The 57,671-nt window shown below is 69.9% G+C and carries 53 protein-coding genes (1 of these 53 only partly in view); 43 read left to right on the top strand and 10 right to left on the bottom strand.

The annotated features are described in order from the left end of the window. Together ABKA17_RS30485 and ABKA17_RS30480 are read right to left on the bottom strand one after the other, a co-directional pair. Window positions 1–704 carry the 5' portion of an AbeC-like domain-containing protein gene (locus ABKA17_RS30485; protein ID WP_353695511.1) on the bottom strand. 952 nt of this gene lie to the left of the window's left edge, so only the first 704 of its 1,656 coding nucleotides appear in the window; it begins with the start codon at window positions 702–704; its stop codon lies off the left edge, out of view. A gap of 219 nt (window positions 705–923) precedes the next feature. Beyond that, on the bottom strand, window positions 924–3,119 hold the full coding sequence (locus ABKA17_RS30480) for an elongation factor G-like protein EF-G2 (protein ID WP_353695841.1): 2,196 nt from the start codon (window positions 3,117–3,119) through the stop codon (window positions 924–926). Between the two features lie 212 nt (window positions 3,120–3,331). Between ABKA17_RS30480 and pgsA the strand changes: the two genes are divergently transcribed. From pgsA to ABKA17_RS30405, 15 genes are all read left to right on the top strand, one after another. Then, window positions 3,332–4,048 carry a phosphatidylinositol phosphate synthase gene (gene pgsA / locus ABKA17_RS30475; RefSeq protein ID WP_353695840.1) on the top strand — a complete coding sequence of 239 codons (717 nt, stop codon included), beginning with the start codon at window positions 3,332–3,334 and terminating at the stop codon, window positions 4,046–4,048. Then, window positions 4,045–4,953, top strand: coding sequence for a phosphatidylinositol mannoside acyltransferase (locus tag ABKA17_RS30470; RefSeq protein WP_353695510.1), 909 nt, complete (start codon window positions 4,045–4,047; stop codon window positions 4,951–4,953). Before pgsA ends, ABKA17_RS30470 begins: the two co-directional genes overlap by 4 nt. Beyond that, on the top strand, window positions 4,950–6,125 hold the full coding sequence (locus ABKA17_RS30465; protein ID WP_353695509.1) for a glycosyltransferase family 4 protein: 1,176 nt from the start codon (window positions 4,950–4,952) through the stop codon (window positions 6,123–6,125). Before ABKA17_RS30470 ends, ABKA17_RS30465 begins: the two co-directional genes overlap by 4 nt. A 600-nt stretch (window positions 6,126–6,725) precedes the next feature. Beyond that, window positions 6,726–7,268: a LemA family protein gene (locus ABKA17_RS30460; RefSeq protein WP_353695508.1), complete on the top strand. Its 543-nt coding sequence runs from the start codon at window positions 6,726–6,728 to the stop codon at window positions 7,266–7,268. A 116-nt stretch (window positions 7,269–7,384) separates the two neighbouring features. After that, window positions 7,385–8,290, top strand: a complete 906-nt coding sequence (gene pdxS, locus ABKA17_RS30455) for a pyridoxal 5'-phosphate synthase lyase subunit PdxS (RefSeq protein WP_353695507.1) — start codon at window positions 7,385–7,387, stop codon at window positions 8,288–8,290. Window positions 8,291–8,297: 7 nt separating this feature from the next. After that, on the top strand, window positions 8,298–8,909 hold the full coding sequence (gene pdxT / locus ABKA17_RS30450) for a pyridoxal 5'-phosphate synthase glutaminase subunit PdxT (RefSeq protein WP_353695506.1): 612 nt from the start codon (window positions 8,298–8,300) through the stop codon (window positions 8,907–8,909). 49 nt (window positions 8,910–8,958) lie between these two features. After that, complete coding sequence (locus ABKA17_RS30445) at window positions 8,959–9,711, top strand: YebC/PmpR family DNA-binding transcriptional regulator (protein ID WP_266833215.1); 753 nt, start codon at window positions 8,959–8,961, stop codon at window positions 9,709–9,711. Window positions 9,712–9,840: 129 nt separating this feature from the next. Then, a complete protein-coding gene (ruvC, locus tag ABKA17_RS30440) occupies window positions 9,841–10,380 on the top strand; it encodes a crossover junction endodeoxyribonuclease RuvC (protein ID WP_353695839.1) in 540 nt (179 codons plus the stop codon). Beyond that, window positions 10,377–10,982: a Holliday junction branch migration protein RuvA gene (ruvA, locus tag ABKA17_RS30435; RefSeq protein WP_353695505.1), complete on the top strand. Its 606-nt coding sequence runs from the start codon at window positions 10,377–10,379 to the stop codon at window positions 10,980–10,982. The genes ruvC and ruvA overlap by 4 nt, the downstream gene beginning before the upstream one ends. A gap of 10 nt (window positions 10,983–10,992) precedes the next feature. Continuing rightward, window positions 10,993–12,063, top strand: coding sequence for a Holliday junction branch migration DNA helicase RuvB (gene ruvB, locus ABKA17_RS30430; protein ID WP_353695504.1), 1,071 nt, complete (start codon window positions 10,993–10,995; stop codon window positions 12,061–12,063). 174 nt (window positions 12,064–12,237) lie between these two features. After that, the gene (yajC, locus tag ABKA17_RS30425) at window positions 12,238–12,738 is read left to right on the top strand and encodes a preprotein translocase subunit YajC (RefSeq protein ID WP_353695503.1); all 501 of its coding nucleotides are present in this window, start codon (window positions 12,238–12,240) and stop codon (window positions 12,736–12,738) included. Between the two features lie 129 nt (window positions 12,739–12,867). Beyond that, a complete protein-coding gene (gene secD / locus ABKA17_RS30420; RefSeq protein ID WP_353695502.1) occupies window positions 12,868–14,640 on the top strand; it encodes a protein translocase subunit SecD in 1,773 nt (590 codons plus the stop codon). A 2-nt stretch (window positions 14,641–14,642) separates the two neighbouring features. Then, on the top strand, window positions 14,643–15,752 hold the full coding sequence (gene secF, locus ABKA17_RS30415; protein ID WP_353695501.1) for a protein translocase subunit SecF: 1,110 nt from the start codon (window positions 14,643–14,645) through the stop codon (window positions 15,750–15,752). Further along, window positions 15,749–16,288, top strand: coding sequence for an adenine phosphoribosyltransferase (locus ABKA17_RS30410; RefSeq protein WP_353695500.1), 540 nt, complete (start codon window positions 15,749–15,751; stop codon window positions 16,286–16,288). Before secF ends, ABKA17_RS30410 begins: the two co-directional genes overlap by 4 nt. Window positions 16,289–16,596: 308 nt before the next feature. Then, window positions 16,597–19,137 (top strand): RelA/SpoT family protein, encoded by a 2,541-nt coding sequence (locus ABKA17_RS30405; RefSeq protein WP_353695499.1) that lies wholly within the window; start codon window positions 16,597–16,599, stop codon window positions 19,135–19,137. 88 nt (window positions 19,138–19,225) lie between these two features. On the opposite strand, the gene ABKA17_RS30400 is transcribed toward ABKA17_RS30405, so the two are convergent. Together ABKA17_RS30400 and ABKA17_RS30395 are read right to left on the bottom strand one after the other, a co-directional pair. Then, a complete protein-coding gene (locus ABKA17_RS30400; RefSeq protein ID WP_353695498.1) occupies window positions 19,226–20,455 on the bottom strand; it encodes a DUF349 domain-containing protein in 1,230 nt (409 codons plus the stop codon). Between the two features lie 135 nt (window positions 20,456–20,590). Continuing rightward, the gene (locus ABKA17_RS30395) at window positions 20,591–21,409 is read right to left on the bottom strand and encodes a peptidylprolyl isomerase (RefSeq protein ID WP_353695497.1); all 819 of its coding nucleotides are present in this window, start codon (window positions 21,407–21,409) and stop codon (window positions 20,591–20,593) included. Between the two features lie 191 nt (window positions 21,410–21,600). Between ABKA17_RS30395 and ABKA17_RS30390 the strand changes: the two genes are divergently transcribed. Then, complete coding sequence (locus ABKA17_RS30390) at window positions 21,601–22,320, top strand: MBL fold metallo-hydrolase (RefSeq protein WP_353695496.1); 720 nt, start codon at window positions 21,601–21,603, stop codon at window positions 22,318–22,320. An 11-nt stretch (window positions 22,321–22,331) separates the two neighbouring features. Continuing rightward, window positions 22,332–23,594: a histidine--tRNA ligase gene (hisS, locus tag ABKA17_RS30385; RefSeq protein WP_353695495.1), complete on the top strand. Its 1,263-nt coding sequence runs from the start codon at window positions 22,332–22,334 to the stop codon at window positions 23,592–23,594. A gap of 48 nt (window positions 23,595–23,642) precedes the next feature. Here hisS and ABKA17_RS30380 read toward each other — a convergent pair whose 3' ends face one another. From ABKA17_RS30380 to ABKA17_RS30365, 4 genes are read right to left on the bottom strand one after another with little or no spacing between them, the layout of a single operon-like run. Continuing rightward, window positions 23,643–24,269: a response regulator gene (locus tag ABKA17_RS30380; RefSeq protein ID WP_353695494.1), complete on the bottom strand. Its 627-nt coding sequence runs from the start codon at window positions 24,267–24,269 to the stop codon at window positions 23,643–23,645. Beyond that, the gene (locus tag ABKA17_RS30375; RefSeq protein ID WP_353695493.1) at window positions 24,266–25,465 is read right to left on the bottom strand and encodes a sensor histidine kinase; all 1,200 of its coding nucleotides are present in this window, start codon (window positions 25,463–25,465) and stop codon (window positions 24,266–24,268) included. The genes ABKA17_RS30380 and ABKA17_RS30375 overlap by 4 nt, the downstream gene beginning before the upstream one ends. Continuing rightward, complete coding sequence (locus ABKA17_RS30370) at window positions 25,462–26,307, bottom strand: ABC transporter permease (protein ID WP_353695492.1); 846 nt, start codon at window positions 26,305–26,307, stop codon at window positions 25,462–25,464. The genes ABKA17_RS30375 and ABKA17_RS30370 overlap by 4 nt, the downstream gene beginning before the upstream one ends. Further along, complete coding sequence (locus ABKA17_RS30365; RefSeq protein WP_353695491.1) at window positions 26,304–27,170, bottom strand: ABC transporter ATP-binding protein; 867 nt, start codon at window positions 27,168–27,170, stop codon at window positions 26,304–26,306. The genes ABKA17_RS30370 and ABKA17_RS30365 overlap by 4 nt, the downstream gene beginning before the upstream one ends. A 146-nt stretch (window positions 27,171–27,316) precedes the next feature. Between ABKA17_RS30365 and ABKA17_RS30360 the strand changes: the two genes are divergently transcribed. The 3 genes from ABKA17_RS30360 (at window position 27,317) to rpsD (ending at window position 30,284) form a co-directional block, all read left to right on the top strand. Next, on the top strand, window positions 27,317–27,973 hold the full coding sequence (locus ABKA17_RS30360; protein ID WP_353695490.1) for a vitamin K epoxide reductase family protein: 657 nt from the start codon (window positions 27,317–27,319) through the stop codon (window positions 27,971–27,973). 56 nt (window positions 27,974–28,029) lie between these two features. Beyond that, the gene (locus tag ABKA17_RS30355; protein WP_353695489.1) at window positions 28,030–29,385 is read left to right on the top strand and encodes a replication-associated recombination protein A; all 1,356 of its coding nucleotides are present in this window, start codon (window positions 28,030–28,032) and stop codon (window positions 29,383–29,385) included. 284 nt (window positions 29,386–29,669) lie between these two features. Next, window positions 29,670–30,284, top strand: a complete 615-nt coding sequence (rpsD, locus tag ABKA17_RS30350; protein WP_353695488.1) for a 30S ribosomal protein S4 — start codon at window positions 29,670–29,672, stop codon at window positions 30,282–30,284. A gap of 29 nt (window positions 30,285–30,313) precedes the next feature. Here rpsD and ABKA17_RS30345 read toward each other — a convergent pair whose 3' ends face one another. Further along, a complete protein-coding gene (locus tag ABKA17_RS30345) occupies window positions 30,314–32,467 on the bottom strand; it encodes an ATP-binding protein (protein WP_353695487.1) in 2,154 nt (717 codons plus the stop codon). A 161-nt stretch (window positions 32,468–32,628) separates the two neighbouring features. Here ABKA17_RS30345 and ABKA17_RS30340 point away from each other — a divergent pair, with 161 nt between their 5' ends. The 15 genes from ABKA17_RS30340 to nusB all read left to right on the top strand — a co-directional run bounded on the left by ABKA17_RS30340 (window position 32,629) and on the right by nusB (window position 46,499). Continuing rightward, entirely contained in the window at window positions 32,629–33,063 is a 435-nt protein-coding gene (locus ABKA17_RS30340) for a DUF948 domain-containing protein (protein WP_353695486.1), read from the top strand. Window positions 33,064–33,072: 9 nt separating this feature from the next. Next, window positions 33,073–33,432: a hypothetical protein gene (locus tag ABKA17_RS30335; protein ID WP_353695485.1), complete on the top strand. Its 360-nt coding sequence runs from the start codon at window positions 33,073–33,075 to the stop codon at window positions 33,430–33,432. Continuing rightward, complete coding sequence (gene alaS, locus ABKA17_RS30330; RefSeq protein WP_353695484.1) at window positions 33,432–36,104, top strand: alanine--tRNA ligase; 2,673 nt, start codon at window positions 33,432–33,434, stop codon at window positions 36,102–36,104. Before ABKA17_RS30335 ends, alaS begins: the two co-directional genes overlap by 1 nt. 2 nt (window positions 36,105–36,106) lie before the next feature. Further along, complete coding sequence (ruvX, locus tag ABKA17_RS30325; RefSeq protein WP_353695483.1) at window positions 36,107–36,571, top strand: Holliday junction resolvase RuvX; 465 nt, start codon at window positions 36,107–36,109, stop codon at window positions 36,569–36,571. A gap of 122 nt (window positions 36,572–36,693) precedes the next feature. Continuing rightward, window positions 36,694–38,424 carry an endolytic transglycosylase MltG gene (gene mltG / locus ABKA17_RS30320; protein ID WP_353695482.1) on the top strand — a complete coding sequence of 577 codons (1,731 nt, stop codon included), beginning with the start codon at window positions 36,694–36,696 and terminating at the stop codon, window positions 38,422–38,424. Continuing rightward, complete coding sequence (locus ABKA17_RS30315; RefSeq protein WP_353695481.1) at window positions 38,405–39,244, top strand: shikimate dehydrogenase; 840 nt, start codon at window positions 38,405–38,407, stop codon at window positions 39,242–39,244. Before mltG ends, ABKA17_RS30315 begins: the two co-directional genes overlap by 20 nt. Before the next feature lie 116 nt (window positions 39,245–39,360). Further along, on the top strand, window positions 39,361–39,813 hold the full coding sequence (locus ABKA17_RS30310) for an acetyltransferase (protein ID WP_353695480.1): 453 nt from the start codon (window positions 39,361–39,363) through the stop codon (window positions 39,811–39,813). An 87-nt stretch (window positions 39,814–39,900) separates the two neighbouring features. Further along, entirely contained in the window at window positions 39,901–40,254 is a 354-nt protein-coding gene (locus ABKA17_RS30305) for a hypothetical protein (protein WP_353695479.1), read from the top strand. Between the two features lie 171 nt (window positions 40,255–40,425). Then, complete coding sequence (gene aroC, locus ABKA17_RS30300) at window positions 40,426–41,610, top strand: chorismate synthase (protein ID WP_353695478.1); 1,185 nt, start codon at window positions 40,426–40,428, stop codon at window positions 41,608–41,610. After that, on the top strand, window positions 41,607–42,119 hold the full coding sequence (locus ABKA17_RS30295) for a shikimate kinase (protein ID WP_353695477.1): 513 nt from the start codon (window positions 41,607–41,609) through the stop codon (window positions 42,117–42,119). Before aroC ends, ABKA17_RS30295 begins: the two co-directional genes overlap by 4 nt. Further along, window positions 42,116–43,207: a 3-dehydroquinate synthase gene (gene aroB / locus ABKA17_RS30290; protein WP_353695476.1), complete on the top strand. Its 1,092-nt coding sequence runs from the start codon at window positions 42,116–42,118 to the stop codon at window positions 43,205–43,207. Before ABKA17_RS30295 ends, aroB begins: the two co-directional genes overlap by 4 nt. A gap of 164 nt (window positions 43,208–43,371) precedes the next feature. Beyond that, entirely contained in the window at window positions 43,372–44,199 is an 828-nt protein-coding gene (locus ABKA17_RS30285; RefSeq protein ID WP_353695475.1) for a Pro-rich N-terminal domain-containing protein, read from the top strand. Window positions 44,200–44,337: 138 nt separating this feature from the next. After that, complete coding sequence (locus tag ABKA17_RS30280; RefSeq protein ID WP_353695474.1) at window positions 44,338–45,444, top strand: aminopeptidase P family protein; 1,107 nt, start codon at window positions 44,338–44,340, stop codon at window positions 45,442–45,444. Between the two features lie 51 nt (window positions 45,445–45,495). Further along, window positions 45,496–46,062, top strand: coding sequence for an elongation factor P (gene efp / locus ABKA17_RS30275; RefSeq protein ID WP_353695473.1), 567 nt, complete (start codon window positions 45,496–45,498; stop codon window positions 46,060–46,062). Window positions 46,063–46,064: 2 nt separating this feature from the next. Then, complete coding sequence (gene nusB, locus ABKA17_RS30270) at window positions 46,065–46,499, top strand: transcription antitermination factor NusB (protein ID WP_353695472.1); 435 nt, start codon at window positions 46,065–46,067, stop codon at window positions 46,497–46,499. A 180-nt stretch (window positions 46,500–46,679) separates the two neighbouring features. Here nusB and bldD read toward each other — a convergent pair whose 3' ends face one another. Then, window positions 46,680–47,180 carry a transcriptional regulator BldD gene (bldD, locus tag ABKA17_RS30265; protein ID WP_003956405.1) on the bottom strand — a complete coding sequence of 167 codons (501 nt, stop codon included), beginning with the start codon at window positions 47,178–47,180 and terminating at the stop codon, window positions 46,680–46,682. A 253-nt stretch (window positions 47,181–47,433) separates the two neighbouring features. On the opposite strand from bldD, the gene pyrR reads away from it, so the two are divergent. From pyrR to pyrF, 8 genes are all read left to right on the top strand, one after another. Further along, window positions 47,434–48,024 (top strand): bifunctional pyr operon transcriptional regulator/uracil phosphoribosyltransferase PyrR, encoded by a 591-nt coding sequence (pyrR, locus tag ABKA17_RS30260; RefSeq protein WP_353695471.1) that lies wholly within the window; start codon window positions 47,434–47,436, stop codon window positions 48,022–48,024. A gap of 83 nt (window positions 48,025–48,107) precedes the next feature. Next, entirely contained in the window at window positions 48,108–49,085 is a 978-nt protein-coding gene (locus ABKA17_RS30255) for an aspartate carbamoyltransferase catalytic subunit (RefSeq protein ID WP_353695470.1), read from the top strand. Window positions 49,086–49,090: 5 nt separating this feature from the next. Continuing rightward, entirely contained in the window at window positions 49,091–50,377 is a 1,287-nt protein-coding gene (locus ABKA17_RS30250) for a dihydroorotase (RefSeq protein ID WP_353695469.1), read from the top strand. Continuing rightward, window positions 50,374–50,940 carry a PH-like domain-containing protein gene (locus ABKA17_RS30245; RefSeq protein WP_353695468.1) on the top strand — a complete coding sequence of 189 codons (567 nt, stop codon included), beginning with the start codon at window positions 50,374–50,376 and terminating at the stop codon, window positions 50,938–50,940. Before ABKA17_RS30250 ends, ABKA17_RS30245 begins: the two co-directional genes overlap by 4 nt. Continuing rightward, window positions 50,937–52,094 (top strand): glutamine-hydrolyzing carbamoyl-phosphate synthase small subunit, encoded by a 1,158-nt coding sequence (gene carA, locus ABKA17_RS30240; protein ID WP_353695467.1) that lies wholly within the window; start codon window positions 50,937–50,939, stop codon window positions 52,092–52,094. The genes ABKA17_RS30245 and carA overlap by 4 nt, the downstream gene beginning before the upstream one ends. After that, on the top strand, window positions 52,087–55,395 hold the full coding sequence (gene carB / locus ABKA17_RS30235) for a carbamoyl-phosphate synthase large subunit (protein ID WP_353695466.1): 3,309 nt from the start codon (window positions 52,087–52,089) through the stop codon (window positions 55,393–55,395). Before carA ends, carB begins: the two co-directional genes overlap by 8 nt. A 72-nt stretch (window positions 55,396–55,467) precedes the next feature. Next, complete coding sequence (locus ABKA17_RS30230; RefSeq protein ID WP_353695465.1) at window positions 55,468–56,574, top strand: quinone-dependent dihydroorotate dehydrogenase; 1,107 nt, start codon at window positions 55,468–55,470, stop codon at window positions 56,572–56,574. Continuing rightward, window positions 56,571–57,416, top strand: coding sequence for an orotidine-5'-phosphate decarboxylase (gene pyrF / locus ABKA17_RS30225; RefSeq protein WP_353695464.1), 846 nt, complete (start codon window positions 56,571–56,573; stop codon window positions 57,414–57,416). The genes ABKA17_RS30230 and pyrF overlap by 4 nt, the downstream gene beginning before the upstream one ends. Window positions 57,417–57,671 lie beyond the last annotated feature (255 nt).

The following is a 57,671-nucleotide window of genomic DNA, read 5'->3' as shown; positions in this document are numbered from 1 at the left end:
TCACCGGGGCTGCTGGGCACCGCCTCGGGGACCTTGGCGCCGACGCTGCTGCCGGCGACGAGACTGTCCCAGCGGCCCCGCAGGTCCCTCGCGGTGCGCTCGCAGATCTGCTTGGCCCAGAACCAGCCGACCACGGGTGCGATGACCGCCGCTCGCGCGTACCAGGCCCAGAAGCCCGTGAACGGCATACGGATCAGGAAGATCACGGCGAGCGCGCCCACCCCGACCAGCAGGGCGGTGGCCAGCGCGCCCGCCTGCTTGTTCTCGCCCTTGGCGATCGTCGTGCGGATCTGGAACACGAGCAGCCACAGGAGGAGTCCGGGCAGCGCCAGAAGACCGCAGACCACCATGACCATGCTGAGGAGCCGGTCGCGGTCCTTGCGGATGTTGTTGGCCGCCAGACAGTGGTCGACCACGACCTGCGGCTCGGTGCCGAAGGACTGGATCAGGGGCTTGCGGCCCGGGCCGATCATGCGGTTGACCACGGCCTGTGAGAAGGCCTCGCCGAGGTTGGGCGCGAACAGCTTGAGCTTGCCGGCCTTGACGGTCGTCTCGTGCCACTCGCTGTTGGCCTTGAGGATCTCGTCGACCTTGTTGTCCCGGTAGGCCGCCGAGGCCAGCGCGAAGGTCGCCGTCTGACTCTCGTCGCCCGTGCGCGGCACCTGCGGACCGAAGATGTCCGCGTAACCGCTGTCAACGGTCATTCCCGCCCCCGATCGCCGCCACTGTCGCTCCTGCGGCCTTCCCGACTTCCTTGCCCCGCACACCTGTTGATCAGGCCGTCCCGCGATCCGGGCCCGACTTGATCACTGCCATCAGCGTATATGTCGCCACTGACATTTCGTCGGCGGACGGCCGAAGCCGCCCGCCGACTCGGAGGGGAGCGTTCCGCAAAAGCCTCCGACGTGTTCCCGCGTCAACTCCTAGGCGTCGCGCGCCTCTTCACGGATCCTCTCGGCGATCTGCGCCGGCATCGGTTCGTGCCGGGCGTAGGAGCGGTTGAAGCGTGCCGTGCCGTGCGACAGGGAGCGCAGGTCGACGGCGTACCGGCCGATCTCGATCTCCGGCACCTCGGCCTTGACGACCGTGCGGTTCCCGCTGGTCTGCTCGGTGCCCAGCACCCGGCCGCGCCGCCCGGACAGGTCGCTCATCACGGCGCCGACGTAGTGGTCGCCGACCAGGATGCTCACCTCGGCCACCGGCTCCAGCAGATGGATCTTCGCGTCGGCCGCCGCCTCCCGCAGCGCGAGCGCGCCGGCCGTCTGGAACGCGGCGTCCGAGGAGTCCACCGAGTGCGCCTTGCCGTCCAGGAGCGTGACGCGCACGTCGATGAGCGCGTAGCCGGCCGCGACTCCCTTGGCGGCCTGGGCCCGCACGCCCTTCTCGACCGACGGGATGAACTGCCGTGGCACCGCGCCACCGACGACCTTGTCGACGAACTCGATGCCCGAACCGCCCGGAAGCGGCTCCACCTCGATCTCGCAGATGGCGTACTGCCCATGGCCACCGGACTGCTTCACATGCCGCCCGCGCCCCGCCGACTTGCCGGCGAACGTCTCCCGTAGGGAGACCTTGTGCGGTACGACGTCGACCTGGACGCCGTACCGGCTGCGCAGCCGCTCCAGCGCCACGTCGGCGTGGGCCTCGCCCAGACACCACAGGACCACCTGGTGGGTGTCCTGGTTCTGTTCGAGCCGCATCGTCGGGTCCTCGGCGACCAGCCGGGACAGGCCCTGCGAGAGCTTGTCCTCGTCCGCCTTGCTGTGCGCCTGGATGGCGAGCGGCAGCAGCGGGTCCGGCATCTCCCAGGGCTCCATCAGGAGCGGGTCGTCCTTGGCGGAGAGGGTGTCGCCGGTCTCCGCCCGGCTCAGTTTGGCCACGCACACCAGGTCGCCGGCGATGGCGTGGGTCACGGGACGCTGCTGTTTGCCGAAGGGGGTGGACAGCGCGCCGACCCGCTCGTCGACGTCGTGGTCCTCGTGCCCCCGGTCGGCCAGACCGTGTCCGGAGACGTGCACCGTCTCGTCGGGGCGCAGGGTGCCGGAGAAGATGCGGACGAGAGAGACCCGGCCGACGTAGGGGTCGGAGGACGTCTTCACGACCTCCGCGACCAGCGGACCGTCGGTGTCGCAGGCCTTCACCTCGCGCGGCTTGCCGTCGATGGTGGTGACGCCCGGTGTGGGGTGCTCGAACGGCGTCGGGAAGCCCCGCGTGATCAGTTCCAGCACCTCGACCGTGCCGAGCCCCTGCTTGGCGCCCTCGGCCGCGGGGGCGGCGGCCAGGACGGGGTGGAAGACCCCGCGCGCGACGGCCCGTTCCAGGTCCTCGATCAGCGTCTTGACGTCGACCTCCTCGCCGCCGAGGTAGCGGTCCATGAGGGTCTCGTCCTCGCTCTCCGAGATGATCCCCTCGATCAGCCGGTTCCGGGCCTCCTCGATCTCCGGCAGCTGGTCCTCGCCCGGCTCGGACTCCTTGCGCTCACCGGAGGAGTAGTCGAACAGCTTCTGCGACAGCAGGTCGGTCAGACCGGTCACGGGCGCGTGCCCGTCCGGCCCCTGCGGGCCGTGCAGCGGCAGATACAGCGGCAGGACGGCGTCGGGGTCGTCGCCGCCGAACGCCTCCGCGCAGGTTCGCGTCATCTCCTCGAAGTCCGCGCGGGCGGCCTCCAGGTGGGTGATCACGATCGCGCGCGGCATGCCGACGGCCGCGCACTCCTCCCACACCATGCGGGTCGAGCCGTCCACGCCGTCGGAGGCCGAGACGACGAAAAGGGCCGCGTCCGCGGCTCGCAGACCGGCCCGCAGTTCCCCGACGAAGTCGGCGTATCCGGGGGTGTCGAGGATGTTGATCTTGATGCCGTCCCATTCGACGGGCACCAGGGAGAGCTGTACCGAGCGGTTCTGCCGATGCTCGATGTCGTCGTAGTCGGAGACGGTGCCGCCGTCCTCCACACGGCCCGCCCTGTTCACCGCCCCCGCTGTCAGCGCGAGGGCTTCGACCAATGTCGTCTTGCCCGATCCGGAGTGGCCGACCAGCACCACATTCCGTACGGACGCGGGGTGGTCGGCCGCTGTTGCCCTGCCGGCGGCTCCGGGGTGTGCGTTCGCCTTGTCGCCCATGGCCTTGCCTCCCGTGCACGGTGAGGTCACTGTGGGCGCGGACATGCGGATCCGCGTAGGCGGCTCCGGTGACGCCCGCGGTTCTTCGAGCTTTCCACTCCCGTCACGGTGCGTCCATACAGCGGACGCGATCGCGCCGTTACCCGTATGCCACGGGCCCGTGACATGGGGCGCGAGTGCCCGGCGTTCGCACACGCGCGCGCGTGGCTACGATGGGCCAGCCGGTGGCCAGCAGGGGCCGCGCGGCCACACCGACCCTCGGGAAGGCCATGCTGAACAAGTACGCGCGTGCATTCTTCACGCGTGTCCTCACACCGTTCGCCACTTTTCTGATCAGAAGGGGCGTCAGCCCTGACACGGTCACGCTGCTCGGTACCGCCGGGGTCGTCGCGGGCGCACTGGTCTTCTTCCCCATGGGCGAGTTCTTCTGGGGCACGATCGTGATCACGGCTTTCGTGTTCTCGGACCTCGTCGACGGCAACATGGCCCGCCAGCTCGGCCGCTCCAGCCGCTGGGGAGCCTTCCTGGACTCCACGCTCGACCGGGTGGCCGACGGAGCGATCTTCGGCGGCTTCATCCTCTGGTACGCCGGTGGCGGCGACGACCTGGTGCTGTGCGCCGTCTCGATCTTCTGTCTGGCGAGCGGCCAGGTGGTGTCGTACACCAAGGCCCGGGGCGAGTCGATCGGGCTGCCGGTCGCGGTCAACGGGCTCGTGGAGCGGGCCGAGCGGCTGGTGATCTCGCTGGTCGCGGCCGGTCTCGCGGGGCTGCACAAGTTCGGGGTGCCGGGCATCCAGTACCTGCTGCCGATCGCGCTGTGGATCGTCGCCGTGGGCAGCCTCGTCACGCTGATCCAGCGCGTCGTCACGGTCCGCCGGGAGTCGGCCGAGGCGGAGGCGGCGGACGCCGCACCGGAGACGGCGAAGTGACGGCTCAGGAGCGGCTCACCGACAGCCTGTACGGATTGGGCTGGGCAGCGGTGAAGAAGCTCCCCGAGCCGGTCGCGGTACGCCTCGGGCGGACCATCGCCGACCTCGCCTGGAAGAAGCGCGGCAAGGGCGTGCTGCGGCTGGAGAGCAACTACGCGCGCGTGGTGCCCGACGCGACACCCGAGCGCCTCGCCGAGCTGTCCCGCGCGGGCATGCGCTCGTACCTGCGCTACTGGATGGAGTCCTTCCGGCTGCCCGCCTGGAGCAAGGAGCGCGTCAAGGGCGGCTTCGACCCCAAGGACGTGCACCACCTGACCGACGGGCTCGCCTCCGGCCGGGGTGTCATCCTGGCGCTGCCGCACATGGCCAACTGGGACCTCGCGGGCGCCTGGGTCACCACCAAGCTGGAGACACCGTTCACCACGGTCGCCGAACGCCTGAAGCCCGAGACGCTGTACGACCGGTTCGTCGCCTACCGAGAGGGCCTCGGCATGGAGGTACTGCCGCACAGCGGCGGCACCGCCTTCGGCACCCTGGCCCGGCGGCTGCGCGACGGCGGCCTGGTCTGTCTGGTCGCCGAGCGCGACCTGTCGTCCTCCGGCGTCGAGGTGCAGTTCTTCGGCGAGGCCACCCGCATCCCCGCGGGACCGGCGCTCCTCGCCCAGCAGACCGGCGCGCTGCTGCTGCCGGTGACGCTCTGGTACGACGACTCGCCCGTCATGCGGGGCCGGGTGCACCCCCCGGTCGAGGTACCCGAGACAGGTACGCGGGCCGAGAAGACGTCTGTCATGGCACAGGCGCTGGCCGATGCCTTCGCCACGGGGATCGCCGACCATCCGGAGGACTGGCACATGCTGCAGCGGTTGTGGCTCAAGGATCTCGACCCCGGTAAGGGGCCCTCGTGAGGATCGGCATCGTCTGCCCGTACTCCTGGGACGTGCCGGGCGGCGTCCAGTTCCACATCCGTGACCTCGCCGAGTACTTCATCCGCCTCGGCCACGACGTCTCCGTCCTCGCCCCGGCCGACGACGACACGCCGCTGCCGCCCTACGTCGTCTCGGCGGGCCGCGCGGTGCCGGTGCCCTACAACGGCTCGGTGGCCCGGCTGAACTTCGGCTTCCTCAGCGCCGCGCGCGTGCGGCGCTGGCTGCACGACGGCGAGTTCGACGTCGTCCACATCCACGAGCCGTCGTCCCCGTCCCTGGGCCTGCTGGCCTGCTGGGCCGCCCAGGGCCCACTGGTCGCCACCTTCCACACCTCGAACCCGCGCTCCAAGGCGATGATCGCCGCGTACTCGATCCTCCAGGCGGCCCTGGAGAAGATCAGCGCGCGCATCGCGGTGAGCGAGTACGCGCGCCGCACGCTGGTGGAACACCTCGGCGGCGACGCGGTCGTCATCCCGAACGGCGTCGACGTCGACTTCTTCGCCAAGGCGGAGCCCAACCCCGAGTGGCAGGGCGACACCCTCGGTTTCGTCGGCCGCATCGACGAGCCCCGCAAGGGCCTGCCGGTCCTGATGAAGGCCCTGCCGAAGATCCTCGCCGAGCGCCCGCAGACCCGGCTCCTGGTGGCCGGGCGCGGTGACGAGGTGGAGGCGGTGGAGAGCCTGCCCGCCGAACTCCGCTCGCGCGTGGAGTTCCTCGGCATGGTCAGCGACGAGGACAAGGCGCGCTTCCTGCGCAGCGTCGACGTGTACGTCGCTCCCAACACCGGCGGTGAGAGCTTCGGGATCATCCTGGTCGAGGCGATGTCGGCGGGCGCTGCGGTCCTCGCCTCGGACCTGGACGCCTTCGCCCAGGTGCTCGACCAGGGGGCGGCGGGCGAACTCTTCGCCAACGAGGACGCCGACGCCCTCGCCGACGCGGCACTGCGCCTGCTGGCCGACCCGGAACGCCGGGCCGAACTGCGGGAGCGGGGCAGCATCCACGTACGCCGCTTCGACTGGTCCACGGTCGGCGCGGACATCCTCTCGGTCTACGAAACGGTCACGGCAGGAGCCGCCGCGGTCGCAGCAGCCGACGACGACCGCACCCCGGGCACGGGCCTGCGGGCACGACTGGGACTGGCGCGGGACTGAGCCGAGGTCCGGGGCGGGTTCCGTACGACGCCGGGTTGTTCGGGGGCTGCGCGGTGGCTGGAGCCGAGGGTGCCGTCGGAGGGCTGCGGCCGTAAGGGGCCGGCGGGGTCTGGGCTTTGGTGGTCGTCGGGTGGCTCGGGGCGTGGCGACTACCGGTGCTGTGAGGTCGTAGCCCATCGCCGGTGGTTGGGGGCGAGGTGGTTGCGGGTGGCCGAGGCCCCGATGGGCTCCCGGTCAGGAAGGTCGCGGCGGCCGTGGGGAGTCCGGGGTTGCCGGTGGCCCCAGCGGCGGATGTGTGTGAAGCGGCCCGCCGGCGTTGTCCCGAAGCGCTGCGGCTGTTCGGAGCCCCGGCGTTCGCCTGGCGTCGGAGACCGAGCTGACTGTCCGCGTCCGGGCGTCTGACGACCGTCCAGAGCCTGCTGCCGAGATGCTTGCCGGAGTTCGACGCCTACGCGGTCGCCCGGAACCTGAGGCCTGCGCACTCGCCCCGAGGGGCTGTCCGGCGGCCGGGATCTCCGCGGTTCGCCGAACCCCCGCCGCCCCGGCGCCCCGTGCGCCCCTCGGCAGACCTCGCCGCGCCGCTCGGTAACCTTTGCGTCCGTGACCTCAACCCTCATCTGGATCCTCGTCGCCCTGATCGCGATCGGCCTCTACTTGAGCTGGACCGCAGGACGACTGGACCGGTTGCACTCGCGGATCGACGCGGCCCGGGCCGCGCTGGACGCACAGCTGCTGCGCCGCGCCTCGGTGACCCAGGAACTGGCGACCTCCGGCGTCCTCGACCCGGCCGCGTCGATCCTGCTCTACGAGGCGGCGCATGCCGCGCGGCAGGCCGAGGAGGAGCAGCGCGAGGTCGCCGAGAGCGAGCTCAGCCAGGCTCTGCGTGCCGTCTTCGCGGAGACACCGCAGGTGGAGACGGTGCGTGAGGCGCCCGGGGGAGAGGAAGCCGTCCGTGAACTGACCGAGGCGGTGCGCCGGGTGCCGATGGCCCGGCGCTTCCACAACGACGCCGTACGGGCCGCTCGCGCCCTGCGGCGACACCGCAAGGTCCGCTGGTTCCGGCTGGCGGGTCACGCCCCGTTCCCCATGGCGTTCGAGATGGACGACGAGCCTCCGGTGGCCCTGGTGGAACGGGCCGCGTAGTCGCATCCGCTCGGAAAACGATCCACCGCCTCTTTATTGGCCCTTGCAGTGGACTGCTCTGTTCACGTTTCCTCGGTGCTGCAGAAATCCTCTTTTCACATCAGCGAGGTCAACCCGTGTCCAGCACCGAGAACCAGGCTTTCGAGACCGGCACCGCCCGTGTGAAGCGCGGCATGGCCGAGCAGCTCAAGGGTGGCGTGATCATGGACGTGGTCAACGCCGAGCAGGCGAAGATCGCCGAGGACGCCGGCGCCGTTGCCGTCATGGCCCTGGAGCGGGTCCCCGCCGACATCCGCAAGGACGGCGGCGTGGCCCGGATGTCGGACCCCAACATGATCGAGGAGATCATCGAGGCGGTCTCCATCCCCGTGATGGCCAAGTCCCGTATCGGCCACTTCGTCGAGGCCCAGGTCCTCCAGTCGCTCGGCGTCGACTACATCGACGAGTCCGAGGTCCTCACCCCGGCCGACGAGGTCAACCACAGCGACAAGTTCGCCTTCACGACCCCCTTCGTCTGCGGCGCCACCAACCTCGGTGAGGCCCTGCGCCGTATCGCCGAGGGCGCGGCCATGATCCGTTCCAAGGGCGAGGCCGGCACCGGCAACGTCGTCGAGGCCGTCCGCCACCTGCGCCAGATCAAGAACGAGATCGCCCGCCTGCGCGGCTACGACAACAACGAGCTGTACGCCGCCGCCAAGGAGCTGCGCGCCCCGTACGAGCTCGTCAAGGAAGTCTCCGAGCTCGGCAAGCTCCCCGTGGTCCTGTTCTCCGCCGGTGGCGTCGCCACCCCCGCCGACGCCGCGCTCATGCGCCAGCTGGGCGCCGAGGGCGTCTTCGTCGGCTCCGGCATCTTCAAGTCGGGCGACCCTGCCAAGCGCGCCGCCGCCATCGTGAAGGCCACCACCTTCTACGACGACCCGAAGATCATCGCGGACGCGTCCCGCAACCTCGGCGAGGCCATGGTCGGCATCAACTGCGACACCCTCCCCGAGGCCGAGCGCTACGCCAACCGCGGCTGGTAGTCACCTCATGTCGAACGAAGCCCCTGTCATCGGCGTCCTGGCTCTCCAGGGCGACGTACGGGAGCACCTCATCGCCCTGGCCGCGGCGGACGTCGTGGCCAGGCCGGTGCGGCGTCCCGAGGAGCTCGCCGAGGTCGACGGCCTGGTCATCCCCGGCGGCGAGTCCACCACCATCTCCAAGCTGGCCGTCCTGTTCGGCGTGATGGAGCCGCTTCGCGCGCGCGTGCGTGCCGGAATGCCTGTCTACGGCACCTGCGCGGGCATGATCATGCTGGCCGACAAGATCCTCGACCCGCGCTCGGGTCAGGAGACCATCGGCGGCATCGACATGATCGTCCGCCGCAACGCCTTCGGACGGCAGAACGAGTCCTTCGAAGCGGCGGTCGACGTCCAGGGCGTCGAGGGCGATCCTGTAGAGGGCGTCTTCATCCGCGCCCCCTGGGTGGAGTCCGTCGGCGCCCGGACCGAGGTGCTCGCCGAGCACGACGGTCACATCGTCGCGGTCCGCCAGGGCAACGCGCTCGCCACGTCGTTCCACCCGGAACTGACCGGCGACCACCGCGTGCACTCCCTGTTCGTCGACATGGTGCGCGCGAACCGGGCGGCGGAGTCCTTGTAGGATCTCTGGCGTTCGTTGTTTGGATGGGTTACGCGAAGGAGACAGGCAGATGTCCGGCCACTCTAAATGGGCTACGACGAAGCACAAGAAGGCCGTGATCGACGCCAAGCGCGGCAAGCTCTTCGCGAAGATGATCAAGAACATCGAGGTCGCGGCCCGCACCGGTGGCGCCGACGTGTCCGGCAACCCGACGCTGTTCGACGCCATCCAGAAGGCCAAGAAGAGCTCGGTCCCCAACAAGAACATCGACTCCGCGGTCAAGCGCGGCGCCGGTCTTGAAGCGGGTGGCGCCGACTACGAGACGATCATGTACGAGGGCTACGGCCCGAACGGTGTCGCGGTGCTCATCGAGTGCCTCACCGACAACCGCAACCGCGCCGCCTCGGACGTACGTGTCGCCATGACCCGCAACGGCGGTTCGATGGCCGACCCGGGCTCCGTCTCGTACCTCTTCAACCGCAAGGGCGTCGTGATCGTCCCCAAGGGCGAGCTGACCGAGGACGACGTCCTGGGAGCCGTCCTGGACGCCGGTGCCGAGGAGGTCAACGACCTCGGTGAGTCCTTCGAGATCCTCTCCGAGGCCACCGACCTGGTCGCGGTCCGCACCGCCCTCCAGGACGCCGGGATCGACTACGACTCCGCCGACGCCAACTTCGTCCCGACCATGCAGGTCGAGCTCGACGAGGAAGGCGCCCGGAAGATCTTCAAGCTGATCGACGCCCTCGAGGACAGCGACGACGTGCAGAACGTCTTCGCCAACTTCGACGTCAGCGACGAGGTCATGGAGAAGGTCGACGCGTAACGCTGCCGCGAACTGAGCGGAATCGGCGGGCCGGTGGGACACACCCCACCGGCCCGCCGCCGTTGTCGGTGGCAGCAGATAGCCTGCACAAACAGGCGATCGAACAGGGCGAGCAGGGAGGGGGCGGTGGTGCGCGTACTCGGGGTGGACCCCGGACTCACGCGGTGCGGTGTCGGTGTCGTGGAGGGGGTCGCGGGGCGACCGCTCACCATGATCGGCGTCGGCGTCGTACGCACGCCCGCCGACGCCGAGTTGGGGCACCGGCTCGTCGCCATCGAGCAGGGCATCGAGCAGTGGCTCGATGAGCACCGGCCCGAATTCGTCGCCGTGGAGCGGGTGTTCAGCCAGCACAACGTACGGACCGTGATGGGCACCGCCCAGGCCAGCGCCGTCGCCATGCTGTGCGCCGCCCGCCGCGGCATCCCCGTCGCCCTGCACACCCCCAGCGAGGTCAAGGCCGCCGTCACCGGCAGCGGCCGCGCCGACAAGGCGCAGGTCGGCGCCATGGTCACCCGGCTGCTCCGGCTCGACGCGCCGCCCAAGCCCGCCGACGCCGCCGACGCCCTCGCGCTCGCCATCTGCCACATCTGGCGCGCCCCCGCGCAGAACCGACTCCAGCAGGCGGTCGCCCTGCACGCAGCCAACGCAACGAAAGGCCGTACGGCATGATCGCCTTCGTCAGCGGCACCATCGCCGCCCTCGCCCCCGACGCCGCCGTCGTCGAGGTCGGCGGGGTCGGCATGGCCGTGCAGTGCACGCCGAACACGCTCTCCACCCTCCGCCTCGGCAAGCCGGCCAAGCTCGCCACCTCCCTCGTCGTACGCGAGGACTCGCTGACCCTGTACGGCTTCGTGGACGACGACGAACGCCAGGTCTTCGAGCTGCTCCAGACCGCGAGCGGCGTCGGCCCCCGCCTGGCCCAGGCCATGCTCGCCGTGCACACCCCGGACGCCCTGCGCAGAGCGGTGGCCACCGGCGACGAGAAGGCGCTGATCGCGGTCCCCGGCATCGGCAAGAAGGGCGCGCAGAAGCTGCTGCTCGAGCTGAAGGACCGCCTGGGCGAGCCGATCGGCGCCCCCGCGATCGGCGCCCCGGTCACCCAGGGCTGGCGCGACCAGCTGCACGCGGCGCTGATCGGCCTCGGCTACGCGACCCGCGAGGCCGACGAGGCCGTGTCCGCCGTGGCACCCCAGGCCGAGGCCGCCGACGGCACGCCCCAGGTGGGACAGCTGCTGAAGGCCGCCCTGCAGACCCTGAACCGCGCCCGCTAGGAGAACGTCAGTGAACTGGGACGACACGACCGACGACACCGCCCCCGACCGCCTGGTGGGCTCCGTCGCCGACCGTGAGGACCAGGCCGTCGAGGCCGCCCTGCGCCCCAAGGACCTGGACGAGTTCATCGGCCAGGAGAAGGTCCGCGAACAGCTCGACCTCGTGCTGCGCGCCGCACGCGCGCGGGGCGCCACCGCCGACCACGTGCTGCTCTCCGGCGCCCCCGGCCTCGGCAAGACCACCCTCTCGATGATCATCGCGGCCGAGATGGGCGCCCCCATCCGCATCACCTCGGGCCCCGCAATCCAGCACGCCGGCGACCTCGCCGCGATCCTCTCCTCCCTCCAGGAGGGCGAGGTCCTCTTCCTCGACGAGATCCACCGCATGTCCCGGCCCGCCGAGGAGATGCTGTACATGGCGATGGAGGACTTCCGCGTCGACGTCATCGTCGGCAAGGGCCCCGGCGCCACCGCCATCCCGCTCGAACTGCCCCCCTTCACCCTGGTCGGCGCCACCACCCGCGCGGGCCTGCTGCCACCCCCGCTGCGCGACCGCTTCGGCTTCACCGCGCACATGGAGTTCTACGAGCCCGCCGAGCTGGAGCGCGTCATCCACCGCTCCGCGAACCTCCTCGACGTCGAGATCGACACCGACGGCGCCGCCGAGATCGCCGGCCGCTCCCGCGGCACGCCCCGTATCGCCAACCGGCTGCTGCGCCGCGTACGCGACTACGCGCAGGTCAAGGCCGACGGACACATCACCCGCGACATCGCCGCGGCCGCGCTGAAGGTCTACGAGGTCGACGCCCGCGGCCTCGACCGCCTCGACCGAGGTGTCCTGGAGGCGCTGCTCAAGCTGTTCGGCGGCGGCCCGGTCGGCCTGTCCACGCTCGCGGTCGCGGTGGGGGAGGAGCGCGAGACCGTCGAAGAAGTGGCCGAACCCTTCCTCGTACGCGAGGGTCTGCTCGCCCGCACCCCGCGCGGTCGTGTCGCCACTCCCGCCGCCTGGGCGCACCTCGGCCTCACCCCGCCCCGCTCGGCGGCCACCGGAAACGGACAACAGGACCTGTTCGGGACGTGATGGCATCGTGACGGCGCGGGATTGGCCGGGCCAGGAACCCGGGTGCGATGCTGAGCGTTGTTCACTGCGCGCGGACTCGCTTAGACTCCGCCGATGCCGCCTTAGTCGGCGGCGCACATACCCCCAACCATCAGGCCGCTCACCATCGCGGTCACGTGAAGGAAGTACCGACCCGTGAGTCTCGTGACCCTCCTCCCCTTCATCGTGCTCATCGGGGCCATGTTCCTGATGACCCGCTCGGCCAAGAAGAAGCAGCAGCAGGCCGCGAACATGCGGAACGAAATGCAGCCCGGCAGTGGCATCCGCACCATCGGGGGGATGTACGCCACCGTCAAGGAGGTCAACGAGGACACGGTTCTCGTCGACGCGGGCCCGGGTGTCGATCTTCTCTTCGCGAAGAACGCGATCGGTGCCGTCCTGACCGACGACGAGTACAACCGCATCGTGCACGGCATCGAGCACGACCTGAAGACCGACGTCGTCCCGGACGACGCCTCCTCCCTCACCGAGACCGACGAGTCCGACGACGAAGCTGCCGCCGCCTCCGACGAGAAGTCCGTCGACCTCGGCAAGAAGGACGAGCCCGCCGACGAGGTCGAGAAGACCGACGAGGCCGCCGAGGCGAAGACGGACGACGAGCCGAAGAAGACCGACGGCGACTCCGACGCGAAGTAGCCGTACCCGGGGCGCGCGGGCCACGCCTGCGCGCCCTCGGACGTACGCAGCTCGCACGGGATCGACACCATGTCATGGCCGCCCGCCCGCAGACCCGGCGCGCAGCGGCCCGAGAGGGAGTACGAGAAGGTGGCAGCACCCAAGAGGGGCCGGAGCGCGAGCGCCCAGAGCAAGCCAGGGCGCTCGCTGGCCCTGATCCTGATCGCCATCGTGGTGCTCACCGGGGGAATGTTCCTCTCCGGGCACACGACGCCGCGCCTCGGCATCGACCTGGCCGGTGGCACGAGCATCACGCTCGAGGCGAAGGCCGACCAAGGCTCTGCGATCAACAAGGCCAACATGGACACCGCGGTCGAGATCATGAACCGCCGTGTCAATGGCCTGGGCGTCTCCGAGGCGGAGGTGCAGACCCAGGGCAGCAACAACATCATCGTGAACATCCCGAAGGGCACCAACTCCAAGGAAGCCCGGGACCAGGTCGGCACCACCGCCAAGCTGTACTTCCGTCCGGTGCTCGCCCAGGAGGCCACCGGCGCTGCCGCCGCCACGCCCTCGCCGAGCGCGAGCGCGTCGAAGAGCGGTTCCTCCAGCGCCTCGCCGAGCCCCTCCACGAGCGAGTCGGCCACCACGGGTGAGAAGGCGACCTCCTCGACCTCCCCGTCGGCCTCCGCCACCGCCCAGGGCCGTGCTGCCTCCGACGCGCTGAAGGCCGACCCCACCCCGTCGACCTCCACGTCCGCGTCGTCCTCCGCGAGCCCCTCCGCTTCCGCGAGCAGCGGCGCCGGCACCTCCGCCGACGCCAAGCTCCAGGCGAAGTACGCCGCCCTCGACTGCTCCAAGCAGGCGCAGCGCACCAAGGCCGGCGAGGGCGTCAAGCCCGAGGACACGACCGTGGGCTGTGGCGAGATCGACGGCGTCTGGTACAAGTACCTGCTCGGCCCGGCCGCCGTCGCCGGCACCGAGGTCGACGAGGCCAAGGCCGTCTTCGACACCCAGAGTGCCGCCGGCTGGCAGGTCACGATGGACTTCAACAAGAGCGGCTCCAGGAAGTTCGCCGACATCACCGGCAAGCTGGCCCAGAACCAGCTGCCGCAGAACGAGTTCGGCATCGTCCTCGACGGCCAGGTCGTCTCCAGCCCGACCGTGAGCCAGTCCATCACCGGCGGCCAGGCCCAGATCTCCGGCAGCTTCACGCAGGAGGAGGCCCAGAGCCTCGCCAACATGCTGTCGTACGGCGCGCTCCCGCTCTCCTTCAAGGAGCAGAGCGTCACCACGGTGACCGCCGCGCTCGGCACCGACCAGCTGCACGCCGGTCTGCTCGCCGGTGCGATCGGCCTCGGGCTGGTCATCCTGTACCTGGTGTTCTACTACCGCGGTCTGTCGCTCGTCGCGATCGCCTCGCTGCTCGTCTCCGGCATCCTGACCTATGTGCTCATGGCGCTGCTCGGCCCGGCCATCGGCTTCGCGCTGAACCTGCCGGCCGTCTGTGGAGCGATCGTCGCCATCGGTATCACCGCGGACTCGTTCATCGTGTACTTCGAGCGCATCCGTGACGAGATCCGTGAGGGCCGCTCTCTGCGTCCCGCCGTCGAGCGGGCCTGGCCGCGTGCCCGGCGCACCATCCTGGTCTCCGACTTCGTGTCGTTCCTCGCCGCCGCGGTGCTGTTCATCGTCACCGTCGGCAAGGTCCAGGGCTTCGCGTTCACGCTGGGTCTGACCACCGTGCTCGACGTCGTCGTGGTCTTCTTCTTCACCAAGCCGCTGATGACGCTGCTGGCCCGCCGCCCGTTCTTCGCGGGCGGCAACAAGTGGTCCGGCCTCGACCCGAAGAGCCTGGGTGCCAAGCCGCCGCTGCGCCGCACCCGCCGTCCCGTCGCCCCCGTTGAGACGAAGGAGGCGTGAGCATGTCGAAACTCGGCAACCTCGGCGCCCGACTGCACCGTGGCGAGATCAGTTACGACTTCGTCGGTCACCGCAAGCTCTGGTACGGCATCTCGATCCTGATCACCATCACGGCCATCGTCGGCCTGGCGGTGCGCGGCCTGAACATGGGCATCGACTTCCAGGGCGGTGCCGTCTTCACCACCGAGAAGACCAGCGTCTCGGTGTCCCAGGCCCAGGAGTACGCGGAAGAGGCCTCCGGTCACGACGCCGTCGTGCAGAAGCTCGGCAACGGCACGCTGCGCATCCAGATCGCCGGTATGGACACCCAGCAGTCCGACCAGATCAAGAACCAGCTCGCCGAGGACTTCAAGGTCGACCCCGAGAAGATCGCGGCCGACCTCGTCGGTCCGAGCTGGGGTGACCAGATCGCCAACAAGGCCTGGCAGGGTCTGGCGATCTTCATGGTCCTGGTGGTGATCTATCTGGCGATCGCCTTCGAGTGGCGCATGGCCATCGCGGCACTCGTCGCGCTGATCCACGACATCACCATCACCGTCGGCATCTACGCCCTCGTCGGCTTCGAGGTCACGCCAGGTACGGTGATCGGTCTGCTGACCATCCTCGGTTACTCGCTCTACGACACGGTGGTCGTCTTCGACTCCCTCAAGGAGCAGACGAAGGACATCACCAAGCAGACCCGCTGGACCTACAGCGACGTCGCCAACCGTTCGATCAACGGCACCCTGGTCCGTTCCATCAACACCACGGTGGTCGCGCTGCTGCCGGTGGCGGGCCTGCTGTTCATCGGTGGTGGCTTCCTCGGCGCGGGCACGCTCAACGACATCTCGCTGTCGCTGTTCGTCGGTCTCGCCGCAGGTGCGTACTCCTCGATCTTCATCGCCACGCCGCTCGTCGCCGACCTCAAGGAGCTCGAGCCGCAGATGAAGGCCCTCAAGAAGCGGGTCCTGGCCAAGCGCGCCCAGGCCTCCGCGGAGGAGGACCTCGCCGAGGCCCGGGGCGAGGACCCGCACGGCGACGAGCCGGAGGACGCCCACGCGGTCGTCGGTCCGCGCTCCCAGCCCGCCTCGCGCAACCGCGGCCGCGGCCGCCCCTCGGGGAAGCGCCGATGACCGACATCAAGGAGCTGCTGCTCAGCCGCATCCGCGATGTGGCCGACTACCCGGAGCCGGGCGTGATGTTCAAGGACATCACCCCGCTCCTGGCCGACCCGGCGGCGTTCACCACGCTCACGGACGCGCTCGCGGAGATCGCCGAGCGCACCGGCGCGACCAAGGTCGTCGGCCTGGAGGCCCGCGGCTTCATCCTCGGCGCCCCGGTCGCCGTCCGTGCGGGCCTCGGCTTCATCCCCGTACGCAAGGCGGGCAAGCTCCCCGGAGCGACCCTCTCGCAGGCGTACGACCTGGAGTACGGCTCGGCGGAGATCGAGGTGCACGCCGAGGACCTGTCGGCCGGCGACCGCGTCCTGATCGTCGACGACGTCCTCGCCACCGGCGGTACGGCCGAGGCCGCGATCCAGCTGATCCGCAGGGCGGGAGCCCAGGTCGCGGGCCTCGCGGTCCTGATGGAACTCGGCTTCCTCGCGGGCCGGGCCCGCCTGGAACCGGCGCTGGAGGGCGCCCCGCTCGAAGCGTTGCTGGTGGTCTGAGGCTGCCATAGGTCTTACCGAAACGGCCGTCCTGGTGTACCCGGGGCGGCCGTTTCGCGCCCCTTCAGGGGCGCGGGGCTGAATCGATTTGCGGCTCCGCCGCGCGGGCGCGATCAGCCACAGCGGCGCCGCAGTCGGCTACGGACCCAGGCACCTCGGACCGCTCCCGGAATGCCGACGCCAGTCCCTCACGTTTCACGGGTAGACGGTCCTCACACCGGACTGAAGGCGATCCCGAGCCGCAGGCTCGCTACCATGGGGTCTCCGGAGCCTGATCGGGGGACCCGGTTCGCGCACGAGGAGTCCTCTTGCCAGACGAGGCCCAGCCACTGACCGCCGCCAAGCCCGAGCCCGCCTCGGGACCCGCGGCCACGCCCGCGCAGAACGCGAAGAACGTCGCGCAGGGCTCGGTCGAGCACGCGCACGCCCAGTCCGCGCCCGTCGACAAGTCGGCCGAGCAGCCGCGTCCCAAGCCGGCCCCGCCCGAGCGCCCCGCGCCCGCGTCCACGCCCGCCGCGGTCCGCCCGCCGGCCGGCCAGCCCGCCCGCTCCGGCTCCTCCAACCGCGTCCGCGCCCGCCTCGCCCGCCTCGGCGTCCAGCGCTCCAACCCGTACAACCCGGTCCTGGAGCCGCTGCTGCGGATAGTGCGCAGCAACGACCCGAAAATCGAGACCGCGACCCTCCGCAAGATCGAGACGGCCTACCAGGTCGCCGAGCGCTGGCACCGCGGCCAGAAGCGCAAGAGCGGCGACCCGTACATCACGCACCCCCTCGCCGTGACCACGATCCTCGCCGAGCTCGGCATGGACCCGGCCACCCTCATGGCGGGCCTGCTGCACGACACCGTCGAGGACACCGAGTACGGCCTCGACCAGCTCCGCCGCGACTTCGGCGACTCGGTCGCCCTGCTCGTCGACGGCGTCACCAAGCTGGACAAGGTCAAGTTCGGCGAGGCCGCGCAGGCCGAGACCGTGCGCAAGATGGTCGTTGCCATGGCCAAGGACCCCCGCGTCCTGGTCATCAAGCTCGCCGACCGGCTGCACAACATGCGCACCATGCGCTACCTCAAGCGCGAGAAGCAGGAGAAGAAGGCGCGCGAGACCCTCGAGATCTACGCGCCGCTCGCCCACCGCCTCGGCATGAACACCATCAAGTGGGAGCTGGAGGACCTCGCCTTCGCGATCCTCTACCCCAAGATGTACGACGAGATCGTACGGCTGGTGGCCGAGCGGGCACCGAAGCGTGACGAGTACCTGGCCATAGTGACCGACGAGGTCCAGCAGGACCTGCGTGCGGCCCGCATCAAGGCGACCGTCACCGGCCGCCCGAAGCACTACTACAGCGTCTACCAGAAGATGATCGTCCGCGGCCGTGACTTCGCGGAGATCTACGACCTGGTGGGCATCCGCGTCCTCGTGGACACCGTCCGCGACTGCTACGCGGCCCTCGGCACCGTGCACGCGCGATGGAACCCGGTCCCCGGCCGGTTCAAGGACTACATCGCGATGCCCAAGTTCAACATGTACCAGTCGCTGCACACGACGGTCATCGGCCCCAACGGCAAGCCGGTCGAGCTCCAGATCCGCACCTTCGACATGCACCGCCGCGCCGAGTACGGCATCGCCGCGCACTGGAAGTACAAGCAGGAGGCCGTCGCCGGCACCTCCAAGGTGCGTTCGGACCAGCCGCGGACCACCGGCAAGGACGACCACCTCAACGACATGGCGTGGCTGCGCCAGTTGCTCGACTGGCAGAAGGAGACCGAGGACCCGGGCGAGTTCCTGGAGTCCCTGCGCTTCGACCTGTCGCGCAACGAGGTCTTCGTCTTCACCCCCAAGGGCGACGTGATAGCGCTGCCCGCCGGTGCCACGCCCGTGGACTTCTCCTACGCGGTCCACACCGAGGTCGGCCACCGGACGATAGGCGCACGCGTCAACGGACGCCTCGTCCCCCTCGAATCCACCCTGGACAACGGCGACTTGGTGGAGGTCTTCACCTCCAAGGCGGCCGGCGCCGGCCCCTCCCGCGACTGGCTCGGCTTCGTCAAGTCCCCGCGCGCCCGCAACAAGATCCGCGCCTGGTTCTCCAAGGAGCGCCGCGACGAGGCGATCGAGCAGGGCAAGGACGCCATCGTCCGCGCGATGCGCAAGCAGAACCTGCCGATCCAGCGCATCCTCACCGGCGACTCGCTCGTCACCCTCGCCCACGAGATGCGCTACCCCGACATCTCCGCGCTGTACGCGGCGATCGGCGAGGGCCATGTCTCCGCGCAGAACGTCGTGCAGAAGCTCGTCTCCGCCCTCGGCGGCGAGGAGGCGGCCACCGAGGAGATCGACGAGGCGGTCCCGCCCTCCCGCGGCCGTGGCCGCAAGCGCCGTTCCAGCGCCGACCCCGGCGTCGTGGTCAAGGGCGTCGACGACGTGTGGGTCAAGCTCGCCCGCTGCTGCACGCCCGTACCCGGCGACCCCATCATCGGTTTCGTCACGCGCGGTAGCGGCGTATCGGTTCACCGCAGCGACTGTGTGAACGTGGAGTCACTGTCCCGCGAGCCCGAGCGCATCCTCGACGTCGAGTGGGCGCCCACCCAGTCCTCGGTCTTCCTGGTCGCCATCCAGGTCGAGGCCCTGGACCGCTCCCGGCTCCTCTCCGACGTCACCCGCGTCCTGTCCGACCAGCACGTCAACATCCTCTCCGCGGCCGTCCAGACCTCCCGCGACCGCGTCGCCACCTCCCGCTTCACCTTCGAGATGGGCGACCCGAAGCACCTCGGCCACGTCCTGAAGGCGGTACGCGGCGTGGAGGGCGTCTACGACGTGTACCGCGTGACGTCGGCGCGCAGCCGGTCGTAGGGCATGGCTTCGTAGAGCAGGACGTCGAGAAGGGCCCCGTACCTCGGTACGGGGCCCTTCTCGACGTAGCAGAGGTTCTCGCGGCCTCTCAGCCGCCGAACTCCTGGAGACCCTTCAGGGCCTGGTCCAGAAGCGCCTGGCGGCCCTCCAGCTCACGCTCGAGCTTGTCGGCGCGGGCGTTGTTGCCCTGGGCGCGCGCCTGCTCGATCTGGCCGCGGAGCTTGTCCACGGCGGCCTGGAGCTGGCCGGTCAGACCCTCGGCACGCGCGCGTGCCTCCGGGTTGGTCCGGCGCCACTCGCTCTCCTCGGCCTCCTGGATGGCCCGCTCGACGGCGTGCATCCGGCCCTCGACCTTGGGACGCGCGTCGCGCGGGACGTGGCCGATGGCCTCCCAGCGCTCGTTGAGCTGGCGGAACGCGGATCGCGCCGCCTTGAGGTCGGTGACCGGGAGGATCTTCTCGGCCTCCCCGGCCAGCTCCTCCTTGAGCTTCAGGTTCTCCGACTGCTCGGCGTCGCGCTCGGCGAAGACCGAGCTGCGGGCGGCGAAGAACACGTCCTGGGCGCCGCGGAAGCGGTTCCACAGGTCGTCCTCGTGCTCGCGCTGGGCACGGCCCGCGGCCTTCCACTCCGCCATCAGCTCGCGGTAGCGGGCGGCCGTCGGCCCCCAGTCGGTGGAGTCGGACAGCGCCTCGGCCTCGGAGACCAGTCGCTCCTTGGTCTTACGGGCCTCCTCGCGCTGTGCGTCCAGTGACGCGAAGTGCGCCTTGCGGCGCTTGGAGAACGCCGAGCGGGCGTGCGAGAAGCGGTGCCACAGCTCGTCGTCGGACTTGCGGTCCAGGCGCGGCAGACCCTTCCAGGTGTCCACCAGCGACCGCAGCCGCTCACCGGCCGCCCGCCACTGGTCGGACTGCGCCAGCTCCTCGGCCTCGACGACCAGTGCCTCCTTGGCGTGGCGGGCCTCGTCGGACTGCTTCGCGCGCTGCTGCTTGCGCTCCTCGCGACGCTTGTCGACGGTCTCCACGAGCTTGTCCAACCGGACCTTCAGCGCGTCCAGGTCGCCGACCGCGTGGTGCGCGTCCACCTGTTCGCGGATGTGGTCGATGGCGACCTGCGCGTCCTTCGCCGACAGATCGGTGGTCTTCACTCGCTTCTCGAGGAGGCCGATCTCGACCACCAGGCCCTCGTACTTGCGCTCGAAGTAGGCCAACGCCTCCTCAGGAGAGCCGGCCTGCCAGGAACCGACGACCTGCTCGCCGTCGGCCGTACGCACGTACACGGTCCCCGTCTCGTCGACGCGGCCCCACGGGTCGCTGCTCACAGCGCCTCCTCCACATGATGCCTGCGAGGGGCTTCTGTTCCCCCGGGCATCGTCCACAGTTTCGTCACGGCCAACATAGGCGACCGGCGGGTTGCCTGTCCGCATCCCGCGCGACCGAAATTTCGCAGTTGGCGGTCAGGATTTGGTGACAGTCGCCTTGTTGATCACGACCGTCGCGTTGGGAGCTCCGTCACCCGCTCCGGTGCTCTCACCCGCGGCGGCGATCTTCTTCAGGACCGTCATACCGGATTCGGAAACGGTACCGAACGGTGTGTAGCTGGGCGGCAGCTGACTGTCCTGGTACACGAGGAAGAACTGGCTGCCACCGGTGTGCTTCTGACCGGTGTTGGCCATGGCGATCGTGCCCGCCGGATAGACGTTGTCCTTCAGGCTTTTGTCCTTCAGGTTCTCGTCCGGGATCGTGTAGCCGGGACCACCGCTGCCGCTGCCCGTCGGGTCGCCGCACTGGAGCACGTAGATGCCGTTGGTGGTGAGCCGGTGGCACTTGGTGTGGTCGAAGTAGCCCTTGGACGCCAGGAAGTCGAAGGAGTTGACGGTGTGCGGGGCCGCCTTCGTCTTCAGTGCGATGTCTATGTCACCGCAGGTCGTCGCCAGTTTCATCGTGTACTTGGCCGACTTGTCGATCGTCATCGACGGCTCCTTCTTCCAGGTCGCCGTCTTCGCCTTGCCCTCGGCCGGCTTCTTGCACGGATCCGCCACCGCGCTGGGCGTCGTGGCGTCCGTGGCCTCGGCGGCCGTGTTGGACTTGTCGTCGTCGCCCTTGAGGACGTCCGTCGTGTACAAGGCGAGGCTGCCCACCAGGATCACGCCGAGTACCGACGCGATCACGGAGTTGCGCATGCGGGCCTTGCGCCGCGCGGTCGTGCGCCGCTGCTGCTGCCGCAAGAACTTCTCCCGGGCGAGCTGCCGCTTCCGCTGTTCCTGGGTGACCACCGGATTCTCTCCTCATGCGTCTCGTACGCCTGCTGGGACGCCTGCGTCTTGTGAGCCGACCGCGTGCGTGTGCCCCGTACCGTATATGGGTTCGCTGAGGAAACGGCAGCGCCGGTAGGCTCTGACCACAGGCGCAGCCGATTTTTAAGCCCGCCCTCAGTCCGCACTTATCGACACAACGAAGGACGATCGTGCTCATTGCCGGGTTCCCCGCCGGGGCCTGGGGGACGAACTGTTATCTCGTCGCCCCCGCCGCCGGCGAGGAGTGCGTGATCATCGACCCGGGCCATCAGGCCGCCCAGGGAGTCGAGGAGGCACTGAAGAAGCATCGGCTCAAGCCCGTCGCCGTCGTCCTCACCCACGGCCACATCGACCATGTGGCCTCGGTCGTCCCGGTCTGCGGAGCGCACGACGTACCCGCGTGGATCCACCCCGAGGACCGGTTCATGATGAGCGACCCGGAGAAGGCGCTCGGCGGCTCCATCGGGATGCCGCTCATGGGCGAGCTGACCGTGGGGGAGCCGGACGACGTCAAGGAGCTCACCGACGGCGTACGGCTGGAGCTGGCCGGAATGGAGCTGTCCGTCGCGCACGCGCCGGGCCATACCAGGGGGTCGGTGACCTTCGGCCTGCCCGAGTCGGCGGACATCCCGCCGCTGCTTTTCTCGGGCGACCTGCTGTTCGCCGGCTCCATCGGACGCACCGATTTCCCCGGTGGCTCCATGGACGACATGCTCGAGTCCCTGGCCCGCGTGGTCCTGCCGCTCGACGACTCGACCGTGGTGCTGCCCGGCCACAACGAGCACACGACCATCGGCCGTGAGCGCGCCACCAACCCGTATCTGCGGCAGGTGGCCGCCGGCCGCCAGGATCACAGCGCGCATGTCGACGCTCCCCGACGAGGAATGTGACGAGACCTTCCGTGAGCACCTTCAAGGCCCCCAAGGGCACGTACGACCTCATCCCGCCGGACAGCGCGAAGTTCCTCGCGGTCCGCGAGGCGATCGCCGCCCCGCTGCGCCACTCCGGCTACGGCTACATCGAGACGCCCGGCTTCGAGAGCGTGGAGCTCTTCGCGCGCGGTGTCGGTGAGTCCACCGACATCGTGACGAAGGAGATGTACGCCTTCGAGACCAAGGGCGGCGACAGGCTCGCCCTGCGCCCCGAGGGCACCGCCTCCGTGCTGCGCGCGGCGCTGGAGGCCAACCTGCACAAGGCGGGCAACCTCCCCGTCAAGCTCTGGTACTCGGGCTCGTACTACCGCTACGAGCGTCCGCAGAAGGGCCGTTACCGGCACTTCTCCCAGGTCGGTGCCGAGGCGATCGGTGCCGAGGACCCGGCCCTTGACGCCGAGCTGATCATCCTGGCCGACCAGGCGTACCGCTCGCTGGGCCTCAGGAACTTCCGCATCCTGCTCAACAGCCTCGGCGACAAGGAGTGCCGTCCGGTGTACCGGGAGGCGCTCCAGAACTTCCTCCGGGGGCTCGACCTCGACGAGGAGACGCTGCGCCGCGCGGACATCAACCCGCTGCGCGTCCTCGACGACAAGCGCGAGGCGGTCCAGAAGCAGCTCGGGGACGCGCCGCTGCTGCGCGACTACCTCTGCGACGCCTGCAAGGCGTACCACGAGGAGGTCCGTGAGCTGATCACGGCGGCGGGCGTGGCCTTCGAGGACGACCCGAAGCTGGTCCGCGGCCTGGACTACTACACCCGGACGACCTTCGAGTTCGTCCACGACGGTCTTGGCTCGCAGTCCGCGGTGGGCGGCGGCGGCCGCTACGACGGTCTGTCCGAGATGATCGGCGGCCCCGCGCTGCCGTCGGTGGGCTGGGCCCTCGGCGTCGACCGCACGGTCCTGGCGCTGGAGGCGGAGGGCGTCGAGCTCGAACTCCCCTCCACGACCAGCGTCTTCGCGGTCCCGCTGGGCGAGGAGGCCCGCCGGGTCCTCTTCGCCAAGGTGACGGAGCTCCGCAAGGTCGGCATCGCCGCCGACTTCTCCTACGGCGCCAAGGGCCTCAAGGGCGCCATGAAGAACGCCAACCGCAGCGGCGCCCGCTACACGGTCGTCGCCGGCGAACGCGACCTCGCCGAGGGTGTCGTCCAGCTCAAGGACATGGAGTCCGGCGAGCAGACGGCGATCGGCGTGAACGAGATCGTGGCGGAGCTGGAAGCACGGCTCGGCTAGCACGGCTGACCAGGCGCCGGGTGCCCTCCGAGGCACCCGGCGCCTTCGTCACTGCTCCAGCAGCCCGTACCGCATCGCACTCGTCACCGCCGCGGTCCGGTCACCCACCCCCAACTTGCCGAAGATCCGCAGCAGATGGGTCTTCACCGTGGACTCCCCGATGTACAGCCGGCGCCCGATCTCCGCGTTCGTGCACCCCTCCGCCACCAGTCGCAGCACCGCGGTCTCCCGTGCCGACAACCGTGGCCGTTCCGGCCTGGTCCGCAGCTGGTCCACCAGCCTCGCCGCCACCGACGGCGCCAGTACCGTCTCGCCGCGCGCGGCGGCCCGTACCGCCTCGGCGAGCTCCGCACGGGGCAGGTCCTTGAGCAGGTAGCCCGCCGCCCCCGCCTCCACGGCACGAAGGATGTCCCGGTCGGTCTCGTAGGTCGTCAGGACGATCACGCGGCAGGGCAGTCCGGCCGCGGCCATCCGCTCGATGGACTCCACGCCCGAGCCGCCCGGCATCCGCAGGTCCATCAGCACGATGTCGGGACGCAGACGCGCCGCCAGCGCCTCCGCGTGGGGGCCGCTCGACGCGTCGGCGACCACCTCCAGGTCGGGCTCCGCGCTCAGCATCGCCCGCAGCCCCTCCCGTACGACGGGATGGTCGTCGGCCAGGATGATCCGGATCACGTTGCACACTCCAGGGGTGGTACGGGCAGCCGGACCGTCACTGTCGTGCCCTGCCCTGGCGCACCACGGACCGACACCGTCCCGCCGACCTCCGCGGCCCGGGCCCGCAGTCCCGCCAGACCGTAGCCCTCGGTCACACATGACGGGTCGAAGCCCCGGCCGTCGTCCCGCACGGACACCGCGAGGGACGCGTCGCCGTACGCCAGCGCGATCCCCACGGACACCGAACTCCCCGCGTGCTTACGGGCGTTCGACAAGGCCTCCTGACACGAGCGCAGGGCCACCACCTCGGCGCCGGCCGGCAGTGCCCGCACCGGGCCCGTGACCTCCAGCGTCGCCTCATGGCGCGCGGCCAGACGCCGGAGCGCGTCCGGGAGCGAGGCCCCGTCCAGGTCCGCGGGCGCCGCCCCGGCGACCAGGGCACGCGCCTCGGCGAGATTCTGGCGGGCCGTCTCGTCCATGAGCGCCAGATGCCGCCGGGCCTGCGGCAGGTCGCTCTCCACCTCGGCCTCGACCGCCTGGACCAGCATCAGCAGGCTGGTGAAGCCCTGGGCGAGCGTGTCGTGGATCTCCCGTGCCATCCGCTCCCGTTCGGCCAGCGCTCCGTGGGCCGCCGAGAGCCGCGACACCTCGTGCCGGCTCGCGTCCAGCTCCGCGATCAGCTCGGCCCGCTCCTGGCTCTGCTCGATGATCCGGATGATCCAACTGCCGACGGCCGCCGAGAACACGAACGTGACGAGCGCGAACATCCCGTTGAAGAACACGTCCTGGTCGCTGGGCCACCACAACAGCGCCCAGCCCAGCACGGGAACGAGGTTGATGACGGCCACGGCGGCCAGCGCCCACCGCGTCCGCAGGGTCATGAAGCACGGCGGTACGAGCGCGAACGTCATCAGCCGTGTCTCGCCGACCAGCACCGCCGACGGCAGGAACAGCACCGTCAGGGCCGCGATGAAGCCCAGCGCCCGGCGCTCGTCCGGCGGATCGCCCCGCAGAATGGGGCGCCCCACCACGACGTACAGCGGGATCAACGGGACCAGGAGCGCCGCCGCCGTGAGCCGGACCGGCCACCCCGGGAAGTCCGTGCCGAGCACGAACACCGAGGTGGCCAGCCAGATGAGCGCGAAGTACGTGTCCCAGATCCGGAACGAGCGGTCCCAGCTGTACGCGCCCACCAGTCCGGAGGGGATCCTCATCCGTCGCGCCGGTTCTTCCACCGGAAGGTCAGCAGACACAGCAACAATCCTCCGACGCACCAGGCCCCCAGAACCAGGGCGACGCGGCCGAACTCCCAACCGCCGGCCTGCTCGAGAACCTGTGCCGAGTCCGGCAGGAACACCCCGCGCAGACCCTGGCACATCCACTTCAGCGGGAACAGGGCGCCGATGTTCAGCATCCAGTCCGGGATCGTGTCGATCGCGATGTACACCCCGGAGATGAACTGGAGCACCAGGAACGGCAGGACGACCACGGAGGTCGCGCTCTTGCCGGACTTCGGGACCGAGCTGATCGCGATGCCGAGCAGCGCGCACGCCGTCAGACCGAGCACGAAGATCCAGACGAAGTGGAACCAGCGCGTCGCGTCCGAGGGCAACTCGACGTCGTACAGCGTCGTGCCGACGAGCAGCAGGATCGCCGTCTCCATCAGGCCGGTGACCAGAACCAGCCAGATCTTGCCGAGGAAGTACGACGCCGGTGGCATCGGGGTGCCCCGCAGCCGGCGCAGCACCTTCTCGTCCCGTTCGATGGCGATCGAGATGCCGAGGGACTGGAAGCTCGTCGACATGATGCCGGCGGCCATCATCGCGGGGACGTAGAGCTGCGAGGCGGTGATGCCGGCGCCCTCCACGTCGTCGCTGAAGATCGACGCGAACAGGAACAGGAAGACGACCGGGAAGGCGAAGGTGAACACCACCTGATCGCGCTGCCGGAAGAACTGCCTGATCTCCAGGGCGCCCCGCTGGAGTCCGATGCCGAACGCGCCCGGCAGCCGCTCGGCCGTCGCGTCCGCGCGCGGTCGTACGACGGTCGTGGTCATCGTGCGTCCTCCTGTCCGGTCAGCCGGAGGTAGACGTCCTCCAGCGTGGGGCGGCTCACCCGGAGCCCCGGGATCTCGCCGTCGAAGCGGCTCATGAGCGCGGCGACCGTGCGGGTCGGGGTGTCGGTGCGCTCCGCGCGCGGGGCGCCGTCCGGCTCGGTCCACTCCACGGTGGCCTCGGTGCCGTACCGCTCCCGCAGGGCGGCCGGGCGGCCCTCGGCGACGATCCGGCCGGCGGTCACGACGGCGAGCCGGTCGGCCAGGGCCTCCGCCTCCTCCAGGTAGTGCGTGGTGAGCAGGATCGTCGTGCCCTCGTCGGAGAGCGTGCGGATGAGGTCCCAGAACTGCCGCCTGGCCGCCGGGTCGAAACCCGTCGTCGGCTCGTCCAGGAGCAGCAGTTCGGGACCGCCGATCACCCCGAGGGCCACGTCGAGACGGCGGCGCTGCCCGCCCGACAGGGCCTTGATCCGGCTGCCCGCCTTCTCCTGCAGACCCACCAGACCGATGACCTCCTCCGGATCCCGAGGCCTCGGGTAGTACCGGGCGAAGTGTCGAACGGTTTCACGAACCGTCAACTCGGCGGGCGCCGATTCGTCCTGCCAGACGATTCCGACACGTGAACGCCACGCACGCGTGCCCTTCGCCGGATCCGAGCCGAGCACCCGCACCTCGCCCGCGTCCCGGCTCCGGTTGCCCTGGAGGATCTCCACCGTGGTGCTCTTGCCCGCGCCGTTGGGCCCCAGCAGGCCGAACACCTCGCCCCTGCCGATGCCGAGATCGACACCGTCCACCGCGGTCACGTCGCCGTACTGCTTGCGCAGCCCCCGTACGTCCACCGCGAGTTCGTTCGCGTGTGTTGTCATGCATTCGAGCCTCGGCCGGAACCGAACGCTCCGGGACGACCGAGCGTCCTTCCTTATGTCCACCGAACGGTGGACAGGGCCCCATGTACGGCACAATGGCCCCTGCCCGAAGAAGGTCCAACTCTCAAGCAGACGGAATCGGCGTGATGAGCAAGACCACCGTGAAAGACATCTCCACCGAGCCCGAGCCGGAGCACACCGCCGCCGAGCCACGCACGGTGGGTGGCAGCCGCGCCTTCGCCATCATGCTGGTGCTCACCGGCGCGGCCGGTCTGCTCGCCGCGTGGGTCATCACGATCGACAAGTTCAAGCTGCTCGAGGCCAAGGTCGCGGGCACGACCTTCACCCCCGGGTGCAGCCTCAACCCCGTCGTCTCCTGCGGCAGCGTCATGGAGTCCAAGCAGGCCGCCGCCTTCGGGTTCCCCAACCCGATGCTCGGCCTCGTCGCCTACGGCATCGTCATCGGCGTCGGCATGAGCCTGCTCGCCCGGGCCCGCTTCCCGCGCTGGTACTGGCTGACCTTCAACGCCGGCACCCTCTTCGGCGTCTCGTTCTGCGCCTGGCTGATGTTCCAGTCCCTGTACCGGATCAACGCGCTGTGCCTGTGGTGCTCGCTGGCCTGGGTCGCGACGATCATCATGTTCTGGTACGTCACCTCGTTCAACGTGCGCAACGACTTCATCCCCGCCCCGCGCTGGCTGAAGAGCTTCTTCGGCGAGTTCACCTGGGTCCTGCCGGTCCTGCACATCGGCATCATCGGCATGCTGATCCTGACCCGCTGGTGGGACTTCTGGACCAGCTGAGCCCTTCTCTCCGGGGCCCGGCGGGATTGTCAGTGCCGTGAACTAGGGTTTTGTACGTGGAGCCCGACCTGTTCACCGCAGCCGCAGAAGAACGCCAGGAGAAGGACCCCGCGGGGAGCCCCCTGGCCGTGCGGATGCGCCCGCGCACCCTCGACGAGGTGGTGGGCCAGCAGCACCTGCTGAAGCCCGGCTCACCCCTGCGCCGCCTCGTCGGCGAGGGCGCGGGCGGCCCGGCGGGACCGTCCTCGGTGATCCTGTGGGGCCCGCCCGGCACCGGCAAGACGACCCTCGCCTACGTCGTCTCCAAGGCCACCAACAAGCGGTTCGTCGAGCTGTCGGCGATCACCGCGGGCGTCAAGGAGGTCCGCGCGGTCATCGACGGCGCCCGCCGCGCGACCGGCGGGTACGGCAAGGAGACCGTCCTCTTCCTCGACGAGATCCACCGCTTCAGCAAGGCCCAGCAGGACTCCCTGCTCCCGGCCGTCGAGAACCGCTGGGTCACCCTGATCGCGGCGACCACCGAGAACCCGTACTTCTCGGTGATCTCCCCCCTGCTCTCCCGCTCGCTCCTGCTCACCCTCGAACCCCTCACCGACGACGACCTGCGCGGCCTGCTGCGCAGGGCCCTGAGTGACGAACGCGGCCTCAAGGACACCGTCACCCTTCCCGAGGACACCGAGGGCCACCTCCTGCGGATCGCCGGCGGCGACGCCCGCCGCGCCCTGACCGCCCTGGAGGCGGCCGCCGGAGCCGCGCTCGACAAGGGCGAGGGGGAGATCTCCCTCACCACGCTGGAGGAGACGGTCGACCGCGCGGCCGTGAAGTACGACCGCGACGGCGACCAGCACTACGACGTCGCCAGCGCCCTCATCAAGTCCATCCGCGGCTCCGACGTCGACGCAGCCCTGCACTACCTGGCCCGCATGATCGAGGCCGGCGAGGACCCCCGCTTCATCGCCCGCCGCCTGATGATCTCCGCCAGCGAGGACATCGGCCTCGCGGACCCGAACGCGCTCCCGATAGCCGTCGCCGCCGCCCAGGCCGTCGCCATGATCGGCTTCCCCGAGGCCGCGCTGACCCTGAGCCACGCCACCATCGCCCTCGCCCTGGCCCCCAAGTCCAACGCCGCGACGACGGCGATCGGCGCCGCGATGGAGGACGTGCGCAAGGGACTGGCCGGCTCCGTGCCCCCGCACCTGCGCGACGGGCACTACAAGGGCGCCGCCAAGCTCGGCCACGCCCAGGGGTACGTGTACCCGCACGACCTCCCCGAGGGCATCGCCGAGCAGCAGTACGCGCCGGACGCCCTCAAGGACCGGGAGTACTACACGCCGACCAGACACGGCGCCGAGGCGAGGTACGCGGACGCGGTCGAGTGGACCAGGAAGCACCTCGGTCGCAAGCGGTCCTGAGCGCCCTGTAGAATCCCTCGAAGTGCTGTGTCCCGTGCAGTCAGAACAGGACAGTCAGCCGGAACCCAGTGGGTTCCAGGAGCGTCGCGCACCGTTCGAATGGTGTCGCGGGCAGCCCACCACCGTGCACGGTAGGTGGGCCACTCGCGTGCTGCACGTATGTGCCCAGACCAGGGGAGCGGCTGCCCACCAGGCCCGGCAACGGACCCGGCGGGTTTCCCCGGCTGCGGATGCGACCTCCCATAACTCTGACGAGCCGAAGAAAAACAGACAAGGAAGATCAAGTGGCGAACCAGTCCCGCCCCAAGGTCAAGAAGTCGCGTGCCCTCGGCATCGCGCTGACCCCGAAGGCCGTCAAGTACTTCGAGGCCCGTCCCTACCCGCCGGGTGAGCACGGCCGTGGCCGCAAGCAGAACTCGGACTACAAGGTCCGTCTGCTCGAGAAGCAGCGTCTGCGTGCGCAGTACGACGTGTCCGAGCGTCAGCTCGTCCGCGCCTACGAGCGTGCCTCCAAGGTTCAGGGCAAGACCGGTGAGGCTCTGATCATCGAGCTCGAGCGCCGTCTCGACGCGCTGGTCCTGCGTTCGGGCATCGCCCGCACGATCTACCAGGCCCGTCAGATGGTCGTTCACGGTCACATCGAGGTCAACGGCCAGAAGGTCGACAAGCCCTCCTTCCGCGTCCGTCCCGACGACGTCGTGATGGTCCGTGAGCGCAGCCGAGAGAAGACCCTCTTCTCCGTCGCCCGCGAGGGCGGCTTCGCCCCCGACGGCGAGACCCCGCGCTACCTCCAGGTGAACCTCCGCGCCCTGGCCTTCCGCCTGGACCGTGAGCCGAACCGCAAGGAGATCCCGGTGATCTGCGACGAGCAGCTCGTCGTCGAGTACTACGCCCGCTGATCACCAGCCGGACGTAGTACACGCACCACTCAGCCCGCCGTCTCCCCGCCCTTCCGGGTGGGTGAGGCGGCGGGTTCGTGCATGGCGACACCGCCCTGGGCATGCCGCGCCGGTCCGCGCGGCGCGGGCAGCGCCTCCACAGGCCGCCCCAGCGCCCGGGCCACGGCCGCGTCCCGGCCGAGCCGCCCCCCGGCCCGTACGCACTCCTCGTACCGCTCGTCGCCCAGCTCCTTGCGGGCCGTCGCCTCGCACAGCTCGTGCGGGGCGTTGTAGTAGGCGGAGCCGAACAGCGGCAGGCCGACCGACGGCCACATCGCGGCCGCCGCGCCCTGTAGGACCGCGGCCTCCGCCGGGTCGCCCTCGGCCGCCGTGATCAGGGCCAGCAGCTCGATCGTCAGGACCGAGCCGAGCAGGTCGCGGAAGGAGTGGGCGGCACCCAGACAGTCGGTCAGCAGACCGCGGGCGGCCCTCAGATCGCCCTCGCTCCACGCCGCGTACGCCAGGACGTACAGCGCGTACGACCTGGCCCAGCGCTCGCCGTGGTCCTCGCAGACCCGGCGTACGTCCTGGCAGAGTTTCACCGCCTCCGGCAGATCGCCCTGGAACGCCCGGGTCATCGCCAGCTCCACCTGACCCATCAGCACGTTGCTGTTGAGCTCCCCGATCTCCCGGTAGCGCTCCAGCGCCGAGCGCAGCAGTGTCTCCGCGCGGGCCATGTCATCGGTGACCAGCGCCAGACAGCCGGTGCGGTGCTCGGCGTACGCCACCGCCGTCGGGTTCGCCGACAGCTCCGCCTCCTCCCGGCACTCCTGGAGCGCGGCCAGCGCGGGCACGGTGTCGCCCTGGAGGATCGCCACATAGCCCAGCACCCACAGCGCCTTCAGCCGCGACAGCTCGTTGTCGGACTCCAGCCGCACGGCCTGCTCCAGCCAGTGCCGCCCCTCCGACAGCCGTCCGCAGCCGGCCCAGTAGAACCACAGGGAACCGGCGAGGTACTGGCCCAGGTGCGCCTCGTCCGGGTCGGACAGACAGTGCTCCAGGGCGCAGCGCAGATTCGGCAGCTCCGCCTCGACGCGCGCGGCCACCTCGGCCTGGCGCGGCGAGAACCAGTCCAGTTCGCACCAGGTCGCGAGTCCCAGGTACCAGTCGCGGTGCCGCCGCCGCAGCCGGGCCGCGTCACCGGTCGCCTCCAGCCAGTCGGCGCCGTAGGCCCGGACCGTGTCCAGCATCCGGTAGCGCACCCCCGTGGCCGTCTCCTCCCGCCCCACCACGGACTGGGCGAGCAGCTCCGTCAGTACGTCGAGGACGTCCTGCTCGGCCAGCCCGTCGCCGCTGCACACGTACTCCACGGCCGTCAGGTCGAACGGCCCCGCGAACACCGAGAGCCGCGACCACAGAAGCCGCTCCTGGGGCGTGCACAGCTCATGGCTCCAGCCGATCGCCGTGCGCAGCGTCCGATGCCGGGGCAGGGCGTCCCGCCCACCACCGGTCAGCAGCCGGAACCGGTCGTCGAGCCGTTCCAGCAACTGACCGGGGGACAGGGCCCGCAGCCGCCCGGCGGCCAGTTCGACGGCGAGCGGGATGCCGTCGAGGCGCCGGCACAGTTCCGGCACGTCGGGATCGGCGGCGGCGCCCACGCCCTGCCGGCCGGCCCGCTCCACGAAGAGCTCCACGGCCTCGTCCTCGGGCAGCGGCTCCAGCGCGAACACCCGCTCGCCCGCCACGGACAGCGGTCTGCGGCCCACGGCGAGCACACGGAGCCCGGGAGCGCGCCGGAGCAGCTCGGTGACCAGCTGCGCGCAGGCGTCCACCAGATGCTCGAACCCGTCGAGCACCAGCAGGAGCGGGCGTCCGGGCCCGCACTCGGCGAGACGGTCGAGCAGGATCTCGCGCGGCAGCCGGGTGGTGTGGTCCGTGAGCCCCAGCGCCTCCACGACCGCGAAGTCCACGAACTCCGGATCGCGCACCGACGCCAGCTCCACCAGCCAGGTGCCCGTCCGATCCGCTGCCCGCGCGGCCGCCCGGGCCGCCAGCCGGGACTTGCCGATACCCCCGGCCCCGGTCACGGTCACCAGCCGGGAGCTCTCCAGCAGCCGGGACACTTCGGCGAGTTCGGCCGAGCGGCCCACGAACGCGTCCGGTTCGAGGGGCAGGTTGCCGTCGCAGAGCCGATCGTCACGCATGGAACACGGAGCGTACTGAAGCGTGTTCGGTCCGTACAATCGCTGCGCGCGAACCGGGCCGCGCGCGGGCGGTAATCCGGTGCGGAGGCGTGGCCGGGGCGCGATAGGCTCGGCCCACGACTTTTTCAATGTTCAGGCATGTTTCAGGGAGCGGGTGCGCAGTGTCCGGTGGCGAGGTGGCCGGGATCCTGGTGGCCGTCTTCTGGGCGATCCTGGTCTCCTTCCTCGCCGTCGCACTGGCGAGGCTGGCCCAGACGCTCAGGGCGACCACCAAGCTGGTGGCGGACGTGACCGACCAGGCCGTACCGCTCCTGGAGGACGCCTCCTCGGCGGTCCGCTCCGCGCAGACCCAGATCGACCGGGTGGACGCGATCGCCTCGGACGTCCAGGAGGTCACCTCCAACGCCTCCGCGTTGTCCACCACCGTCGCCTCCACCTTCGGCGGCCCCCTCGTCAAGGTCGCGGCCTTCGGGTACGGCGTACGCCGGGCGATCAGCGGCCGCAAGGACGACGTGCCCGCGCAGGCGCCCCGGCGTACCGTGATCGTGGGCCGTACCGTTCCGGCGTCACGACGGAGCAAGCGGAAGAAGGACTGAGACCTAGCGATGTTCCGCCGTACGTTCTGGTTCAGCACGGGCGTCGCCGCCGGTGTGTGGGCCACCACCAAGGTCAACCGCAAGCTGAGGCAGCTGACCCCCGAGAGCCTCGCCGCGACCGCGGCGAACAAGGCGCTCGAGGCCGGTCACCGCATCAAGGACCGCGCGGTCGGCTTCGCGCTCGACGTCCGCGACAACATGGCCCAGCGGGAGGAAGAACTGGGCGACGCGCTCGGGCTGAACGCCCCCGTCGACCCCGAACTCCCCGCCCCCCGGCGGCATGCCGCCATCGAGAACCGCAACAACCCGAAGTACGTCGAGGGATCGACGTACCCGACGTACCCGTACAACCGAAACGAGGACCACTGATGGAGTCGGCCGAGATCCGCCGCCGCTGGCTGAGCTTCTACGAGGAGCGCGGTCACACCGTCGTCCCTTCGGCGTCGCTCATCGCGGACGACCCGACTCTGCTCCTCGTCCCCGCCGGCATGGTCCCCTTCAAGCCGTACTTCCTCGGTGAGGTCAAGCCGCCGTGGGCGCGCGCGACCAGCGTGCAGAAGTGCGTGCGCACGCCCGACATCGAAGAGGTCGGAAAGACCACCCGGCACGGCACGTTCTTCCAGATGTGCGGCAACTTCTCCTTCGGCGACTACTTCAAGGAAGGCGCCATCAAGTACGCCTGGGAGCTGCTCACCAGCCCCCAGGACAAGGGTGGTTACGGCCTGGAGCCGGAGAAGCTCTGGATCACCGTCTACCTGGAGGACGACGAGGCCGAGCGCATCTGGCACGAGGTCGTCGGAGTGCCGAAGGAGCGCATCCAGCGCCTCGGCATGAAGGACAACTACTGGTCCATGGGCGTCCCCGGACCCTGTGGCCCCTGTTCCGAGATCAACTACGACCGCGGCCCCGAGTTCGGCGTCCAGGGCGGCCCCGCCGTCAACGACGAGCGGTACGTGGAGATCTGGAACCTCGTCTTCATGCAGTACGAGCGTGGCGAGGGCATCGGCAAGGACAACTTCGAGATCCTCGGCGAGCTTCCCAGCAAGAACATCGACACGGGCCTCGGACTCGAGCGCCTCGCGATGATCCTGCAGGGCGTGCAGAACATGTACGAGATCGACACCTCCATGGCCGTCATCAAGAAGGCCACCGAGCTGACCGGTGTCGCGTACGGCGACGCCCACGCCTCGGACGTCTCCCTGCGCGTGGTCACCGACCACATGCGTACGTCCGTCATGCTCATCGGCGACGGCGTCACGCCCGGCAACGAGGGCCGCGGTTACGTCCTGCGCCGCATCATGCGCCGCGCCATCCGCAACATGCGGTTGCTCGGTGCCACCGGTCCGGTCGTGCTCGACCTGATCGACACCGTGATCGCGATGATGGGCCAGCAGTACCCGGAGCTCGTCACCGACCGCGAGCGGATCGAGAAGGTCGCCGTCGCCGAGGAGAACGCGTTCCTCAAGGCGCTCAAGGGCGGCACCAACATCCTCGACACCGCCGTCACCGAGACCAAGGCCGCCGGCGGCACGGTCCTCGCCGGCGACAAGGCGTTCCTGCTCCACGACACCTGGGGCTTCCCGATCGACCTCACCCTGGAGATGGCCGCCGAGCAGGGCCTCTCCGTGGACGAGGACGGCTTCCGGCGCCTGATGAAGGAGCAGCGGGAGCGCGCCAAGGCCGACGCCCAGGCCAAGAAGACCGGCCACGCGGGTGCCGGTGCCTACCGTGAGATCGCCGACAAGACCGGCGAGACCGAGTTCATCGGCTACAGCGACACCGAGGGCGAGTCCACGATTGTCGGCATCCTGGTCGACGGCGCCTCCTCCCCGGCCGCCACCGAGGGCGACGAGGTCGAGATCGTCCTGGACCGCACCCCGTTCTACGCCGAGGGCGGCGGCCAGATCGGCGACACCGGCAAGATCAAGGTCGACTCCGGTGCCGTCATCGAGATCCGCGACTGCCAGAAGCCGGTTCCGGGTGTCTACGTCCACAAGGGCGTCGTCCAGTTCGGCGAGGTCACCGTCGGCGCGAAGGCGCACGCCTCGATCGACTCCCGCCGCCGCACGGCCATCGCCCGCGCCCACTCGGCCACCCACCTCACCCACCAGGCCCTGCGTGACGCCCTCGGCCCGACGGCCGCCCAGGCCGGTTCCGAGAACCAGCCCGGCCGCTTCCGCTTTGACTTCGGTTCCCCGTCCGCCGTTCCCACGGCCGTGATGACCGACGTCGAGCAGAAGATCAACGAGGTGCTCGCCCGTGACCTGGACGTCCGTGCGGACGTCATGGGCATCGACGAGGCCAAGAAGCAGGGCGCCATCGCCGAGTTCGGCGAGAAGTACGGCGAGCGCGTCCGGGTCGTCACCATCGGCGACTTCTCCAAGGAGCTGTGCGGCGGCACCCACGTCCACAACACCTCGCAGCTCGGCCTGGTCAAGCTGCTCGGCGAGTCGTCGATCGGCTCGGGTGTCCGCCGTATCGAGGCGCTCGTCGGTGTCGACGCCTACAACTTCCTCGCCCGTGAGCACACGGTCGTCGCCCAGCTCCAGGAGCTGATCAAGGGCCGCCCGGAGGAGCTTCCGGAGAAGGTCTCCGCCATGCTCGGCAAGCTGAAGGACGCCGAGAAGGAGATCGAGAAGTTCCGCGCGGAGAAGGTCCTGCAGGCCGCGGCCGGTCTCGCCGAGTCCGCCAAGGACATCCGCGGCATCGCCGTCGTCACCGGTCAGGTCCCGGACGGCACCACCGCCGACGACCTGCGCAAGCTGGTCCTCGACGTACGCGGCCGCATCCAGGGCGGGCGGGCCGCGGTCGTGGCCCTGTTCACCACGGCCAACGGCAAGCCGCTGACGGTCATCGCCACCAACGAGGCCGCCCGCGAGCGCGGCCTCAAGGCCGGCGACCTGGTCCGTACGGCCGCCAAGACCCTCGGCGGTGGCGGTGGCGGCAAGCCGGACGTCGCCCAGGGCGGCGGCCAGCACCCGGCCGCGATCGGCGAGGCCGTCGAGGCCGTCAAGCGGCTGGTCACGGACACCGCGAAGTGACGATGCGCAGAGGACGTCGACTCGCGATCGACGTCGGGGACGCCCGGATCGGGGTCGCCTCGTGCGACCCCGACGGGATCCTCGCCACCCCGGTGGAGACGGTCCCCGGCCGGGACGTCCCGGCCGCCCACCGGCGACTGAAGCAGATCGTCGAGGAGTACGAGCCGATCGAGGTCGTCGTCGGTCTCCCTCGCTCCCTCAAGGGGGGCGAGGGCCCGGCCGCGGTGAAGGTCAGGGCCTTCGCCCAGGAGTTCGCCAAGGGCATCGCGCCGATACCGGTACGGCTGGTCGACGAGCGGATGACGACCGTGACGGCCGGCCAGGGACTGCGCGCCTCGGGTGTGAAATCCAAGAAGGGCCGTTCCGTCATCGACCAGGTCGCCGCTGTGATCATCCTCCAGCAGGCGCTCGAATCCGAACGGGTGTCAGGTAAAGCACCCGGAGAGAGCGTCGAAGTGGTCATCTGATCGCGATACGGTAACGTTCCGCGCGACTGCGGCGCTGTTCGAACAGATGCCGCACACAGAGAGGCGGAACTGATGCCGGGCTATAAGCCGCGCGACCGCCGCCTCGCGGCTCTAGGGGATCGATGACTGAGTATGGCCGGGGCCAGGAAGGCTCCGAACCGTGGCATCCGCAGGACCCGTACTACGGGGACGGCGGATGGGAAGGGCAGCAGGGCCACGACGGCCATCAAGCTGCCTACGGCGGCCAGCCGCAGCACTATCCGCAAGCGCCGCAGCAGCCGGAGCACGGCGACTGGGGCAACGGCCGGCAGGCCGATTACGGTCAGGCGCAGCAGCAGTACCAGCAGCAGTACCCGCAGCAGTACGGCCAGCAGCAGTACGACCCGCAGCAGAGCTACGACCAGCAGCAGTACGCCGCCCAGCAGCACCAGCAGTACGACAACCAGTACGGCAACAACGGCTGGGGCACCGGGACGCACACGCATGTCCAGTACCCGGACTCCTCGGACCCGTATGGTCAGCAGGCCGCCGCGTACGGCACCGGGGACCAGCCCGACTACTACGGCACCCCTGACGCGTACCCGCCACCGGAGCCGCCGAGCCGTCGGCGCGCCGAGCCGGAACCGCAGCGAGCGGACTGGGACCCGGGCCCCGACCAGGGCGAACACGCCTTCTTCGCGGGCGGCGGGGACGACGATGACGAGCCCGACGGGGACGCCGACGATCCGGGTGGTCGAGGCGACCGCCGGGGCCGCGGCGGCAAGAAACCGAAGAAACGCCGCAGTGGCTGCGCCTGTCTGGTGGTCGTGCTGGTGTTCGGCGGCGGGATCGCCGGCGTCGGCTATTTCGGCTACCAGTTCTACCAGGATCGTTTCTCTTCGGCTCCGGACTTCGCGGGCGACGGTACGAGTGCGACGGTGTCGGTCGTGGTCCCGAAGGGCGCCAACGGCGCGGACATGGGGCGGCTGCTCAAGGAGGCCGGTGTCGTCAAGAGCGTCGACGCGTTCGTGTCCGCGTTCACGCAGAACGACAACTCGGGTCGCATCCAGGCCGGCGCCTATGTGATGAACAAGGAGATGTCGGCCAAGAGCGCGGTGGAGCTGATGCTCGACCCGAAGAGCCAGAACGCCGTCGTTGTCGCGCCGGGACAGCGCAATATCGCTGTCTACAAGAAGATCGACGACAAACTCGGCCTGAAGTCGGGTGCCACCAAAAAGGCCGCCGAGGCGAAGTACAAGAGCCTCGGACTGCCGGACTGGGCGGAAAAGAACAGCGAGATGAAGGATCCGCTGGAGGGCTTCCTTTACCCGGGCACCTACCCGGCCGCCGACGGCATGAAGCCCGAGACGGTCCTGAAGGAAATGGTGTCCGCGGCCACGAAGAAGTACGCCGCGTTCGACCTGGAAGCCAAGGCCAAGGCGCTGAAGCTGGACAGTCCCATGGACATCGTCACGATCGCGAGCCTGGTCCAGGCCGAGGGCAAGACGACCAGCGACTACCGCAGGATGGCGGAAGTGGTCTACAACCGCCTCGACTACGGGAACCCGCAGACCTACGGATTCCTCCAGTTCGACTCGACCTTCAACTACGCGAAGAACGAGAGCAACATCGACATCAGCGAGTCGGAGATCAACAAGGACAAGGACCCGTACAACACGTACACCAACAAGGGTCTGCCGCCCGGCCCGATCGGGAACCCGGGAGACGACGCGATCAAGTCGACGCTGAATCCGACCGACGAAGGCTGGTACTACTTCGTCGCGACCGACGGCGTGAGCAAGACCGAATTCGCGAAGACGCACGAAGCGTTCCAGAAACTCAAGGACAAGTTCGATGCCAGCAGGGGCAACTGACGCCCGCCGGGCCGCCGTGCTCGGTTCGCCCATCGCTCACTCACTCTCGCCGGTGCTGCACCGCGCCGCGTACGAGGAACTGGGGCTCAAGGGCTGGTCGTACGACCGGTTCGAGGTCGACGAGGCCGCGCTGCCCGGGTTCTTCGCGGAACTCGGGCAGGAGTGGGCCGGACTGTCGTTGACGATGCCGCTCAAGCGGGCCGTCATCCCGCTGCTCGACGGGATCAGCGAGACGGCGGCCTCGGTCGAGGCGGTCAACACGGTCGTGTTCACCGAGGACGGCCGCCGCGTCGGCGACAACACCGACATCCCCGGCATGGTCGCCGCCCTGCGCGAGCACGGCATCGACAAGGTCGACACCGCGGCCGTCCTGGGCGCCGGAGCCACCGCTTCCTCCGCCCTGGCCGCCCTGGCCCGCATCTGCACCGGCGAGGTCACCGTCTATGTGCGCAGCGGGGCCCGCGCCGCCGAGATCCGGCAGTGGGCCGAGCGGCTGGATGTGGCCGTGCGCATCGCCGACTGGTCGGACGCCGAGCAGGCGTTGAGCGCCCCGCTGGTCATCGCGACCACCCCCGCCGGGGCCACCGACGCGCTGGCCCGGCACCTTCCCGAACGGCCGGCGACCCTCTTCGACGTCCTCTACGACCCCTGGCCCACCACGCTCGCGGCTCGCTGGTCGGCGTACGGCGGAGCTGTCGTCAGCGGTCTCGACCTGCTCGTGCACCAGGCCGTGCTCCAGGTCGAGCAGATGACGGGGTGTGCTCCCGCGCCGCTGACGGCGATGCGGGCAGCGGGTGAACGAAGCCTCGCGCACGGGTGAAGGCGCGGTCCACGAAATGCTGTGGCGTTAACTCGGATTTCCCCATTCCGTTTGATCGGGTCATGACATAAAGCTGTTATGATCCACTCTTCAATCACTGTGGGAGGGGAATTGTGATGAAGAGGCGCGTTCTTTCCGTCGCGGCGGCGCTCGGAATGGCGGGCGTTGTCGGAGTGGTCGGTGCCACCCCGGCGGCCGCGGCCGCGTCGACGCCTGAAGCGGCGTGCGGGTCGGGCTACTACGTGCTGGAGTCCCACACGGTCGGCTTCGACACCACCACGAACAAGCCTGCCGCGCGAGTGTCGCTCCTGTACAACGCCTCTCCCGGCACCAACTGCGTCGTGACCATGCACATCAATGGCTACGTCGGCGCGGCCAACCTCACCGAGGCCGGAATTCTCGTGCAGGGCGGAACCTGGAAGCGCGACAAGGGCACATACAGCTACTACGCGGGTCCTGTCTACGCGTCCGCGGCCAACAAGTGCGTGAAGTACACGGGCGGCATCGAGTATGTCGACAACGGAATTTTCTGGGACAGCTACACGAGTGCCTTCGGCCACTGCGGCTGACCGTCACACAGAACACAGGCGTACATCCCGCGAACCGGCTCGGTTCGCGGGATGCCGCACGGGCGGAACCGGGAGGGGAGCACAGACGTGTCCGCAGGCATGCAGATGGCATCCGGCAAGAGCGAGATATTCGAATTCGTGCTGAGGTTCATGCCCGACTGGGTGCAGATCACGGTGGTCGCGCTGGTCGTGCTCGCGGTGCTCGTGTCCTGGGCCGTCAAGCTCAAGCGCAAGATCGACTACCGGCGTGCCCTGCGCAACGGGCAGCCGGTCCACGCGGCGGCGCGGTACGGGCAGCGCAGCGGCGCCGACTACCTCGGTGCCTACGCGCCCCAGCAGCCGCCGGCGGCCCCGCCGCAGCAGGCCCCCGCCCAGCCGAGCGGCGCCGACTTCCTGGGCGCCTACGCACCGCAGAACCGGCAGGGCAACGGTTCCGTCTGAGCCGTTCCGGTCGGCATCCGTCCGCCTGATGGACCAGCGGCGGGCGCAGCGTGCCGGACATGGGAGGATCGAAGGTGGCGGACCGGGGCCGCGCACCCGGTCGCGCCATTGCCGTACGCGAGGACGCGCGTACGCAGGGCAGTACGAGGGCGCGAGCACTGAGGAGCACCGTTGAGCAGGTTGCGCTGGCTGACCGCGGGGGAGTCCCACGGCCCCGCACTCGTCGCGACGCTGGAGGGCCTTCCCGCCGGCGTGCCGATCACCACGGAGCTGGTGGCGGACCACCTGGCCCGGCGCCGCCTCGGCTATGGACGCGGTGCCCGGATGAAGTTCGAGCAGGACCAGGTCACCTTCCTCGGTGGCGTCCGGCACGGACTCTCCCTCGGCTCCCCGGTCGCGATCATGGTGGGCAACACCGAGTGGCCCAAGTGGGAACAGGTCATGTCGGCCGACCCCATCGACCCGGAGATCCTCGCCGGACTCGCGCGCAACGCTCCGCTGACCCGCCCGCGCCCCGGCCACGCCGACCTCGCGGGCATGCAGAAGTACGGCTTCGACGAGGCCCGTCCGATCCTGGAGCGCGCCTCGGCCCGCGAGACGGCGGCCCGGGTGGCGCTGGGCGCGGTCGCCCGGTCGTACCTCAAGGAGACGGCCGGCATCGAGATCGTCAGCCATGTCGTGGAGCTGTGCTCCGTGAAGGCTCCGGCCGGGGTGTACCCGACGCCGGCCGATGTCGAGAAGCTGGACGCCGACCCGCTGCGCTGCCTGGACGCCGACACGTCCAAGGCGATGGTGGCCGAGGTCGACCAGGCCCACAAGGACGGCGACACCCTCGGTGGCGTGGTCGAGATCCTGGCGTACGGCGTCCCCGTGGGCCTCGGCTCGCATGTGCACTGGGACCGCAAGCTGGACGCCCGGCTCGCCGGTGCGCTCATGGGCATCCAGGCCATCAAGGGCGTCGAGCTCGGCGACGGCTTCGAGCTCGCGCGCGTGCCCGGTTCCAAGGCGCACGACGAGATCGTCAACACCCCCGAGGGCATCCGCCGCGTCTCCGGCCGCTCCGGTGGCACCGAGGGCGGTCTGACCACGGGCGAGCTGCTGCGCGTACGTGCCGCGATGAAGCCGATCGCGACCGTGCCGCGCGCCCTGCAGACCGTGGACGTCACCACCGGCGAGGCCGCCCAGGCCCACCACCAGCGCTCCGACGTCTCCGCGGTCCCCGCCGCCGGTATCGTCGCCGAGGCCATGGTCGCCCTGGTCCTCGCGGACGCCGTCGCGGAGAAGTTCGGCGGCGACTCGGTGCCCGAGACCCGCCGCAACGTTCAGTCGTACCTCGAGAACCTGGCCATCCGATGAGCCCTGTGGTCGTGCTCGTCGGCCCGATGGGCGTCGGCAAGTCCACCGTCGGGCAGCTGCTCGCCGAGCGACTCGGCGTCGGCTACCGGGACACCGACGACGACATCGTCGCCGAGCAGGGCCGGGCCATCGCCGAGATCTTCGTCGACGAGGGCGAGGCGGCCTTCCGGGCGCTCGAGAAGCAGGCGGTGCTGCGGGCGCTGGCCGAGCACGAGGGTGTCCTCGCGCTCGGCGGCGGCGCGATCCTCGACGAGGGCACGCGCGCGGCGCTCACCGGACTGAACGTCGTCTACCTCTCGATGGACGTCGAGGAAGCGGTCAAGCGCACCGGTCTGAACGCCGCCCGCCCCCTGCTCGCGGTCAACCCGCGCAAGCAGTGGCGCGAGCTGATGGAGGCCCGCCGCAACCTGTACGAGGGGATCGCCACGGCGGTCGTCGCCACGGACGGCCGTACCCCCGAAGAAGTCACCGAAGTGGCCCTGGACGCACTGGAGTTGAAGCAGGCATGAGTGAGGCAGTGACGCGGATCCAGGTCGGCGGCACCGCGGGCAGCGAGCCGTACGAGGTCCTGGTGGGCCGTCAACTCCTGGGCGAGCTCGGTGCGTTGGTCGGTCCCAAGGCCAAGCGGGTCGCGGTGATCCACCCCGAGGCGCTCGCCGAGACCGGTGAGGCGCTGCGGGCCGACCTCGCCGACCAGGGCTTCGAAGCGGTCGCCATCCAGGTGCCCAACGCCGAGGAGGCCAAGACCGCCGAGGTCGCCGCCTACTGCTGGAAGGCGCTCGGCCAGTCCAACTTCACCCGCTCCGACGTCGTCGTGGGCGTCGGCGGCGGGTCCACCACCGACCTGGCCGGTTTCGTGGCCGCGACCTGGCTGCGCGGCGTGCGCTGGATCGCCATCCCCACCACCGTCCTGGCGATGGTGGACGCGGCCGTCGGCGGCAAGACCGGCATCAACACCGCCGAGGGCAAGAACCTCGTCGGAGCCTTCCACCCGCCGGCCGGTGTGCTGTGCGACCTGGCCGCGCTGGAGTCGCTGCCGGTCAACGACTACGTCTCCGGCCTCGCCGAGATCATCAAGGCCGGTTTCATCGCCGACCCGGTGATCCTGGACCTCATCGAGTCCGACCCCCAGGCCGCGCGCACCCCGGCGGGACCGCACACCTCCGAGCTGATCGAGCGGGCCATCCGTGTCAAGGCCGAGGTCGTCTCCGCGGACCTGAAGGAGTCGGGCCTCAGGGAGATCCTCAACTACGGTCACACGCTGGCCCACGCCATCGAGAAGAACGAGCGGTACAAGTGGCGGCACGGCGCCGCCGTCGCCGTAGGCATGCACTTCGCCGCCGAACTCGGCCGGGTCGCGGGCCGGTTGGACGACGCCACGGCCGACCGCCACCGTACGGTCCTGGAGTCCGTCGGTCTGCCGCTGCACTACCGCTACGACCAGTGGCCCAAGCTGCTGGAGAACATGAAGGTCGACAAGAAGTCCCGCGGCGACCTGCTGCGCTTCATCGTCCTCGACGGACTGGGCAAGCCCACCGTCCTGGAAGGCCCCGACCCGGCCGTGCTGCTCGCCGCGTACGGCGAGGTGGGCGAGTAGTCCGCAGAGGCGCCATCCGTCCGATTTGCCTTACGGGCACGGGCACTTAGGGCCGTCCCCGGCCGTTCACCAAACGGCGGCCGGGGACGGTACCGTTCGGTAAGGAGCGGGGTTCGTGCCCTGCTGCCAGCGCCAATTGCCTGTACGAGACGGAGTGGCACCGGATGCAGCACGCAGTGGGTTCTCCGCTGCCGCCGCCCCACCAGCCGGGGCACGGACCGGCCCACGGCTGGTCGCCGGCCGCACACCACCCGGGTGCGCACCAGGGGCCCGCCCCGGTGCCCCCGCCGCCCCCGGCACCGGGCTTCTCCCCGCAGCCTCCCCACCCCCCGGTCCCGCCGGCCCCGGACACCACCGGCCATGTGCCGCTGCCTCCCGGCGGCCCGGTCGGCGTTCCCGCGGCCCCGCCCGCGACGGCAGCGCCCGACCCCGCCGCCACGACCCTCGCGGTCCTGCTCATCGGCCCGGCGGGGGCCGGCAAGACGAGCGTCGCCAAGTACTGGGCGGACCACCGCCGGGTCCCCACCGCCCACATCAGCCTCGACGACGTCCGCGAATGGGTCCGCTCGGGCTTCGCCGACCCCCAGTCCGGCTGGAACGACCACTCCGAGGCCCAGTACCGCCTCGCCCGCCGCACCTGCGGCTTCGCCGCCCGCAACTTCCTCGCCAACGGCATCTCCTGCATCCTCGACGACGCCGTCTTCCCCGACCGTCCGGTGGTCGGCCTCGGCGGCTGGAAGCGGCACGTGGGCCCGGGACTGTTGCCCGTCGTCCTGCTGCCGGGCCTGGAGATCGTCCTCGAGCGCAACGCCGAACGTTCGGGCAACCGCCGCCTCACCGACGAGGAGGTGGCCCGCATCCACGGCCGCATGGCGGGCTGGTACGGCTCGGGCCTGCCGATCATCGACAACTCACAGCTCGACGTACCGCAGACGGCACGGGTCCTCGACGACGTACTGGCGAGGTCGATCGCAAGTCCGCCGAGCTGGTAGTCGGCGTTGCCCGCAGACACCTGAGGGGCGCGGGGAACTGCGCGACAAGCCCCCACCGGCCCGCGGTCGACAACGCTCCCTGCCCCACTCGGCCTCTCTCGAACGGCGCCCCACCTGCGGAGCTCCTAGGCTCGAGTCATGTCAGAGGCGTACGCGGCCCGCCGCACCAGACTCAGGGAACGCTGCCACGCGGTCGGCACCGCGTCGGCGCTGATCTCCCGCCCCGCCAACGTCCGCTACCTCGCGGGCGCCGCCCCCCAGGGCTCCGTCCTGCTCCTCGGCAGATCCGAGGACGTGCTGCTGTGCGCCGATCCGCCGGACGACCGTGCCGGAGAGGGCCGGCCCGACGAGGCGCTGCGGCTCCAGACCCTGCCCGGATCCGGCGGTGACGCGGCCGTCGCGGCCGCCGACCTCGCCGTCATGCACGGTGTGGACTCGCTCGCCGTGGAGGAGCACCACCTCACCGTGGCGCGCCACAGAGCGCTGCGCTCGGTGGCCCCACGGCTGAGACTCGTCGACCTCGGCGGAGCCGTCGAGCAGCTCCGGGTCGTGAAGGACGAGGAGGAGATCTCCTGTCTGCGCATCGGCGCCGAGATCGCCGACCAGGCCCTGGGAGAGCTCCTGGAGTCCATCCTCGTCGGCCGCACCGAACGGCACCTCGCCCTCGAACTGGAGCGGCGCCTGGTCGACCACGGCGCCGACGGCCCCGCCTTCGCCACCTCCGTCGCCACCGGCCCGAACTCCGGCCGCGGTGCCCATCGCCCCACCGACCGCCGGGTGGAGGAGGGCGATTTCCTCTCCGTGTGTCTCGGGGCGACATACCGCGGCTACCGCTGTGAGATCGGTCGTACGTTCGTGATCGGGACGTCGCCGGCCGACTGGCAGATCGAGCTGTACGACCTGGTCTTCGCCGCTCAGCGCGCCGGACGGGAGGCTCTCGCCCCCGGCGCGGCCTACCGTGACGTGGACCGCGCGGCACGGCAGGTGCTGGACTCCGCGGGGCACGCGGAAGGCCTTCCGACCCTGACCGGACACGGCGTGGGACTCGAAATCGACGAGGACCCGCAGCTGGCCCCCGCGGCCATGGGTAAACTGGACGCTTGCGTGCCGGTCACCGTCGAACCGGGGGTCCACCTCCCGGGCCGGGGCGGTGTCCGGATCGATGACACGCTCGTCGTACGCCCCGAGGCGGACGGCGGACCCGAGCTACTCACCATCACGACCAAGGAGCTGCTCGCCCTGTAGGCAGAGGCGTGCGCCGGGGTCGTCCACGTCAGTCCAGGAGATTCCGCAACCGTGGCTTCCACGAACGACCTCAAGAACGGCCTGGTGCTCAAGCTCGAAGGCGGCCAGCTCTGGTCCGTCGTCGAGTTCCAGCACGTCAAGCCCGGCAAGGGCCCGGCCTTCGTGCGCACCAAGCTCAAGAACGTGCTGTCCGGCAAGGTCGTCGACAAGACGTTCAACGCCGGCGTCAAGGTCGAGACGGCCACTGTCGACAAGCGCGACATGCAGTTCTCGTACATGGACGGCGAGTACTTCGTCTTCATGGACATGGAGACCTACGACCAGCTCATGGTCGACCGCAAGGCCGTCGGCGACGCCGCCAACTTCCTGATCGAGGGCTTCACGGCCACCGTCGCGCAGCACGAGGGCGAGGTGCTCTTCATCGAGCTGCCGGCCGCCGTCGAGCTCGTCGTCCAGGAGACCGAGCCGGGCCTGCAGGGCGACCGCTCCACCGGTGGCACCAAGCCCGCCACCCTGGAGACCGGCCACCAGATCAACGTGCCGCTCTTCATCACCACCGGTGAGAAGATCAAGGTCGACACCCGCACCAGCGACTACCTCGGCCGGGTGAACAGCTAACCGTGGCTGCCCGCAACACGGCCCGCAAGCGCGCCTTCCAGATCCTCTTCGAGGGCGACCAGCGTGGCGTGGACGTCCTGACGGTCCTCGCGGACTGGATCCGGCTCTCCCGGGAAGACACCCGGCAGCCGCCGGTCAGCGAGTACACGATGCAGCTGGTCGAGGGCTACGCGGAGCACGCGAAGCGCATCGACGAGCTGATCGCGCAGTACTCCGTCGGTTGGACGCTCGACCGGATGCCGGTCGTGGACCGCAACCTGCTGCGTCTCGGCGCCCACGAGCTGATCTGGGTCGACGCGACCCCGGACGCCGTCGTGCTGGACGAGATGGTGCAGCTGGCGAAGGAGTTCTCCACGGACGAGTCGCCGGCCTTCGTGAACGGCCTGCTGGGCCGTCTGAAGGACCTGAAGTCGTCTCTGCGCCGCGACGAGGCGTAAGAGCCGCCAGAGGTACGACATGCCAGAGGGCCCGCAGCGTGACTGCTGCGGGCCCTCTGGCATGTCCGCGGCCTCCGGGGCGCCCGTGGCCCTCAAGGGCCCCAGAACGCCGCAGGGGTGGCCGGAACCGTGAAGTTCCGGCCACCCCGGCGGCACGTTTCTGCTGAGGCTGGAAGCGGCTCAGCTCTCCTCGTGGGAGACCGCGCGACGCGCGTCCGCGTCCAGGACGCCCCAGCTGATCAGCTGCTCGGTGAGAACCGAGGGCGACTGGTCGTAGATGACGGCGAGTGTGCGCAGGTCGTCCTGGCGGATCGAGAGCACCTTGCCGTTGTAGTCACCGCGCTGCGACTGGATCGTCGCGGCATAGCGCTGGAGGGGACCCGCCTTCTCGGCCGGCACGTGGGCCAGCCGCTCCAGGTCCAGGACCAGCTTCGGCGGCGGCTCGGCGGCACCGCCCGGCGTGGTGCCCGGCAGCAGTTCCTGGACGGGTACGCCGTAGAAATCCGCCAACTCGGCGAGACGCTGCACGGTCACGGCACGGTCGCCACGCTCGTACGATCCGACCACGACCGCCTTCCAGCGTCCCTGGGACTTCTCCTCGACACCGTGGAGGGAAAGGCCTTGCTGGGTGCGGATGGCCCGGAGCTTGGCCCCGAGCTGTTTGGCGTATTCGCTGGACATATAGCTCCCCGGACACTGTGTCGACGCGGACGGCTTTGATCCATGCCGCGCGGCTGGTAACTCACTGTGAGGTTACGCAGCGTTACTCTTCTGCGTCAAGCCGAATGAGCCGCACCGACTCTTCCGTGATATCGGTGGCCGATTAGGCCAGGGGGGTGATCAGGGGGGTCGGTTCGGCCTGCTACCGTGGATGGCGCAATTCCGACGTCCTTTAAGGTCCGTCCCGTGAGGCGGAGAAGGGGGTCCGTTTCTTATGGACAAGCAGCAGGACACACAGCACGACGTGCGGCAGGACTCGCCGTCCGATGCCCGGCCCGTTCTCGAAGGCCCCGACATCGCGCGCGTGCTGACCCGTATCGCCCACGAGATCGTCGAGCGCGCCAAGGGCGCCGACGACGTGGTGCTCCTCGGCATCCCGACCCGCGGCGTCTTCCTCGCCCAGCGGCTCGCCGCCAAGCTGGAAGAGATCACCGAGCGCAAGATTCCGGTCGGTTCGCTCGACATCACCATGTACCGGGACGACCTGCGCATGCACCCGCCGCGTGCGCTGGCCCGCACCGAGATCCCCGGTGACGGCATCGACGGCCGCCTCGTCGTCCTCGTCGACGACGTGCTCTTCTCCGGCCGCACCATCCGCGCCGCCCTCGACGCCCTGAACGACATCGGGCGTCCGCGCGCGGTGCAGCTCGCGGTCCTCGTCGACCGCGGCCACCGCGAACTGCCCATCCGCGCCGACTACGTCGGCAAGAACCTCCCCACGTCGCTGCGGGAGACGGTCAAGGTCCAGCTCGCCGAGGAGGACGGTCGCGACACCGTGCTGCTCGGCGCGAAGCAGACCCAGTAGCGAGCCGACGGACACGCCTGCCCTCGGCGTGCCCTGGCTTGCCCGGAATCTCCCCGCCTGAACTGCCTTACGGAGCCTGACAGATGCAGCGTCATCTCATCTCGGCCGCCGACCTCACCCGCGACGACGCCGTCCTCATCCTCGACACCGCCGAGGAGATGGCCCGGGTCGCCGACCGGCCGATCAAGAAGCTGCCGACCCTGCGCGGCCGCACGATCGTCAACCTCTTCTTCGAGGACTCCACGCGCACGCGTATCTCCTTCGAAGCCGCCGAGAAGCGCCTCTCCGCGGACGTCATCAACTTCACCGCCAAGGGGTCGAGCGTCTCCAAGGGCGAGTCCCTGAAGGACACCGCCCAGACCCTGGAGGCCATGGGCGTCGACGCTGTCGTCATCCGGCACGGCGCCTCCGGAGCCCCGTACCGGCTCGCCACCTCCGGCTGGATCGACGCGGCCGTGATCAACGCCGGTGACGGCACCCACCAGCACCCCACCCAGGCCCTGTTGGACGCCTTCACCATGCGCCGCCGCCTCGTCGGCCGGGACGCCGGGCTCGGCCAGGACCTGTCCGGCAAGCGCATCACGCTCGTCGGCGACGTCCTGCACAGCCGGGTCGCCCGCTCCAACGTCGACCTGCTGCACACCCTCGGCGCCGAGGTCACCCTCGTCGCCCCGCCCACCCTGGTACCGGTCGGCGTCGAGACCTGGCCCTGCGAGGTGTCGTACGACCTCGACAGCACGCTGGCCAAGTCCGACGCGGTGATGATGCTGCGCGTGCAGCGCGAGCGGATGAACGCCGCGTTCTTCCCGACCGAGCGCGAGTACTCGCGGCGCTACGGCCTCGACGGGGAGCGCATGGCGAAGATGCCCGAGCACGCCATCGTGATGCACCCCGGGCCGATGGTCCGCGGCATGGAGATCACCGCCGAGGTCGCCGACTCCGACCGCTGCACCGTGGTCGAGCAGGTCGCAAACGGAGTCTCCATCCGGATGGCCGTTCTGTACCTGCTGCTGGGTGGCAACGAGCCCGCCGTCAGCCACACGCGTATCGAGGAGAAGTAAGTCACATGAGCAAGATCCTGATCCGTGGTGCGAAGGTCCTCGGCGGCGAGCCGCAGGACGTCCTGATCAACGGCTCGGTCATCGAGGCCGTCGGGGCCGGGCTGTCCGACGAGGGCGCCGAGGTCGTCGAGGCGGCCGGCAAGGTCCTCCTGCCGGGCCTGGTCGACCTGCACACCCATCTGCGCGAGCCCGGCCGCGAGGACTCCGAGACCGTGCTGACCGGCACGCGCGCGGCGGCCTCCGGCGGCTACACGGCCGTCTTCGCCATGGCCAACACCTTCCCGGTCGCCGACACCGCCGGCGTGGTCGAGCAGGTCTACCGGCTCGGCCAGGAGCACGGGTACTGCGACGTGCAGCCCATCGGCGCCGTGACCGTCGGCCTGGAGGGCAGGAAGCTCGCCGAGCTGGGCGCCATGCACGAGTCGGCCGCCGGGGTCACCGTCTTCTCCGACGACGGCAAGTGCGTCGACGACGCCGTGATCATGCGCCGCGCGCTGGAGTACGTGAAGGCCTTCGGCGGGGTCGTCGCCCAGCACGCGCAGGAGCCGCGGCTGACCGAGGGCGCCCAGATGAACGAGGGCGTCGTCTCCGCCGAGCTGGGTCTCGGCGGCTGGCCCGCGGTGGCCGAAGAATCGATCATCGCCCGGGATGTCCTGCTCGCCGAGCACGTCGGCTCCCGCGTCCACATCTGCCACCTGTCGACCGCCGGCTCCGTCGAGATCGTCCGCTGGGCCAAGTCCCGCGGCATCGACGTCACCGCCGAGGTCACCCCGCACCACCTGCTCCTCACCGACGAGCTGGTGCGCACCTACAACCCGGTCTACAAGGTCAACCCGCCGCTGCGCACCGAGCGCGACGTGCTGGCCCTGCGCGAGGCGCTCGCCGACGGCACGATCGACATCGTCGCCACCGACCACGCCCCGCACCCGCACGAGGACAAGGACTGCGAGTGGGCCGCGGCCGCCATGGGGATGGTGGGCCTGGAGACCGCGTTGTCAGTGGTGCAGGAGACCATGGTGGACACCGGGCTCCTCACCTGGGCCGGGGTCGCCGACCGGATGTCCGTCAACCCCGCCCGGATCGGGCAGGCCACCGGACACGGCCGCCCCGTCTCGGCAGGTGAGCCCGCCAACCTCACGCTCGTCGACACGGAATACCGTGGGGACGTGGACCCCGCGGGCTTCGCCTCGCGCAGCCGGAACACCCCGTACGAGGGGCGTGAGCTGCCGGGCCGTGTCACGCACACGTGGCTCCGGGGCAAGGCCACGCTCGTCGACGGGAAGCTCACGTGACACCTGTAATCCTGCTGGCCGCCGAGCAGAAATCGGCTGAGGTCACCGACTGGGCCGCCCGAGTCGGGTGGCTCGTCGGACTGGCGCTGTTCGTCGCGCTCATCTACTGGCTGATGCGCGAGGGCTGGAAGTGGCGCGGCACGCTCCAGGGCGACCTGCCCGAGCTGCCCACCGCGCCGTCCGAGCCCGGTGCGGCGAAACTGACGATGAGCGGCCGCTACCACGGCTCCACCACCGCCGGGCAGTGGCTCGACCGCATCGTGGCGCACGGCCTCGGCACCCGCAGCCGGGTCGAGCTCACCCTGACGGACGCGGGACTGGATGTCGTACGCCCCGGGGCGACCGACTTCTTCATCCCGGTCGGCGCGCTGCGGGAGGCCGTGCTCGGCAAGGGCATCGCCGGCAAGGTGCTCACCGAGGGCGGCCTGCTGATCGTGACCTGGGAACACGGGGACAAGCTGATCGACTCCGGTTTCCGCTCCGACCACGCTGCCGAGCACACCGAGTGGGTCGACGTCATTAACTCCATGATCAACAAGACGGAAACGGAAGGCGCACGATGACGACCTCCACAAGGGGAGCCTCGAAGGTTCCCGCGGTACTCGTCCTGGAGGACGGCCGGATCTTCCGCGGCCGCGCCTACGGGGCCGTGGGGGTGACCTTCGGCGAGGCGGTCTTCTCCACCGGCATGACCGGCTACCAGGAGACCCTCACCGACCCGTCGTACCACCGCCAGGTCGTCGTGATGACCGCCCCGCACGTCGGCAACACCGGCGTCAACGACGAGGACTCGGAGAGCAAGCAGATCTGGGTGGCCGGTTACGTCGTGCGCGACCCCGCGCGCGTGCCCTCCAACTGGCGCTCGCGCCGCTCGCTCGACGAGGAGCTGCGCAACCAGGGTGTCGTCGGCATCTCCGGCATCGACACGCGCGCGTTGACGCGCCATCTGCGTGAGCGCGGCGCCATGCGCGTCGGCATCTTCTCCGGCGACGCCCTGCCCGACGAGGGCACCATGCTCACCGAGGTGCGCCAGGCCCCCGAGATGAAGGGCGCCGACCTCTCCGCCGAGGTCGCCACCAAGGAGGCGTACGTCGTCCCCGCCATCGGTGAGAAGAAGTTCACCGTCGCCGCGATCGACCTCGGCATCAAGGGCATGACCCCGCACCGGATGGCCGAGCGCGGCATCGAGGTCCACGTGCTGCCCGCCACGGCGACCGTCGAGGACGTCTACGCCGTGAACCCCGACGGCGTGTTCTTCTCCAACGGCCCCGGCGACCCGGCCACCGCCGACCACGCCGTCTCCGTCATGCAGGGCGTGCTGGAGCGCAAGACCCCGCTCTTCGGCATCTGCTTCGGCAACCAGATCCTCGGCCGCTCGCTCGGCTTCGGCACGTACAAGCTGAAGTACGGCCACCGGGGCATCAACCAGCCGGTGCAGGACCGTACGACGGGCAAGGTCGAGGTCACCGCGCACAACCACGGCTTCGCCGTCGACGCCCCGCTCGACAAGGTCTCCGACACCCCTTACGGGCGTGCCGAGGTCTCCCACGTCTGCCTGAACGACAACGTGGTGGAGGGCCTCCAGCTGCTCGACCAGCCGGCCTTCAGCGTCCAGTACCACCCCGAGGCGGCGGCGGGCCCGCACGACGCCGCTTACCTGTTCGACCGCTTCACGTCTTTGATGAGCACAGCTCTGTTGGAGGGCCAGCGTGCCTAAGCGCACCGATATCCAGTCCGTCCTGGTCATCGGCTCCGGCCCGATCGTCATCGGCCAGGCCGCCGAGTTCGACTACTCCGGCACCCAGGCCTGCCGCATCCTGCGCGCCGAGGGCCTCAGGGTCATCCTGGTCAACTCCAACCCGGCGACGATCATGACCGACCCGGAGATCGCCGACGCGACCTACGTCGAGCCGATCACCCCGGAGTTCGTCGAGAAGATCATCGCCAAGGAGCGCCCCGACGCCCTGCTGCCCACCCTGGGCGGACAGACGGCCCTCAACACGGCCATCTCCCTGCACGAGGCCGGCACCCTCGAGAAGTACGGCGTCGAGCTGATCGGCGCCAACGTCGAGGCCATCAACAAGGGCGAGGACCGCGACCTCTTCAAGGGCGTCGTCGAGGCGGTGAACGCCAAGATCGGGCACGGCGAGTCCGCCCGCTCGGTCATCTGCCACTCCATGGACGACGTCCTCAAGGGCGTCGAGACGCTCGGCGGCTATCCCGTCGTCGTCCGCCCCTCCTTCACCATGGGCGGTGCCGGTTCGGGCTTCGCGCACGACGAGGAGGAGCTGCGCCGCATCGCCGGGCAGGGCCTGACGCTCTCGCCGACCACCGAGGTGCTCCTGGAGGAGTCGATCCTGGGGTGGAAGGAGTACGAGCTGGAGCTGATGCGCGACAAGAACGACAACGTCGTGGTCGTGTGCTCCATCGAGAACTTCGACCCGATGGGCGTCCACACCGGCGACTCGATCACCGTCGCGCCCGCGATGACGCTGACCGACCGCGAGTACCAGCGCCTTCGCGACGTCGGTATCGCGATCATCCGCGAGGTCGGCGTCGACACCGGCGGCTGCAACATCCAGTTCGCCATCGACCCGGTCGACGGCCGCGTCATCGTCATCGAGATGAACCCGCGCGTGTCGCGTTCCTCGGCCCTCGCCTCCAAGGCGACGGGTTTCCCGATCGCCAAGATCGCGGCGAAGCTGGCCGTGGGCTACACCCTGGATGAGATCCCGAACGACATCACGCAGGAGACCCCGGCCTCCTTCGAGCCGACGCTCGACTACGTGGTCGTCAAGGCGCCCCGTTTCGCCTTCGAGAAGTTCCCGCAGGCCGACTCGACGCTGACGACGACGATGAAGTCGGTCGGTGAGGCGATGGCGATCGGCCGCAACTTCACCGAGGCATTCCAGAAGGCGCTGCGGTCGCTGGAGAAGAAGGGCAGCCAGTTCACCTTCGTCGGCGAGCCCGGCGACAAGGAAGCCCTGCTCGCGGAGTCCGTCCGGCCCACCGACGGCCGCATCAACACCGTCATGCAGGCCATCCGCGCGGGTGCTACGGCGGAGGAGGTCTTCGAGTACACGAAGATCGACCCGTGGTTCGTCGACCAGCTCTTCCTGATCAAGGAGATCGCCGACGAGCTCGCGGAAGCTCCCGAGCTGACCAAGGACCTCCTTGCCGAGGCCAAGCGGCACGGGTTCTCCGACCAGCAGATCGGTGAGATCCGGGGCCTGCGTGAGGACGTCGTGCGCGAAGTCCGGCACGCGCTCGGGATCCGCCCGGTGTACAAGACGGTGGACACCTGCGCCGCCGAGTTCGCGGCGAAGACGCCGTACTTCTACTCCTCCTACGACGAGGAGACCGAGGTCGCCCCGCGCGAGAAGCCGGCCGTCATCATCCTGGGCTCCGGGCCGAACCGGATCGGCCAGGGCATCGAGTTCGACTACTCCTGCGTGCACGCCTCCTTCGCGCTGTCGGACGCCGGGTACGAGACGGTGATGGTCAACTGCAACCCGGAGACCGTCTCCACCGACTACGACACCTCCGACCGCCTGTACTTCGAGCCGCTGACGCTCGAGGACGTGCTGGAGATCGTCCACGCGGAGTCCCTCGCGGGCCCGATCGCCGGTGTGATCGTGCAGCTGGGCGGCCAGACCCCGCTGGGCCTGTCCCAGGCGCTCAAGGACAACGGCGTACCGATCGTGGGCACTTCCCCGGAGGCGATCCACGCCGCCGAGGACCGCGGCGCGTTCGGCCGGGTGCTCGCCGAGGCGGGCCTGCCCGCCCCCAAGCACGGCACCGCGACCACCTTCGCCGAGGCCAAGGCCATCGCCGACGAGATCGGCTACCCGGTCCTGGTGCGGCCCTCGTACGTCCTCGGCGGCCGCGGCATGGAGATCGTCTACGACGAGACCCGCCTCGCCTCCTACATCGCCGAGTCGACCGAGATCAGCCCCTCCCGGCCGGTCCTGGTCGATCGCTTCCTGGATGACGCGATCGAGATCGACGTGGACGCCCTCTACGACGGCCAGGAGCTCTACCTCGGCGGCGTGATGGAGCACATCGAGGAGGCCGGCATCCACTCCGGTGACTCGGCATGCGCCCTGCCCCCCATCACCCTGGGCGGCTTCGACATCAAGCGGCTGCGGGCCTCCACCGAGGCCATCGCGCGCGGTGTCGGCGTACGCGGACTGATCAACATCCAGTTCGCGCTGGCCGGCGACATCCTCTACGTCCTGGAGGCCAACCCGCGCGCCTCGCGGACCGTGCCGTTCACCTCCAAGGCGACCGCGGTCCCGCTGGCCAAGGCTGCCGCCCGGATCTCGCTGGGCGCGACCATCGCCGAACTGCGCGCCGAGGGCCTGCTGCCCGCCAACAGCGACGGCGGCGAACTGCCCTTCGACGCACCGATCTCGGTGAAGGAGGCCGTCATGCCGTGGTCCCGGTTCCGGGACATCCACGGCCGCGGCGTCGACACGGTGCTGGGCCCGGAGATGCGCTCCACCGGCGAGGTGATGGGCATCGACTCCGTCTTCGGCACCGCCTACGCCAAGTCCCAGGCCGGTGCCTATGGTCCGCTGCCGACCAAGGGGCGGGCGTTCATCTCGGTCGCCAACCGTGACAAGCGCTCGATGATCTTCCCGGCGCGCGAGCTGGTCGCCCATGGCTTCGAGCTGCTGGCCACCTCCGGCACCGCCGAGGTCCTCAAGCGCAACGGCATCAACGCCAGGATCGTGCGCAAGCAGTCCGAGGGCACCGGCCCCAACGGTGAGAAGACCATCGTCCAGCTCATCCACGACGGCGAGGTCGACCTCATCGTCAACACCCCCTACGGCACCGGTGGCCGCCTCGACGGCTACGAGATCCGTACGGCGGCCGTGGCCCGGTCGGTCCCGTGCCTGACGACGGTCCAGGCGCTCGCCGCCGCCGTCCAGGGCATCGACGCCCTCAACCACGGAGACGTGGGCGTCCGCTCACTGCAGGAACACGCGGAACACCTGACCGCCGCCCGCGACTAGCAGCCCTGAGGGGGACACCGGAAACGGTGTCCCCCTCTTCATGAGGTCACCTGACTTCAAGAGGACACATCGATGTACAAGATCTTCTTCAAGCTCGTCTTCAAGCGGCTGGACCCGGAGCAGGCGCACTACCTGGCCTTCCGCTGGATCCGGCTCGCCGCCCGCGTCCCGGTGCTGCGCACGTTCGTCGCCGCCGCCCTCGCCCCCCGCCATCAGGAGCTGCGCACCGAGGCCTTCGGGCTGCGGATGCACGGCCCCTTCGGGCTCGCCGCCGGATTCGACAAGAACGCGGTCGCCGTCGACGGCATGTCGATGCTCGGCTTCGACCACGTCGAGATCGGCACGGTGACCGGGGAAGCGCAGCCAGGCAACCCCGAGCAGCGGCTGTTCCGGCTGGTGAAGGACCGTGCGCTGATCAACCGCATGGGGTTCAACAACGAGGGCTCGCTGGCCGTCGCGGCCCGGCTGGCCTCCCGTACGCCCGTCTTCAAGACCGTCGTGGGCGTCAACATCGGCAAGACCAAGGTCGTACCGGAGGACGAGGCCGCCGCCGACTACGTGAAGTCGACCGAGCGGCTGGCACCGTACGCCGACTACCTGGTCGTGAACGTGTCGTCGCCGAACACGCCCGGGCTGCGCAATCTCCAGGCCACCGAAGCGCTGCGGCCGCTCCTGAGCGCCGTTCGTGAGGCCGCCGACCGTACGGTCCCCTCGCGGCGGGTTCCGCTCCTGGTGAAGATCGCGCCCGATCTCGCGGACGAGGACGTCGACGCGGTCGCCGACCTGGCCGTCGAGCTCGGCCTGGACGGGATCATCGCCACCAACACCACCATCGCGCGCGACGGCCTCGGTTTGAAATCCGAACCCTCGCTCGTGAAGGAGACCGGCGGGCTGTCCGGCGCCCCGCTGAAGGCCCGCTCCCTGGAGGTGCTGAGGCGCCTCTACGCGCGCGTGGGCGACCGCATCACCCTCGTGGGCGTCGGCGGCGTCGAGAACGCCGAGGACGTCTGGCAGCGCATCCTCGCCGGTGCCACGCTCGTACAGGGCTACAGCGCGTTCATCTACGAGGGGCCCTTCTGGGGCCGCGCGATCCACAAGGGGCTCGTCGCTCGCCTGCGCAACAGCCCCTACGCCACGCTCGCCGACGCGGTCGGCGCCGATGTAAGGAAGCCGGCATGAGCTCTCTCGCACCCTTCGGCGTACGTCTTCGCCGTGTCATGGACGAACGCGGCCCGCTGTGCGTCGGCATCGACCCGCACGCGTCCCTGCTCACCGAGTGGGGTCTGAACGACGACGTGGCCGGCCTGGAGCGGTTCAGCCGCACGGTCGTCGAGGCGGTGGCCGACCGGGTGGCCGTCCTCAAGCCGCAGAGCGCGTTCTTCGAGCGCTTCGGGTCGCGCGGTGTCGCCGTCCTGGAGAAGTCGGTCGAGGAGGCGCGGGCGGCCGGCGCGCTGGTCGTCATGGACGCCAAGCGCGGTGACATCGGCTCGACCATGGCCGCGTACGCCGAGTCCTTCCTGCGCCCGGACTCCCCGCTGTTCTCCGACGCCCTGACGGTCTCGCCGTACCTCGGCTACGGGTCGCTCTCGCCGGCGGTCGCGCTGGCTCGGGAGAGCGGGGCGGGACTGTTCGTGCTCGCGCTGACCTCGAACCCGGAGGGCGGCGAGGTTCAGCACGCGATCCGCGCGGACGGCCGGAACGTCGGCGCGACGATGCTGGGGCACCTGGCGGCCGAGAACACGGGGGAGGAGCCCCTCGGCTCCTTCGGGGCGGTCGTCGGCGCCACGCTCGGCGATCTGTCGTCCTACGACCTGGACATCAACGGTCCGCTCCTCGCGCCCGGCATCGGCGCCCAGGGGGCCACTCCGGCCGACCTTCCCAAGGTGTTCGGCTCCGTGGTGCGCAACGTCGTCCCCAACGTCAGCCGGGGCGTCCTGCGGCACGGTCCGGACGTCAGCGCGCTGCGGGCGGCCGCCGAGCGGTTCGCGGAGGAGACCAGGGCCGCCGTGGCGCTCGTATGACGGTCGTCGAAGGCGTTCGAGACGGTCGTGGGAGTCCTCCGATGAGTGCCTCCAGGACGACTTGAGGCTGAATACATCCTCAAATCAGGGGCAATATGTCCGAAATATCCGGCCTGACGGAGGCTGACCAGGACTTTTCCGCTGTTCTCGCTGACTCTGGCGGAGTTGGCCGCTAGTCTCCGACGCAGAGTGAACGGGCAAGCGTGTTGCTCGTGGCTCCCCAGGTGTGGGGCGACTAGGTTCCTCACCGGTCCG

The sequence above is a fragment of the Streptomyces sp. RG80 genome (genome assembly GCF_040446465.1).
Classification (GTDB): Bacteria; Actinomycetota; Actinomycetes; order Streptomycetales; family Streptomycetaceae; genus Streptomyces.
The sequence above is the reverse complement of the archived record's forward strand: the minus strand, read 5'-3'. Positions and strand labels throughout refer to the sequence as shown.

Bases quoted from the DNA above. Each gene is read 5' to 3' on its own strand.
- ABKA17_RS30255 (WP_353695470.1), top strand. From the start codon at position 48,108: ATGCAGCGTCATCTCATCTCGGCCGCCGACCTCACCCGCGACGACGCC.
- ABKA17_RS30365 (WP_353695491.1), bottom strand. From the start codon at position 27,170: ATGACAACACACGCGAACGAACTCGCGGTGGACGTACGGGGGCTGCGC.
- ABKA17_RS30375 (WP_353695493.1), bottom strand. From the start codon at position 25,465: ATGAGGATCCCCTCCGGACTGGTGGGCGCGTACAGCTGGGACCGCTCG.
- ABKA17_RS30480 (WP_353695841.1), bottom strand. From the start codon at position 3,119: ATGGGCGACAAGGCGAACGCACACCCCGGAGCCGCCGGCAGGGCAACA.
- ABKA17_RS30360 (WP_353695490.1), top strand. From the start codon at position 27,317: ATGAGCAAGACCACCGTGAAAGACATCTCCACCGAGCCCGAGCCGGAG.
- ruvX (WP_353695483.1), top strand. From the start codon at position 36,107: ATGCGCAGAGGACGTCGACTCGCGATCGACGTCGGGGACGCCCGGATC.
- ABKA17_RS30410 (WP_353695500.1), top strand. From the start codon at position 15,749: ATGACCGACATCAAGGAGCTGCTGCTCAGCCGCATCCGCGATGTGGCC.
- ABKA17_RS30335 (WP_353695485.1), top strand. From the start codon at position 33,073: ATGTTCCGCCGTACGTTCTGGTTCAGCACGGGCGTCGCCGCCGGTGTG.
- ABKA17_RS30445 (WP_266833215.1), top strand. From the start codon at position 8,959: ATGTCCGGCCACTCTAAATGGGCTACGACGAAGCACAAGAAGGCCGTG.
- secF (WP_353695501.1), top strand. From the start codon at position 14,643: ATGTCGAAACTCGGCAACCTCGGCGCCCGACTGCACCGTGGCGAGATC.
- bldD (WP_003956405.1), bottom strand. From the start codon at position 47,180: ATGTCCAGCGAATACGCCAAACAGCTCGGGGCCAAGCTCCGGGCCATC.
- ABKA17_RS30250 (WP_353695469.1), top strand. From the start codon at position 49,091: ATGAGCAAGATCCTGATCCGTGGTGCGAAGGTCCTCGGCGGCGAGCCG.
- pyrR (WP_353695471.1), top strand. From the start codon at position 47,434: ATGGACAAGCAGCAGGACACACAGCACGACGTGCGGCAGGACTCGCCG.
- ABKA17_RS30315 (WP_353695481.1), top strand. From the start codon at position 38,405: ATGCCAGCAGGGGCAACTGACGCCCGCCGGGCCGCCGTGCTCGGTTCG.
- mltG (WP_353695482.1), top strand. From the start codon at position 36,694: ATGACTGAGTATGGCCGGGGCCAGGAAGGCTCCGAACCGTGGCATCCG.
- pdxT (WP_353695506.1), top strand. From the start codon at position 8,298: ATGTCGAACGAAGCCCCTGTCATCGGCGTCCTGGCTCTCCAGGGCGAC.
- alaS (WP_353695484.1), top strand. From the start codon at position 33,432: ATGGAGTCGGCCGAGATCCGCCGCCGCTGGCTGAGCTTCTACGAGGAG.
- carA (WP_353695467.1), top strand. From the start codon at position 50,937: ATGACGACCTCCACAAGGGGAGCCTCGAAGGTTCCCGCGGTACTCGTC.
- ruvA (WP_353695505.1), top strand. From the start codon at position 10,377: ATGATCGCCTTCGTCAGCGGCACCATCGCCGCCCTCGCCCCCGACGCC.
- pgsA (WP_353695840.1), top strand. From the start codon at position 3,332: ATGGGCCAGCCGGTGGCCAGCAGGGGCCGCGCGGCCACACCGACCCTC.
- ABKA17_RS30345 (WP_353695487.1), bottom strand. From the start codon at position 32,467: ATGCGTGACGATCGGCTCTGCGACGGCAACCTGCCCCTCGAACCGGAC.
- ABKA17_RS30230 (WP_353695465.1), top strand. From the start codon at position 55,468: ATGTACAAGATCTTCTTCAAGCTCGTCTTCAAGCGGCTGGACCCGGAG.
- ABKA17_RS30370 (WP_353695492.1), bottom strand. From the start codon at position 26,307: ATGACCACGACCGTCGTACGACCGCGCGCGGACGCGACGGCCGAGCGG.
- aroB (WP_353695476.1), top strand. From the start codon at position 42,116: ATGAGTGAGGCAGTGACGCGGATCCAGGTCGGCGGCACCGCGGGCAGC.
- pyrF (WP_353695464.1), top strand. From the start codon at position 56,571: ATGAGCTCTCTCGCACCCTTCGGCGTACGTCTTCGCCGTGTCATGGAC.
- ABKA17_RS30285 (WP_353695475.1), top strand. From the start codon at position 43,372: ATGCAGCACGCAGTGGGTTCTCCGCTGCCGCCGCCCCACCAGCCGGGG.
- ABKA17_RS30310 (WP_353695480.1), top strand. From the start codon at position 39,361: ATGAAGAGGCGCGTTCTTTCCGTCGCGGCGGCGCTCGGAATGGCGGGC.
- ABKA17_RS30280 (WP_353695474.1), top strand. From the start codon at position 44,338: ATGTCAGAGGCGTACGCGGCCCGCCGCACCAGACTCAGGGAACGCTGC.
- ABKA17_RS30295 (WP_353695477.1), top strand. From the start codon at position 41,607: ATGAGCCCTGTGGTCGTGCTCGTCGGCCCGATGGGCGTCGGCAAGTCC.